Source organism: Pseudomonas sp. P179, assembly GCF_000478485.2.
Classification (GTDB): domain Bacteria; phylum Pseudomonadota; class Gammaproteobacteria; order Pseudomonadales; family Pseudomonadaceae; genus Pseudomonas; species Pseudomonas aeruginosa.
Window position 1 is genome coordinate 5,074,710 of record NZ_KI517354.1, and the last position, 55,052, is coordinate 5,129,761.

Genomic DNA, 55,052 nt, shown 5'->3' on the forward strand with positions numbered 1-55,052 from the left:
TTGTTGTAGCGTTCGCCCTTGCCGTAGACGATCCAGTAGTCGCCGGTGCTTTCGGCGACCGCAGTCGTTGCCGTGCAGATGAAGGTGAGCGGCAGCAGCCAGCGCCGAGCGTGAAGGAATGGTTTGCCCATGAGTTCGTCCTTGAGTGTCTTGTTCCCGACCGCGGAGGGTCATCCAAGGGACGAATCATAGGTGCAGCCCAAGGTGAGGGTCGACTAGCACGGATGAGCTATGGACGAAGCGGGGGAACTCGCTCGGAGTTCGCTCTATCGGCACGTTCGGGATGGTCGATGGCTGGCGCCTCGGGTGCGCTCCGCCACGCATTCGAACGAGAACGACGGGCCGGCTTTACTGCTCGGAAGGCACGCTGCGCCGCTGTTGGCGGCATCAAGCTGCCGGCGATGGGGGAGGGCGGCAGGCGCTCGTCGACTGGCCGGTCGATTTGCCGGGTACGCCTGCTGGACGTCGTTAGGGTCAGGCCGTCTGCCGCGCGATGACTCCATGAGGTCGGGGGGCTAGTCGAAAAGCGCCTCTGGCGTTTCCGCGTGGATTCGCTGCCATAACGTCTGGATCTGCGAGGCCAGTACCCGGTGCTCGGAAAGCGGCGGCAAGGCGTCCACCGTGAAGTACTCGGCCGCCGACGTTTCGTCCGTTTGTTGCTGAAGACTGCCACCGGTGACGTGGCAGAAGAAGAAGGCTTTCAACGCATGCGGCAGTTGGGGAGGGTGGGGATGCTTGTGCTTGTCCAGCAATGCCAACAGGCGTATCGCTCGAACTTCCAGTCCGCTTTCTTCCTGGGTTTCGCGAACTACCGCATCTGCCGGCGACTCGTTTACGTCGCACCAGCCGCCTGGTAGGGTCCAGCGACTATCCGAGGCCTCCCGAACCAGCAGAACCCGCTGTTGCGAGTCGAGGATCAACGCACGGACGTCCAGTTTCGGGGTCGGGTAGTGGCTGTCCAGAGCGATCCAGTTCTCGACCCGTTCGTACGCTACCCCCTGGTCGCTGGCGATGAATTCGGCGACGGCATGCTGGAGCGCGCGAAAGCGTCCGATGTCGAAGCGGTCCTTGGAGAAGGCGAGACCGGCCTGGGCGGTGGACAGTATCAATTCCAGAAGACGGGCAAGCGCCCTGGGATCGCTGACCGATGGCATCCTTCCTTCCGTTTTTTCGGCCTTCGCGTGGTCCGCGTCGTGCAAGCCGTCCAATGGATTTGCCATAGATAGAACCCTCGGCGCTCGATGATCTGTAGAGCTGGTTTTCAACCAGGTGTTCCCTGCGTCTTCCTCGTATGCCTGTGTGCGCCAATAGTGGCTTATGCCGCTGTTTCATCGCGACCTGCGCGTAACCCAGACTCGCCTGTCGCAGCGATGGCTCCTCCGCCAGGTTCGCTTCGAACCGTCAGGCGGTCGCAACCGATGACGCCTCTTCGCACAGACTTACCGTAGGAGTTTCCCTCCCCGAAACGAGCGGTCGGGCCGGCTGCGGTCGGCTGGCAAAGGTAGACTCCGTGCCGGCCATGAGCGTTTCCAGGGCCGTTTGGGTCCGTTCGAGGAGACGCAACAAGCGATGCTCCCCTGTTTGGACGGCAGAGGCGGAGGCAATTCCCTTATGCTGCTTGCGGATAACTGGCCCGGACGGCATGTACGGCCTTGTCGTTCTACGGATGCCTGGAGTCCCGCAGGCGGGACAGCGCAACGCGCAGTGACCTTCCTTTAAGCATATCGATGGAGTCTGTATGAAAGAGCTTGGTTCGGAATCGCCGATGGAAAGTCTTTTCGACATTCGTTCGCTGGAGGCCATTACCGGCGGCGAGCCGGCTGCATTGCAGCGGTTGCTGGAAACTTTATTGGCCAGCAGTCGGGATGATCGTACTCGGTTGGCGGAATTGCTTGAACTCGCAGACCTGCAAGGAGTGGCCGAACTTGCGCACAGGATAAAAGGGGCTGCGAGGGTGGTGGGCAGCAGCCTATTGGTCGAGTCTTGTTCCTGCCTTGAAAAGGCTTGCCAGAACCCATCGGAGTCTTCCGAGCGGATAGCCAATCTGGCCTCTTCATTGGAAGGCAAACTAAGTGCGTTCGAAATCAGTATCTCAACCGAATTGGCAAAGCTCTAGAGATCGGACCAGATAGAGGTTTCAGAAGTTGTTCAGGTTTCTCCTTAACCTGAATCGCATCTATTCTCCAGCATGGATTTCCCGTTCCCGTAAGCTCCGCGCCTGCTGCTGGGGTAATGGGATAATTGGGAGCCTGCTGGGTTTGCTTTGGTTTGTCTTGGTTTTTCATTTTTCTATATAAGAGGCGTTATCGAAGCTGATGCGCTTCTTTCGGATCGTTCATTTTGTTTGGCTATTAGTGGTAGCGGGCTTATGGTGTCGGAGGGTTTTTAACTACGAGGTTTTTTCCGCTTGTAGGAAACTTCATACAAGCACTGGGGAGATTTCACACGATTGCCTGGGAAGTGCTTCGTTGTCGTTCTATTCGGCTTTTCGGAGAATGTTGCTGGCTCTTATAGAGTTCAAAAATCGCAACACTTTCACTGTCAAAAGGAAGCTCAATCGTGTCCATTTCCATGAAAAGCATTCTGGCTGCCGCAGTAGCCAGCCTGGTCGTCGGCAATGCCATGGCGGCAGACGGCACCATCAATTTCAAAGGTGAAATCACCGCGGCCGCTTGCAGCATCACTGGTGGTGCCGGCACCACCGTTGGCGGTGCTGCGGGCAACCAGACCATCGACGTAAACCTTGGCAAGATCAGCATCGACTCGCTGGGCGGCACCGCGGGCGGCAGCATCGCCGGTGGTACCAGCCTGAACCTGAACCTGGACTGTGGCAAGACCGGTACCGGCCTGACCACCGTCAAGCTGAAGTTCAACCCGATGTCTGGGAGCACTATTGACCCGAACAATGAGAGCCTGCTGAAAACCGTCGGCACCGCCACCGGTGTCGGCATCGGTATCTATGGATCCGATGGCAAGCTGCTGAACCTGTCGGCGAACGAGACCATCGATGCGCCCCTGGATTCCAAGGTACAAAAAGATGGCGAAGGCAATGACATCACTGTCTACAGTGCCAAGCTGAATCTGCGTGCCGCTTATGTCAAATCCGGCTCCGTAGCTCCTACGGCTGGTAGTGCCGACGGCTCCCTGCCGTTCACCCTGGAATACAACTAAGTTCTGCTACGTGGGCGGGGTATGTATATACCCCGTTCCATGAGGTGCGAGTTCATCATGAAATATCCATTTTCTTCCAGAGTTATCTGGGGTGGCATCCTTTTGCTTTTTTCCACCCTGGCCAATGCGGGAATCACACTGGGAGGAACCCGGGTCGTTCTGCAGGCGCCTGCCAAGGAGGCTGCGATCCTGGTCAGGAACCAGGCTTCCAAGGACGTGATGATTCAATCCTGGGTAGAGGCTGATAATGGGGCAGATAAACGTGAGGTTCCGTTTGTCATCACGCCTGCCCTCAGTCGTTTGGGAGGCAACAAGCAGCAAACCCTGCGTATCCTGTTTCAAGGGGAGGGCTTGCCGAGCGACAGGGAATCCGTATTCCGCCTGAACGTCCAGGAAATTCCGCAAAAATCTGCCTCGGCTAATACGTTGCAGATAGCTTTGCGCCAGCGTATCAAGGTCTTCTACCGCCCCGATAACTTGTCGGGAACTTCCGCCGAAGCGCCTGGAAAGTTGAGCTGGCGTCTTGTCCGTCAAGGTGGAAAGTCGGTTGTCGAAGTTTCCAACGATACTGCGTTTCATGTCTCTTTAGCCAGCGTGAAATTAAAAGCTGGCAATGCCTACTATGTTGTTGATGCCGACATGGTCGCGCCGAAGTCGAGTCGCCGATTCGAAATCAAGGGAACTCCATCCGGCGTTTCTGGAAATGTCGAGTTCCAGAGCGTAAATGACTATGGCGGACTCGATAAACATTCCAGCTCCTTATCCGACTGAAGCTCAGAAGAGCAGAGTAGAAGAGCAGAAGAACTGCTCTTAACTTCCCCTATGGATGGGTGTTTCCGTTTTGTCGGAAATTAGTCCAAGGAATATTCGCGTGGCCATATTTAGGAAAAAGTTCGACTTCGAGTTGTCCGTCTATTCCAGGTCTTCCTGTCTCATGGCCTTGGGATTGGCTTTGCCTGCCGTAACTTTCGCGGTGGAATTCAACGCCGAGTTCCTGAACAACGAGGGCGGGGCGCCCGTTGAACTGAAGTATTTCGAGAACGGCAACTCGGTGTCGCCCGGCACTTACAGCGTCGACATTCATTTGAACCAGATCATGATCCGGCGCGAAGATGTCGTGTTCAGTGCCGATCCCGAAACCGGAAGCGTTCGTCCGGTCGTCCGGGTAGGGCTGCTCAAGGAGATCGGGGTCGATATCGCCCGGCTGACGCGAGACAAACTCATTCCGGATAATCTGGAAAACAATACGCCCCTGAATGTCGCCGAACTCATCCCCGGTGCATCCATCGAGTTCGACGTCAACAGCCTTTCCCTGCTGGTCAGCATTCCACAGCTGTATGTACAGCGGCACTCGCGTGGCTATGTGGATCCCTCTCTTTGGGATGACGGTGTCACCGCGTTGTTTTCCAACTACCAGGCCAACTTCACGCGCAACACCAACTTTGGCCAGAACAGCGATTATCGCTACCTGGGCCTGCGCAACGGCTTCAACCTGTTTGGCTGGCGTCTGCGCAACGACTCCTCCCTGAGCGGAGGTACCGGCATGCGCAACAAGTTCAGTAGCAACCGTACCTATGTGGAACGTGACATTCGTGCCCTGAAGGGGACCTTGTCCCTCGGCGAGTTGTATACCTCCGCTCAGGGGGATGCTTTCGAGAGCGTGCGTATGCGCGGCGTGCAACTGCAATCCGATATCGGCATGCTGCCCGACAACGAGATCAGCTATACCCCGGTGGTGCGCGGTATCGCTGAAACCAATGCGACGGTCGAGGTGAGCCAGAATGGCTTCGTGATCTATTCCACCAACGTACCGCCCGGTGCGTTCGAGATCACCGACATCTATCCCAGCGGCTCCAATGGCGACCTGGAGGTCAAGATCATCGAGGCGGACGGACGCCAGCGGTCCTTCAAGCAGTCCTATTCCTACCTGCCGGTCATGACCCGCAAGGGGAACCTGCGCTATGGCCTGGCCGCCGGTGAGTACCATAATGATGGCCAGCCGTCGGTCAACCTGCTCCAGGGGTCGGCTGTGTATGGCTTGTCCGACAGGGTTACCGGCTTTGGCGGCCTGCTCGCTGCGGAGAAGTACAATGCCACCAACCTGGGCCTCGGCTTCAACACGCCCCTGGGCGGTTTTTCTGCGGACGTGACCCATAGCCAGTCCCGCACGCGGCGGGGTGGGCGCAACCAGGGACAGAGTCTGCGGCTTCTCTATTCCAAGACCATCAACGCCACCGAAACCAGCTTTACCGTGGTGGGCTATCGCTATTCCACGGAAGGCTACCGTACTCTCAGCCAGCATATCGACGACATGTCCGAAGAGAGCTACCTCTATGGCTCAAGTTCCAGTCGGCAGAAGAGCCGCATAGACCTGACGGTGAACCAGACGCTGTTCCGACGCAGTTCGCTCTATCTCACGGCGGGCGAAACCACATATTGGAATCGCCCCGGCAGCAGCCGTCGCGTGCAGTTCGGCTTCAGCAGCGGCATCAAGCGCGCGAGCTATAGCCTGGCGGTTTCCCGTACCCAGGAGACGGGTTCGTTCGGGCGCTCCGATACCCAGTTCACGGCCTCCGTCAGCATCCCCTTGGGCGGTAGCGCACGCTCCAGTCAGGTATATGCCAATGCCGTGAGTTCACAGCATGGTGATTCGAGTCTGAACACCGGTATCTCCGGATACCTGGATGAAGCCAATGCGTTCAACTACAGCGCACAGGCCAACTACAGCAAGGACGGCGGCAACTCCGGCAGCGTCGGCCTGGGTTGGGACACGTCCAAGGCCAAGTTGTCCGCCAATTACAGCCAGGGGCGCGACAACAAGCAGATCAACCTGGGAGCAAGCGGTTCGGTAGTGGTGCATTCGGGGGGAGTGACCTTCGGCCAGCCGGTGGGGGAAACGTTTGGCCTGGTGGAGGTTCCGGAGGTCGGCGGCGTCGGCCTCGACGGCTACTCTTCGGTTCGCACCGACGGCCGTGGCTATGCCGTGCTCCCCTACATGCAACCCTATCGTTACAACTGGGTGAACCTGGATACCAATACCCTTGGAAGCGATACCGAGATCAGCGACAGCACGCAAATGGCCGTGCCGACCCGGGGCGCCGTGATCGCCAAGCGTTTCTCCGCGGAGTCCGGTCGGCGGGTGCAGTTCGACCTGAGCATGGACTCTGGAGGAAAGATTCCCTTCGGTGCACAGGCATACGACAAGGAAGAGCGGGTCGTGGGAATGGTCGACAACCTGTCCCGTTTGCTGGTGTTCGGTATCGAGGACCAGGGGCGCCTGTCCATTCGCTGGAGCGATGGCTCCTGTTCCGTCGACTATCAGTTGCCGCCCAGGAACAAGGACCTGACTTACGAACGAGTTGCGCTCAGTTGCCGTCGGTCCTCGATCTGAAATGTCACCGCTGTAGTCGGGTCAAGTCAAAAGGCGAGGATTTTTCCGGTGAACACCGGGCGCGAGGGCAAGCGGCAGCTCACTCGTCCTCGATCATGCTCAACAGGTCTGGTGTCCTGCCTCGGGTTTCCAAACGCAGCAACCACTGCTTGGCGGCCAACCCACCGGCGAAACCGGTGAGGCCGCCAGAGGCTCCGATCACCCTATGGCAAGGTGCAACAATGGACAGTGGGTTCCGTCCGTTGGCGGCTCCAACCGCCCGTACTGCGTTGGGGCTGCCGATCTGCACGGCTATTTCCGTATAGCTGCGGGTCTCGCCGAATGGAATGGTGAGCAGGGCGGACCAGACCTTTTTCTGAAATTCGGTACCTTGGAAGTCGAGCGGGAGTTCGAACCGGGAACGTTTGCCGGAAAAATATTCCCGCAACTGGCGTTCGGTTTCCGCCAGGAGGGAGCTGTCCTCGGAGAGCCGCATCTCGTCCAGCGGTACTCGGTTGGGACGCTCATGCTGCCAAAGAATCGCGACCAGAAAGGCATCGTCCCTGGCTACCAGGGTCAGTGTCCCGACCGGCGATTCCATTTTCCTGTAGCTATGGGGCATGTAGGTGTCCTCTTCGGCAGGCTCGCCCAGTGTACTACGCAATGGGATTTCAACAGGGAAGCCTGCAAATGGCAGGCGAGGCGGGGCGGAGCGCTATCGGCCCGATGGATGGCCGCCTGCTTCCAGGCATGCCGTCGCCCCTTGGAGCCCAGGTCGAGCGCCTCGAACTGTGAGATCTGGGAGGCGATTTGCCGAGCAAAGTGGGTTGTCATTGGTTTGCCATCTCATGGGTTCGGACGAGGCCTCGAGCAAGGGTTGTAACGGTTTTTGTCTGGCCAATGGGCTCTTGCGTAAAAAGGCTGCCGCCCTTCTTGCTTGGTTGCCGTTCTCGGATCCCGCGCAGCCCGGTGGGTGTGCCAAATTTCTCGCGGTTTGGTTCGCGCCGATTGCCGCGGCCTACGAAGCCCGTGGTTCTTCTCCCCGAAACTTTTTCGTTCGGACTCCGAATATCGCGCTTCGCCCAGCGCCGCTAGTTTCCCGTTCCTGACAAAGCAAGCGCTCTGGCTCAGGTATCTCCTGATCCGGATGCATATCGCTGAAGAGGGAACGTTCTGTCATGTCCACATTGGCCAACCTGACCGAGGTTCTGTTCCGCCTCGATTTCGATCCCGATACCGCCGTTTATCACTATCGGGGCCAGACTCTCAGCCGGCTGCAATGCCGGACCTACATTCTCTCCCAGGCCAGCCAACTGGCCCGCCTGCTCAAGCCCGGCGATCGCGTGGTGCTGGCGTTGAACGACTCGCCTTCGCTGGCCTGCCTGTTCCTGGCCTGCATCGCGGTCGGCGCCATTCCCGCCGTGATCAATCCCAAGTCCCGCGAGCAGGCCCTGGCCGATATCGCTGCCGACTGCCAGGCCAGCCTGGTGGTGCGTGAAGCCGATGCACCGTCGCTGAGCGGTCCTTTGGCGCCGTTGACCCTGCGTGCGGCCGCCGGACGCCCTTTGCTCGACGATTTCTCGCTGGACGCGCTGGTCGGTCCTGCGGACCTCGATTGGAGTGCCTTCCATCGCCAGGACCCGGCGGCAGCCTGTTTCCTGCAATACACCTCGGGTTCCACCGGGGCGCCCAAGGGGGTGATGCACAGCCTGCGCAACACGCTCGGTTTCTGCCGGGCGTTCGCTACGGAGTTGCTGGCATTGCAGGCGGGAGACCGGCTGTATTCGATTCCCAAGATGTTCTTCGGCTATGGCATGGGCAACAGCCTGTTCTTTCCCTGGTTCAGCGGAGCCTCGGCGCTGCTCGACGATACCTGGCCGAGCCCGGAGCGGGTTCTGGAGAACCTGGTCGCCTTCCGCCCCCGGGTCCTGTTTGGGGTGCCGGCCATCTATGCCTCGCTGCGTCCGCAGGCCAGGGAGCTGTTGAGCAGCGTGCGCCTGGCGTTTTCCGCCGGCTCGCCGCTGCCGCGCGGCGAGTTCGAATTCTGGGCCGCGCACGGGCTGGAGATCTGCGACGGCATCGGGGCTACCGAGGTCGGCCATGTGTTCCTCGCCAACCGCCCGGGCCAGGCGCGTGCCGACAGCACCGGGCTGCCGTTGCCTGGCTATGAGTGCCGGCTGGTGGACCGCGAAGGACACACTATCGAGGAAGCGGGCCGGCAAGGCGTGCTGTTGGTGCGTGGCCCTGGGCTGAGTCCGGGTTACTGGCGGGCCAGCGAAGAGCAGCAGGCGCGCTTCGCAGGTGGCTGGTACCGCACCGGCGACCTGTTCGAGCGCGACGAGTCGGGTGCCTACCGTCACTGTGGGCGGGAAGACGATCTGTTCAAGGTGAATGGCCGCTGGGTGGTGCCGACCCAGGTCGAGCAGGCGATCTGCCGTCATCTGCCGGAAGTGAGCGAGGCGGTTCTGGTTCCTACCTGCCGGCTGCACGACGGCTTGCGTCCGACCCTGTTCGTCACCCTGGCCACTCCGCTGGACGACAACCAGATCCTGCTGGCGCAGCGCATCGACCAGCATCTCGCCGAACAGATTCCCTCGCACATGCTGCCCAGCCAATTGCATGTGCTGCCGGCCTTGCCGCGCAACGACAACGGCAAGTTGGCGCGCGCCGAGCTGCGCCACCTGGCCGACACCCTTTATCACGACAACCTTCCGGAGGAACGGGCATGTTGATTCAGGCTGTGGGGGTGAACCTGCCCCCATCCTATGTGTGTCTGGAGGGGCCGCTGGGAGGCGAACGCCCTCGCGCCCAGGGCGACGAGATGCTGATGCAGCGCTTGCTGCCGGCGGTTCGCGAAGCCCTGGACGAGGCGGCGGTCAAGCCCGAGGAGATCGACCTGATCGTCGGCCTCGCCCTGTCTCCCGACCATCTGATCGAGAACCGCGACATCATGGCGCCGAAGATTGGCCATCCGTTGCAGAAGGTCCTCGGCGCGAATCGCGCGCATGTCTTCGACCTCACCGACTCGAGCCTGGCCCGCGCCCTCTACGTGGTCGATACCCTCGCCAGCGACCAGGGCTATCGCAACGTCCTGGTCGTGCGCGGCGAATCCAGCCAGGGATTGGAAGTGGACAGCGAGTCCGGCTTCGCCCTTGCCGACGGCGCCCTGGCGCTGCTCTGCCGGCCGACCGGCAAGGCCGCGTTCCGTCGCGGTGCGCTGGGCGGTGATCCGGCGCAGGAATGGCTGCCGCTGAGCATTCCGCTGAATACCGATATTCGCCAGGTAGGCGACGTCAAGGGACACCTCAACCTGCCGGCCCAACCTGGATTGCCCGAAGCGGTACGCGCCGGATTCACCCGTCTGGCCGGGGACTTCCCGCAACTGAACTGGGTGCGCGAGGAATGGTTCGGCCAGGGACGGCCCGATGGTCGTTGCCTGGGGCCGTTCGAACTGGCGTCGCAACTGCGCGCGGCACAGCGCGACCGTCTGGATGAACTGCTGCTGATCAGCTTCGATCCGTTCGGCATGGTGGTGGAGGGCGTGACCCTGGAACTGGCGGGAGAAGCTCATGCATAAGGTCAAACTGGCAGCGATCACCTGTGAACTTCCGGCTCGCAGCTACGAAAACGACGATCCGGTGTTCGCTGCGGTACCGGACCTCAGCGAGTCCTGGTGGCAATTCTGGGGCGTCAATCGGCGGGGCTATTTCGACCCGCGGAACGGCGAGAACGAGTTCAGCCTGGTGGTCCGGGCCGCCGAGCGCCTGCTGCGCAGCAGCGATACCGCGCCGGATAGCGTGGACATGCTGATCTGTTCGGCTTCCTCGCCGATCATGACCGACGCCGGCGATGTCCTGCCGGACCTGCGCGGACGTCTCTACCCGCGCATGGCCAACGTGCTGTCCAAGCAGCTCGGCCTGAGTCGGGCGCTGCCATTGGATTCGCAGATGGAGTGCGCCAGCTTCCTGCTCAACCTGCGCCTGGCAGCGAGCATGATCCGCCAGGGTAAGGCCGAGAAAGTGCTGGTGGTGTGCAGCGAGTACATCTCCAACCTGCTCGACTTCACCTCGCGTACCTCGACCCTGTTCGCCGATGGCTGCGCGGTGGCCCTGCTGACCCGCGGCGACGATGACAGCTGCGACCTGCTGGCTTCGGCCGAACACAGCGACGCTACGTTCTATGAAGTGGCCACCGGTCGCTGGCGCCTGCCGGAAAACCCGACCGGCGAGGCTAAGCCGCGGCTGTATTTCTCGTTGTTCAGCGACGGCCAGAACAAGATGGCCAGCTTCGTCCCGACCAACGTGCCGATCGCGATGCGCCGGGCGTTGGAAAAGGCCAGCCTGGGCAGCGATGACATCGATTATTTCGTCTTCCACCAGCCAGCGCCGTTCCTGGTCAAGGCCTGGGCCGAGGGCATCGGTGCCCGTCCTGAGCAGTACCAACTGACGATGGGCGATACCGGCGTGATGATCTCCGTTTCCATCCCGTACACCCTGATGACCGGCCTGCGCGAGGGCAAGATCCGCCCCGGCGATCGTATCGTCATGGCCGGCGCAGCCACTGGCTGGGGGTTCGCCGCCCAGGTCTGGCAATTGGGCGAGGTGCTGGTGTGCTGAGGCATCGCCATGTTGAACCACGGTGTCCGAGGAGGGCTGCACATGGGTAATCCGATCCTGGCCGGGCTGGGTTTCAGCCTGCCGAAACGCCAGGTCAGCAATCATGACCTGGTAGGGCGCATCAATACGTCGGACGAGTTCATCGTCGAACGTACCGGCGTGCGCACCCGCTATCACGTCGAGCCGGAACAGGCGGTCAGCGCGCTGATGGTGCCGGCGGCGCGCCAGGCCATCGAGGCTGCCGGGCTGCTGCCGGAGGACATCGACCTGTTGCTGGTGAACACCCTGTCGCCGGACCACCACGACCCGTCCCAGGCCTGCCTGATCCAGCCGCTGCTGGGCCTGCGGCACATCCCGGTACTGGATATCCGGGCACAGTGCAGCGGGTTGCTGTACGGCTTGCAGATGGCTCGCGGGCAGATCCTCGCCGGGCTGGCACGGCATGTCCTGGTGGTCTGCGGCGAGGTGCTGTCCAAGCGCATGGACTGTTCGGACCGCGGCCGCAACCTGTCGATCCTGCTCGGCGACGGTGCCGGCGCAGTGGTGGTGAGCGCCGGCGAGAGCCTCGACGACGGCCTGCTGGACCTGCGCCTGGGCGCCGACGGCAACTACTTCGACCTGCTGATGACTGCGGCGCCGGGCAGTGCCTCGCCGACCTTCCTCGACGAGAATGTCCTGCGCGAGGGCGGGGGCGAGTTCCTCATGCGCGGCCGGCCGATGTTCGAGCATGCCAGCCAGACCCTGGTACGGATCGCCGGCGAAATGCTCGCGGCCCATGAGCTGACCCTGGACGACATCGACCATGTGATCTGCCATCAACCGAACCTGCGCATCCTCGATGCGGTGCAGGAGCAACTGGGCATTCCCCAGCACAAGTTCGCGGTGACCGTGGATCGTCTGGGCAACATGGCTTCGGCCTCGACCCCGGTCACGCTGGCGATGTTCTGGCCGGACATCCAGCCGGGACAGCGGGTGCTGGTCCTGACCTACGGCTCCGGCGCGACCTGGGGCGCGGCGCTGTACCGCAAACCTGAGGAGGTGAACCGGCCATGTTGAGGCTTTCGGCTCCCGGTCAACTGGATGATGACCTGTGCCTGTTGGGGGACGTCCAGGTGCCGGTGTTCCTGCTGCGTCTCGGTGAGGCGAGCTGGGCGCTGGTTGAAGGAGGGATCAGCCGGGATGCCGAATTGGTTTGGGCGGACCTGTGCCGCTGGGTCGCCGACCCGTCCCAGGTGCACTACTGGCTGATCACCCACAAGCACTACGACCACTGCGGCCTGCTGCCCTACCTGTGTCCGCGGCTGCCGAACGTACAGGTCCTGGCGTCCGAGCGGACCTGCCAGGCCTGGAAGTCGGAAAGCGCGGTGCGGGTGGTCGAGCGCTTGAACCGGCAACTGTTGCGTGCGGAGCAGCGGTTGCCCGAGGCCTGTGCCTGGGACGCTCTGCCGGTTCGCGCGGTGGCCGACGGCGAGTGGCTGGAGCTGGGACCGCGGCATCGCCTGCAGGTCATAGAGGCCCACGGCCACAGCGACGATCACGTGGTTTTCTACGACGTGCGACGCCGCCGCCTGTTCTGCGGCGATGCCCTGGGCGAGTTCGACGAGGCAGAGGGGGTGTGGCGGCCGCTGGTGTTCGACGACATGGAGGCTTACCTGGAGTCCCTGGAACGTCTGCAGCGTCTGCCGACCCTGCTGCAACTGATCCCGGGACACGGCGGCCTGCTGCGGGGGCGGCTGGCCGCGGATGGGGCCGAGTCGGCCTATACCGAGTGTCTGCGCCTGTGCCGGCGGTTGCTCTGGCGCCAGTCCATGGGCGAATCCCTCGACGAACTGAGCGAGGAGCTGCACCGCGCCTGGGGTGGGCAGAGCGTCGACTTCCTGCCCGGCGAACTGCACCTGGGGAGCATGCGCCGGATGCTGGAGATTCTCTCCCGCCAGGCGCTGCCTCTGGACTGAGACGGGACATCCATTGCGGCGATCGCCGCCGACGGCAGCGGTCGCAATTGGGGGAAAAGGGGGGTTATCGATGATGAACATGCCGTTGCACGCTAGCGTCGCGCAGGCCAGTCGCCCATGGGCGCGAGGAGGTGGCTCGTGAGCGGGGTTGGCTATCGACTGGAAGAAAGTCTGGAGTACCGCACGCTGGTGCCGGAGGCGCTGTCGATCTGGCGCATGGCCGGCGCCAACCGGATGCTGTTCGACTGCTTCGACGTGGACAGCAAGGCTGCGCGGCGTAGCGTGGCGATCCTTTCCAGCTGCCTGCGCATCGAGTGCTGGGGGCGCGATGTGGTGCTGCGGGCGTTGAACTCCAACGGACGCGCCTTGCTGGCGCCGTTGAGCGAGGCCTGTCCGGCCCAGGTCACCTGCTTGCGTGACGGCGACACCCTGCACTGGCGCTTCCCCCAGGAAGAGTCGCATGCGGACGAGTGGCGACGCCTGCATGGCCTGTCCAGCCTGGAGGCGCTGCGCCGCGTGCTCGGAACGCTGGGCGACGCGGAGGGGCCCGCGCTGCTGGGCGGCCTGTTCAGCTTCGACCTGGCCGAGCAGTTCGAACCCTTGCCGGCGCCGGCCGAACCTGCGCGGCATTGCCCGGACTACCTGTTCCTGGTGCCGGAGTTGCTGCTGGACATCGATCACCTGGCGCGCCGGACTTCACTGCAGGCGTTCGTCCACGATCCGGCCGGGCACGACCGGTTGGCCGCCAGCCTGCGCCAGTGTGCCGACGAATTCCATGGCGCCGTGGAGGAGGCTTCCGAGTCGCCGGTGGCAGGCGTACGGGCCGGCAACTACCAGGTCGACCTGGACGATGCGAGCTTTGCCCGCCAGGTAGAGCGCCTGCAGGCCCACGTGAGGGCCGGCGACGTGTTCCAGATCGTACCGTCGCGCAGCTTCAGCATGCCGTGTGCGGACCCCTGGCGGGCCTATCGCCAGTTGTGCCTGCGCAACCCCAGCCCGTACCGCTTCTTCCTCGATGCGGGGGACTTCTGCCTGTTCGGCGCTTCGCCGGAGTCGGCATTGAAGTACGACGCGGAGAGTCGCGAGGTGGAACTCTATCCCATCGCCGGCACCCGCCCGCGCGGACGCGATGCCCGGGGCGCCATCGATGCGGAACTGGACAATCGCCTGGAAGCGGAGTTGCGCCTGGACGCCAAGGAGATCGCCGAGCACATGATGCTGGTCGACCTGGCGCGCAACGATCTGGCGCGGGTCTGCCGCAGCGGTACGCGGCAGGTGCGCGACATGCTCAAGGTCGATCGCTACAGCCACGTGATGCACCTGGTCTCGCGCGTGGCTGGCGAACTGCATGGCGAACTGGATGCGCTGCATGCCTACCGTGCCTGCCTGAACATGGGCACCCTGGTCGGTGCGCCGAAGGTCCGTGCCATGCAGTTGCTGCGGCAGTACGAGGATGGCTATCGCGGCAGCTACGGTGGCGCGATCGGCATTCTCGACAGCGCCGGCAACCTCGATACCAGCATCGTCATCCGCTCCGCCGAGGTCCGCGAAGGTATCGCCCGGGTCCGGGCAGGCGCCGGCGTGGTGCTGGATTCGGATCCACGGCTGGAGGCCGAGGAAACCCGCAACAAGGCGCTGGCGGTGCTGACCGCCGTGGCCGCTGCCGAACGCGAAAGGGGAGAGCGCGATGCGCATCACGCTGTTGGATAACTTCGATTCCTTCACCTACAACCTGGTCGAGCAGTTCTGCCTGCTCGGCGCGGAGGTCCGGGTGATGCGCAACGATACGCCGTTGCCGACGATCCAGGCGGCATTGCTGGCCGAGGGTTGCGAACTGCTGGTGCTGTCGCCGGGGCCCGGTCGGCCGGAAGACGCCGGCTGCATGCTGGAATTGCTCGCCTGGGCCCGCGGGCGCTTGCCGGTGCTCGGCGTCTGCCTCGGCCACCAGGCGCTGGCGCTGGCCGCCGGTGGCGCGGTGGGCGAGGCGAGGAAGCCGCTGCACGGCAAGAGCACGTCCCTGCGTTTCGATCAGCGTCACCCGCTGTTCGACGGCATCGCTGACCTGCGCGTCGCGCGCTACCACTCGCTGGTGGTCAGTCGCCTGCCGGAAGGTTTCGACTGCCTGGCCGATGCCGATGGCGAGATCATGGCGATGGCCGATCCGCGCAATCGACAGCTGGGCTTGCAGTTCCATCCCGAGTCGATTCTCACCACCCACGGCCAGCGTCTGCTGGAGAACGCTCTACTCTGGTGCGGCGCGCTGGCGGTACGCGAGCGCCTTCGGGCCTGAGCGGCGCTGCGCCGTTTCGACGATGCTCGGTTGCCAGGCCGGCGCATCGTCGAAACGCTGGCGGCCGAGTTCGCGCAGGCGCTGGCGGGCGCTTTCGAGAAAGCGCAGGAAGCTGCGCTCGGATTCCAGCGCGGTGTTGTAGTAGCAATACACCTTGGTGTCGATGCCGCCCGGTTCGTAGAGTTCGCTGAGGACTGCCAGGGTACCGTTGCGCAGGCGTTCCTCGACGAAATAATGCGGCGCGATGCCCCATCCGACGCCGGCTTCCACCAGACGCAGCATGTCGTCGAAATTTTCCACGAAGAGCACCTTGTCGCTGACCGGCCGCAGCAGGTTCGAATGCTGCCCGGAGCGGCTGCCGAGGCTGATCTGCCGGTAATTGGCCAGGCTCGCGATGCTGTGCAGGGAGGCATTGCACAACGGGTGCTGCGGATGGGCGACGACGAACGCCTTGGTGTAGCCGAGCACGCACTGGTTGAAGCGGGAGATCTTCAGTTCCTCGTCGATGGTGATGGCGATATCGATTTCCGCGTTGTCCTGCTTGATCGTCGCCAGGCTATCGGCGGGCGAGGTGCGTATCAGGCTGACCATGTTGAAATCGTCGAGCAGTACGCTGCTCACCGTATCGCAGAACGACGGCGGGATGGCGGTGTCCAGCAACACCCGGAGATTGCGCGGACCCTTGTTGAGATTGAAGGCGATGTCGCCGATCAGCTGCTGGTAGTTCAGCAGGCTGCGCATGTAAGGGATCAGGCGAAGCGCCTGCTCGGTGGGTTCGACCTTGTAGCCGTCCCGACGGACCAGCTCCACGCACAGGTCGATTTCCAGGTTGCTGACCGCCGAGCTGACCGCGGTGTGCGACTTGCGCAGGATCCGCGCAGCGGAGGAAATCGAACCGGAGGCGATGACCTGGAGGAACATGTTCACGTGATTCAGGTTATGAATAGGCATCCCTTATTCCTTTTATTGGGTGGCGCGTGCCGCTTCCCTTGATCGGGTCAGGTTGCCGCTACTGTGGAAGAAGCGTCGAGGACTCGATAGATAGCGCCCGAGTGTTTCAACTTGTCTTCTGGATGACGTTTTCATCGGGGAAACCTCCCGTCGGTCAGTGAAGCGCAAGGGCTGGCGTGCGAGGGTGGAATCGGCCGCCGGCTCGCTTTCTGCGCGGCGGGCGCACGGCACGGGGAGTCGTCGTTTTGGAGGTGAGGGATGACGGCTCTGTTTCAGGATATTTTTATAATTATGTGAAAGAAGAGCTTATTTCAACGAAATATGTTTCATATTGCTCGTAAATTCGACGAAAAGAAAATCCGGATATTTACCGGTTATTTAACGTTAATACCAAGGGCATAATACCAAAGTATTAACGCTGGCATGCCGGCATGTCGTGTTCGGTCGTGGAGCGAGCCGAGTCAGGGACGGTTCTAAGAAACGAAAAAATTATGTCGCGTAGGTCTAACGACCGAAACCTATGTCTTTTGTTAGCGGAGCCACCGGCCAGGCCGGTACGGATGCCGGGATGGCCCTGGCGCGACCTATGCGGTTAGAATCCGCGGCCTTGCAGGCGGATCCCCGGGGTTTGCTCAAGGGGGACACGGGTGCCGTGCCCGAAACCTGCAATCGTCAGTTCCCTGCGGTCCAGCCTGCCGCCGGGTATAAAATCGAGAGACGCGCTGTTGCGCCTTCAGGTGTAGCGACTATGACGCACATTTCCGAACGACTCCTGGTACAGGCCCACCTGGCCGCCAAGCAACCCCGTGTGTTGAGCGAGCAGGAGAGCGCCGAGCATCGCGCGGCGATCGCGGCCGAACTGAAGGCGCAAAATGCTGTACTGGTGGCGCATTACTACTGCGACCCGGTGATCCAGGCGTTGGCCGAGGAGACCGGCGGTTGCGTATCCGATTCGCTGGAGATGGCCCGTTTCGGCAACCAGCATCCGGCGCAGACGGTGGTCGTGGCCGGGGTGCGCTTCATGGGCGAGACGGCGAAGATCCTCAACCCTGAGAAGCGTGTGCTGATGCCGACCCTCGAAGCGACCTGCTCGCTCGACCTGGGCTGCCCGGTGGATGAATTCTCGGCATTCTGCGACCAGCACCCGGAACGGACCGTGGTGGTCTATGCGAACACCTCCGCGGCGGTGAAGGCACGCGCCGACTGGGTCGTGACCTCCAGTTGCGCGGTGGAGATCGTCGAACACCTGATGGACAACGGCGAGCCCATCCTCTGGGCGCCGGACCAGCACCTGGGACGCTACATCCAGCGCGAGACGGGGGCCGACATGCTGCTCTGGGATGGCGCCTGCATCGTCCACGAGGAGTTCAAGGCCAAGCAGTTGGAAGACATGAAGGCGCTCTACCCGGACGCCGCCATCCTGGTCCACCCCGAATCGCCGGAAAGCGTGGTCGCGCTGGCCGATGCCGTGGGCTCGACCAGCCAGTTGATCAAGGCCGCGCAGACCCTGCCGAACAAGACCTTCATCGTCGCCACCGATCGCGGCATCTTCTACAAGATGCAGCAGTTGTGCCCGGACAAGGATTTCATCGAGGCCCCCACCGCCGGCAACGGCGCCGCCTGCCGCAGCTGCGCGCACTGCCCGTGGATGGCGATGAACACGCTCGAGCGGACCCTGGCCTGCCTGCGCGAGGGCAGCGGGGAAATCTTCGTCGACCCGGCGTTGATCCCGAGGGCGGTCCGTCCGCTCAAGCGCATGCTCGACTTCACCCAGGCCGCGCGCCTGCGCCAGGCCGGGAACGCCTGATCCTGGCGAGGGCGTCCCGCTGCGTAGGGCGAGTAAGCGCGGTGCGGTTGTTCGCCCAACCCCCTGTTTCGATGAGCTTCGCCGGGTGTTTTTCCTCGGATATGCCGCTCAGCGGAACATTTCCTTGACCATCTTTTCCTGTTGGCGAATTTCCTGCTGGCGAGCGTCGAGTCGCGCAGCCAGTTGGAAGTTGCCGCCAGCGCGGCGCTTGGCGAAATCGAGCTGCTCGATGGCGGCCTGGTAGTCGCCGGTCAGAGACAGGTACTCGGCACGGGCCTGGTGCACGCCGATGGCGTTGTTGGTCAGGCTGCGCACCTCGGCCAGGCGGTTCCAGACATCCGGGTCCAGCGGCCGCGCCTTGCTCAGGTCGTCGAGGATCTTCTCCGATTCCTGCGGCTTGCCCATCTTCAGCATCAGGTCGGCGCGCACCTGTTTCAGCGGGTAGCTGCTGGGGAACTGGGCGAGCATCTTCTTCAACCGCTGATCGGCATCCGGAAGGCGGTTGGCGGTGATGTCCAGCTCGACCTGGGCCAGGTTGTAGGCCACGTCGTTGGGTGCCTTCGCCAGCAATTGCCTGAGGTTGTCACGGGCATCGTTGAGCTGGCCGATGCGCGTCTGCGAGATGGCCAGTCCGTAGCGCGCGGCATCCAGCTTGGGATTGTCGTTGAGCATGGCGCGGAAGCGCTTGCCGGCCATCCCCGGGGTTTCCTCGAAGAGCAACTGGGTGCGCGCGCGCATCTGCTGGTAGCGCAAGCTGTCTTCCTTGCCGCCCTGGGGATACTGTTCGGCGCGGTTACGGGTGTCGGCGATACGCGATTCGGTGACCGGGTGGGTGAGGAGGAACTCCGGCGGCTTGCCGTCGTAGCGGTACTGCCGCGCCAGGCGCTCGAACATGTTCGGCATCGAGCGCGGATCGTAACCGGCGCGAACCATGTTGGTGACGCCGACGCGGTCGGCTTCCTGCTCGTTCTGCCGGGAAAAGCGCAACTGGTTCTGGATCGCCGCCGCCTGGGTCCCGGCGATCGCCGCGATACCCGCATCCCCTGCGCCGGCGGCCGCGGCGACGATGCCGGCGAGCATCGCTGCCATCACCGGCAGTTGCATGCGCTGCTGTGCCTCGATGCCGCGGGCGAAGTGGCGCTGGATCAGGTGGCCGAGTTCGTGGGCCAGCACCGCGGCATACTCGCCTTCGGTCTGGGCGTTGAGCAGTAGCCCGCCGTTGACCCCGATCACGCCGCCGGGCGCGGCGAAGGCGTTGATCTGTGCGTCGCGGATGAGGATGAAGGCCAGCCGGTGGTCCTGCAGGTCGCTGGTTTCGGCCAGCCGGTAGACGCTGCTTTCGACGAAGTCCTTGAGCTGCGGGTCGGAGATCGCATCGACCTGGTTGCGCAGCATGCTCAGCCAGGCGCGGCCCAGCTGGAACTCCTGCTCCGGCGAAACGATCGAGGAAGATGCGTCGCCCAGGGAGGGCAGATCGTCCGACATGACCGGCGAAGCGAGCATGCAGGCGAGCGTCAACAGGGCAGGGCGCAGTACATTCATGCAGGAGGCTCAGGTTGGCAAAGGCCTTACTTTAGCCGTTGGTTATCGGCACTGCCTAGGTATCTGCCCGAGACCCCGAAGCTGTTGGACTTCGAGCGCCGTTTCAACTGGCCAGCGGCGGATAGGCTTGGGTATGCTTGTCGGCCCTTCGGGAGAGGCTGTCATGACGGATAACGATTCATCCCCCCTGGTATGTGACGCGGAGCTGGATGCCAGTGGTCTCAATTGTCCGCTGCCCCTGCTAAAGGCCAAGCTGGAGCTGAACCGCCTGCCCAGCGGCGGGGTGCTCAAGGTGATCGCCACCGATGCCGGGTCGCAGCGAGACTTCCGGGCCTTCGCCCAGCTCGCCGGCCATGAACTGCTGCGCGAAGAGGCCGCCGAAGGCGTCTATCGATACTGGCTGCGCAAGCGTTAGCGGAGCCTTCGCCGTTCCGATTCAGGATTTCCGATGATCAAGGTGTTACGCGACTGGATGCAGCGCTACTTCTCCGACGAGGAGGCAGTGGTGCTGGCGATCATGCTGGTGCTCGGCTTCAGCGTCATCCTCGCCTTCGGCGGGATGCTCGCGCCGGTACTGGCGGCGATGGTGATCGCCTTCCTGATCCAGGGCGTGGTCGGCATGCTGGAACGCTTCCGGGTGCCGCACCTGTTCGCCGTGTGGCTGGTCTACAGCCTGTTCCTCGGCTTGCTGGCGCTGTTCCTGGTGGTCCTGCTGCCGCTGCTCTGGCAGCAATTGTTCACCCTGTTCAACGAACTGCCGCGGATGCTCGGCGAATGGCAGAGCGTGCTGCTGATGCTGCCCGAGCGCTATCCCAGCCTGATCAGCGAGGAGCAGGTGCTCAAGGCCATCGAGACCGCGCGCGGCGAATTCGGCCAGATCGGCCAGTGGGCGCTGACCTCGTCGCTGGCCAGCCTGCCGGTGGTGGTGAACGTCATGATCTACCTGGTGCTGGTGCCGATCCTGGTGTTCTTCTTCCTCAAGGACAAGAAGCGCTTCCATACCTGGTTCCACCGCTACCTGCCGCGCGAGCGTGGGCTGATGAAACAGGTCTGGGCCGAGATGAACCAGCAGATCGCCAATTACATTCGCGGCAAGGTCATCGAGATCGTCATTACCGGCGCGGTGACCTACATCGCCTTCGCCTACCTGGGGCTCAACTACGCAGCGCTGCTGGCCCTGCTGGTCGGCCTGTCGGTGGTGGTGCCGTACATCGGCGCGGTGGTGGTGAGCGTACCGGTGGCGATGATCGCCTTCTTCCAGTGGGGCTGGAGCGACCAGTTCATCTACCTGATGGTGGCCCACGCGATCATCCAGGCGCTGGATGGCAACGTGCTGGTGCCGCTGCTGTTCTCCGAGGCGGTGAACCTGCACCCGGTGGCGATCATCTGCGCGGTGTTGCTGTTCGGCGGGCTCTGGGGCTTCTGGGGCGTGTTCTTCGCGATCCCCCTGGCGACCCTGGTGAAAGCGGTGCTGGATGCCTGGCCCAAGGACCTTCCCGAGACTCCGGCAGCCACGCGATAGCATCGGCCGCATGAAAAATGAAAAAGGCCGCGGATGCGGCCTTTTTTTCGGGGCGGGGCTCAGGCGCCGTTGAGCGCCTGGGCGGCGGCGAGAACCGCGTCGACATGCCCGGGCACCTTCACGCCGCGCCACTCCTGGCGCAGTACGCCGTCCCTGTCGATCAGGAAGGTGCTGCGGTCGACGCCCATGTATTCCTTGCCGTAGAGCTTCTTCAGCTTGATCACGTCGAACAGCTGGCAGACCGCTTCATCCTTGTCGCTGATCAGCTCGAAGGGGAATTCCTGTTTGCACTTGAAGTTCTCGTGGGACTTCAGGCCGTCGCGGGAGATGCCGAAGACCTCGGTATTGGCCTTCTGGAACGCCGCGTACTGGTCGCGGAAGCCCTGGCCCTCGGTGGTGCAACCGGGGGTGCTGTCCTTCGGGTAGAAGTACAGGACGACCTGCTTGCCCTTCAGCGCGGACAGGGTCACCTCCTTGCCGCTGGTTGCGGGGGCGGTGAAGTCGGGTACGGGTTTGTCGATTGCGACCGGCATGGCTCGGCTCCTCAGGGGTGTTGGGGGCGCCAGGGTTCGATCAGGGCATCCAGGTTCAGGGCGTCGGCGAAGTCCAGGAACTGGTCGCGCAGCCAACTGATCTGGGTGCCGGCGGGCAGCGTCACGGTAATCGTGGCGTTGAGCATGGTGGTGTTGGTGTGCGGCGCCTGGTAGGTGTCGCAGGTCAGGTTCTCCAGCTCGATGTTGTGGTCGATGAAGAACTGGCAGAGTTCGTTGAGGATGTCCGGGCGATACACCGCGCTGACATAGGCCACGTAAGGCAACGCCTGGGCGCGGGTCACGTGGGCGTTGCTGCGGGTCATGCTGAGGGTGATGTCGCCGCGCTTGGTGAGGGCCGGCAGGCTGCCCTCGAGGCGGGCGAGGGCATCCCAGCTTCCGGAGATCTGCAGCACCAGGGCGCTGAACTCTCCGTGGCGGGTCAGGCGGCTGCTGACCACGGCGCAGCGGCTCTCGACGCAGGCGCGGCAGAGCAGGGTGGTCAGCTCCATCGGATTGGGGCCGAGGGCGCTGATCAGAAGGAATTGTTCGCGGGGTTGGCTGGTGGACATTCAACTTTCCTGGAATACGCTGGCGGCACGGGCCGTACCTAAAGCGGGAAGGGTAGCGAAAAGCGCCGCCGAGGGAAACGTCTGCCGCCTGTCAGCGGCTTCCGACGAGGTGGCGCTCGTCTTGTGCAAGGCCTGCCGCCGACAGTACCATTACCGCTTTAATTTCGCGGCAGGAGCGGTTGCATGATTGCGGGCAGTATGGTGGCACTGGTCACCCCCTTCGATGCTCAGGGTCGACTGGACTGGGACAGCCTCGCCAAGCTGGTGGACTTCCACTTGCAGGAAGGCACCAACGCCATCGTCGCCGTCGGCACCACCGGTGAATCGGCCACGCTGGACGTGGAAGAGCACATCCAGGTGATCCGTCGCGTGGTCGACCAGGTCAAGGGCCGCATCCCGGTGATCGCCGGCACCGGCGCCAACTCCACCCGCGAGGCGGTGGCGCTGACCGAGGCCGCGAAAAGCGGCGGCGCCGACGCCTGCCTGCTGGTGACGCCGTACTACAACAAGCCGACCCAGGAAGGCATGTACCAGCACTTCCGCCATATCGCCGAAGCCGTTGCGATCCCGCAGATCCTCTACAACGTACCGGGCCGCACCTCCTGCGACATGCTTCCGGAGACCGTCGAGCGCCTGTCCAAGGTGCCGAACATCATCGGCATCAAGGAGGCCACCGGCGACCTGCAACGCGCCAAGGAAGTCATCGAGCGCGTCGGCAAGGACTTCCTCGTCTATTCCGGCGACGACGCCACGGCCGTCGAGCTGATGCTGCTGGGTGGCAAGGGCAACATCTCCGTGACCGCCAACGTCGCGCCGCGCGCCATGAGCGACCTGTGCGCCGCCGCCATGCGCGGCGACGCCGCAGCCGCGCGCGCCATCAACGATCGCCTGATGCCGCTGCACAAGGCGCTGTTCATCGAATCCAACCCCATTCCGGTGAAGTGGGCCCTGCATGAGATGGGTCTGATCCCCGAGGGCATCCGCCTGCCCCTGACCTGGCTCAGCCCGCGTTGCCACGAGCCGCTGCGTCAGGCCATGCGCCAGACCGGCGTATTGGCTTGATCAAGGAGCTCCACGCAATGAAGCGACTGGCTGGACTGACCGCCCTCGCCCTGGTTATCGGCAACACTTCCGGCTGCGGCTGGCTGTGGGGGCCGGAGGGCTATTTCCGCGACCGCGGTGACGACTACCTCGGCGCCCGCGAAACGCCTCCCATGCAATTGCCCGAAGGGGTGCACAGCAAGCCGCTCGATCCGCTGCTGCCGATTCCGCTGAACGTCGCCACCACCCACGAAAAAGAGGGTGAGTACGAGGTTCCGCGTCCGCAGCCGCTGGCCAACGCCGGCGACATCAGCGACTACAGCCTGCAGCGCAGCGGTGATAGCCGCTGGGTCGTGGCCCAGCGTCCGCCGGCGGAAGTCTGGCCGGTGGCCCGGCAGTTCTTCGAGGAGAACGGTTTCCGCATCGCCGACGAGCGCCCGCAGACCGGCGAGTTCAGTTCCGACTGGCAATCGCTGTCGCAGCTTTCCGCGCCGCTGGCACGCCGCCTTAGCAGCCGCGTGAGCGGTGTCGAGCCGGACGGCCAGGCACGGGTTCGGGTGCGTATCGAGCCCGGCGTGCAAAGCAATACCAGCGAGGTCTACGTGCTCAGCCAGACCCGCGCCGCCGGTGACACCAGCAGCCCGAGCTGGCCGAGCAAGTCGGTGGCGCCGAGCCTCGACGCGGCGCTGCTCGACGAGATGGTCGCGAGCATGGCGCGCAGCGCCGAGCAGGGCGGCTCGGTCTCCCTGCTGGCAGCCAACTCGATCTACGACACGCCCGGCACCTTCGAGTTGAGCAAGGACGGCAGCGGCAACCCGGTGCTGACCTTGCAGTCCGACTTCGACCGCTCCTGGGTCAGCGTCGGGCGTGCCCTGGATAACGCCGATATCCGCGTCGACGACCTCAACCGCAGCCTTGGCGTGTACTACGTGAACATCGCCGAAGGGGCGAAGAAGCCCGACGAAGACAAGCCCGGGTTCTTCAGTCGCCTGTTCGGCGGCGGCGAGAAGACCAAGGAAGAGGAAGACGCCAAGGCGCAGCGCTACCAGGTCCGCCTGACCACCGTCAGCGACGCCGTGCAGGTCACCGTCGACAAGGACATCAACACCTCTGCGCCGGCCGATGTCGCGCAAAACGTACTGGAAAAACTCCAGGAGAGCATGCGCAATGCGGTTCGCGGTTCTGGGCAGCGGAAGCCGGGGCAATTCGGCCTTGGTGAGCAGTTCTGACACCCGGATACTGATCGATTGCGGCTTCCCGCTGCGTGAAATCATCAAGCGTCTGGCGCGCCTGGGGCTGAGCCCCGTGCAGCTGGACGCGATCCTGGTCACGCACGAACACGCCGATCACATCCATGGCGTCGAACTGCTGGCGCGGCATTACCAAATCCCGGTCTATCTCAGTGCGGGTACCCTGAGCGGCATGCGCCGCCCGGTGCACCCCGCCGAGCTGTTGAGGGCCGGCCAGCGCCTGGCGATCCGCGGGCTGGAAGTGCAGGTGGTTGGCGTCTCGCACGACGCCCGCGAGCCTACCCAGTTCGTGCTGTCCGATGGGCAGCGGCGCTTCGGCATGCTCACCGATCTGGGAATGGCCACGGCCGAGGTGCTGGAGTGCTATCGTGCGGTGGATGCTCTGGTGGTCGAGGCCAACCACGACAGCACGATGCTTGCCGGTGGCCCGTATCCCTATTTTCTCAAGGCCCGCGTAGGCGGTTCGCGAGGGCACTTGAACAACCATCAGTCCGCAGAACTGGTGAAGCAGCTGGATTGGGGCCGCATGCAGCACCTGGTGCTGGCCCATCTCAGCGAAAAGAACAACTCGCCGCAGCTGGCCCGGCAAACCTTCGTCGACACTCTCGGGTGCGATCCGGACTGGCTGCAGGTGGCCGATCAGCATTCAGGCCTGGATTGGCGCGAGATCGCCTAGGCCCTATTACCCGTAAGCGGAGCCCATCATGGAAAAACGCGAAGAACTCTACCGCGGCAAAGCCAAGTCGGTTTACCAGACCGACGATGCCGATCGTCTCATCCTGCTGTTCCGCAACGACACCTCCGCCTTCGACGGCAAGCGCATCGAACAGCTCGATCGCAAGGGCGCGGTGAACAACAAGTTCAACGCCTTCATCATGCAGAAGCTGGAAGCTGCCGGCATTCCGACCCAGTTCGACAAGCTGCTGTCGGATACCGAGTGCCTGGTGAAGAAGCTCGACATGATCCCGGTCGAGTGCGTGGTGCGCAATTTCGCCGCCGGCAGCCTGGTGCGTCGCCTCGGCGTGGAAGAGGGCATCGCCCTGACTCCTCCCACCTTCGAGTTGTTCCTGAAGAACGACGCCCTGGGCGATCCGTTCATCAACGAATCCCACGTCCAGGCCTTCGGCTGGGCCACTCCCGAGCAGCTGGCGCAGATGAAGACCTATTCCTTCAAGGTCAATGAAGTGCTGAACAAGCTGTTCGACGACGCCGGTCTGCTGCTGGTGGACTTCAAGCTGGAGTTCGGCCTGTTCCATGGCCAGATCGTCCTCGGCGATGAGTTTAGCCCGGACGGCTGCCGTCTGTGGGACAAGGAAACCCGCAAGAAGATGGACAAGGACCGCTTCCGCCAGGGCCTCGGCGATGTGATCGAAGCCTACGAAGAGGTAGCCAAGCGCCTGGGCGTGCCGCTTTAACCTCCTAACGCGCGCAACCATCTGAAAGAACGCGAAAAAATCTTCAAGAAAGCTTCGCGTTCTTCGTACAAGCTGGTATCATGCGCGCCGCACGGAGAGATGCCGGAGTGGTCGAACGGGACGGATTCGAAATCCGTTGAGTCAGCAATGGCTCCTAGGGTTCAAATCCCTATCTCTCCGCCATTACATATGAGCAAAGCCCCTGGAATGCCTGGCGTTCCGGGGGCTTTGTCTTTTCTGGCGAGCGTTCGGGCATCCCCTCTGCCGGGCGGGCGAAAAAGCCGTGCCATGGTTTTCGGGTGCCGGCCAGGTCGTGCAGCTTTCCTAGGAATGCTGCGGGCCCTTCCTTCTTCTCTGGGTGGTCGTCCCGCTCTGCCTGGGTTTCGTGGGTGCGCTGAGCGCGCATTTCTCCACCGCTTCCGATTTTCTGTCCTTCGAGCGCCGGGTCGGGCGACCTGCCGGTTTCGATGGTCGGTGCGGTTCTTCTTAGTATAGTATCCCGGCGCTTGAAGGCGCCGCGGATGTGTGGCCGAGCTGCATGGCACGGTTTCCTTCCGACGGGCAGCCAGGTTATCGGTTTGTGCCGAGTCCCGGATCCGGGGCTGGGGAGGAAGAAATGCGTCCGCTCGTTTCCGTCGTTTGCGCCTGTTTCAATATCTCGAAGTATCTGGACGAGGCGATCGCCAGCATCTACGCGCAGGGTTATCCCAATCTCGAGTTGATCGTGGTGGATGACGGATCCACGGACGACACCTATGAGCGTCTCGCCATGCTCCGCGAGCTTCACGGTTTCCAGCTCTACCGCCAGGCTAACCGAGGGGTGAGCGATGCGCTCAATCACGGTTTGCGTCATGCGCGGGGGGAGTTCGTGATGACTCCCGACCTCGACGACATTGTCCTGCCTGGAGCGCTCGACACGCGCGTCGACTACTTGCTTGCGCACCCCGAGGTCGGGTGCGTGGGCGGTTTCAATATCTGTATCGACAGTGCCGGTAACGAAGTGGCGCGAGACGGTTTCAGCGAGGGTTGTGTGGAGCGTTGGGGGTTCGATGCAGCATTGGCCGAGACCCTGGTGGTCATGCCGCTGACGGCGCTCTACCGCATGGACGCGATGAAGCGGGCGGATTTCTTCGACCCGTCGATTCGCGTGCAGGATTTCCAGATCACCCTCAGGATCGCGGCGCAGGGCTATGAAATTCATCGACTACCGGCCTACATGGGGCGTTATCGCCGGCATGGAAGCGGTCTGTCCGGCAGGTACAAGCTCAATTACGAGGCGGATATGCAAGCCATCGAGCCTTATCGGGCTCACCCGAATTATCGCCGGGCCCGGCAACTGATCCTGAACAAGGCGCTGAAGAAGGCTGTTGTCCAGGATGGGCGATATGCCTGGCAGCTGTTCCGCTCGGTGCCGCTGCGGGCGTGGGACCGGGTGACGCTGAAGCGATTCTGGCGCTTCCTCCGTTATCTGCCGGTCCTCGGGTTGAAAGGTGGTACCGACGTCGCGGGTCGATAACGGCGGGCCGGCTAATCTTTCAGTGGGTTGAATGTCATTTCAGGATTTCCCCTTCAGTGCCTCGCCCTGGGGAAATAGCGCGCGGCTCACGAAGCGCGCGGTATCCCGCAGGCTGGTGCCGATCCGTTCCAGGTCGTCGGGCTGGTGCTGGGCGCTGATGCCGATCGCGGAGATGGCGAAGCGCGGTTGTCCGTCGCGGTCGGTGATGGCGCTGGCGACCATGCTCACGCCGCGGTAAAGGTGTTCCTGGTCGATAGCCCAGCCGCGCTCGACGGCCTCGGTCGCTTCGGCCTGGTAGCGCTCGAAGCTCGGCGGATTTTCCCAGCGCACGCGGGTCAGTCGGCGGCGCAGTTCGTCCTCCGGCAGTTCGCGCAGGCCGGCAATGCAACGCCCGGCGGCGCCGACCAGTTCCGGCAGGCGCGTGCCGACGGCGACGTTGACGTGGGCGACGGGCGGCGCGGCAAGGGCGATGACGCGGATGTGCGCATCGTCGGTGACTTGCCACAGGGCGATGAGGATGTGGTGGGCAAGGCTTAGTCGCTCCAGCTCTGGCTGGATCAGGTCGGCATAGCTGCGTCCGACGAATCCTACGGCCAGTTCCGACAGGCCAAGGCCCAGTTGGTAGGTCTTGCCCGCATCGTCGAAGGATGTCAGTCGTTCGTTGCTCAGGGTGCGCAGGATATTGAAGGCGCTGCTCGGGCTGATACCGGTGGCGCGAGCGATGGCGGCCACGCCTTGCGGTCCGTCGGCGTGGGCCAGGTGGCGAAGTATCTGAATGGCGTTCACTACCGCGCCGACATCTTTGCTGCTGGTGCCTTTGGTTGTGGCGTCCTTGGTCATTTTTCCTCTTTTCATTCAGTATTGTGATTGACATTCACGATGGTGAATATATTCTGGCCTTCCGGAACGTACAACCGGGGGCGGAAGCAGTATCCGGTTCGGCGTCCAGCGCGATGCACTTTGCAGCAAAGGTCGACAAGAACAAAGGAGAAACCTCGTGGCAGATCTTCCCGATGGCAGTACTCCGGGACCTGAGGCGCAGTACCTAGCGTTTCTCGCCCAGGGCCGTTTCATGTTGCAGCGCAGCCGTTCCAGCGGTCGCCATGTGTTCTACCCGCGCCAGTTGGTGCCGGGTAGCGGCGAGACTGATCTCGAGTGGGTTCCCGCCAGCGGCCTGGGTACGCTCTACGCGATCACTGTCAATCGCTCCCGCGGCGGCAATCACAATGTCGCGCTGGTCGACCTGGACGAGGGCGTGCGCATGATGTCGCGGATCGACGGGCACCAGAGCCTGCCGATCGGCACCCGTGTGCAGGCGCGCATCGTCGAGCAGGATGGTGCCAATGTCGTGGTGTTCGTTCCCCACCAGGAGGGACGACCATGAGCGCAGCCATCCGTGGCAAGACCGCCATCGTCGGCATCGGTAGCGCCGGCGTCGGCGAGGCGCCGGGCTACAGCGCCATCGAACTGCTCGGCCAGGCGTCGCTCAAGGCCATTGCCGATGCCGGCCTGAAGCTTTCCGACATCGACGCGATCTTCGCCGCCACCAGCTCCCATGCCTTTCCCACCTTGTCGGTCGCCGAATACCTCGGCATCCGCCCGAAATTCGTGGATGGCACCAATATTGGCGGCTCCAGTTTCGAGCTGCACCTGCTGCAGGCCACTTTGGCACTGGAGGCCGGTCTCTGCGACGCTGCGCTGATCTGCTACGGCTCCAACCAGCGAACCGCCGGCGGCCGCCTGGTATCGATGAGCGAGCCACAATGGCACGAGACGCCCTACAAGCCGCGCCACCCGATCACCGCCTATGCCCTGGCGGCCAGCCGGCACATGCACCAGTACGGCACCACACGCGAGCAGCTCGCCGAGGTGGCGGTCTCTGCCCGGCAATGGGCCAACCTGAATCCCGAGGCGTTCGCCCGCGGACCGTTGAGCGTCGATGACGTCCTTGCCGCGCGGATGGTCAGCGACCCGCTGAGCGCCGCCGACTGCTGCCTGGTCACCGACGGCGGCGGCGCCTGCGTGGTAGTGCGCGCCGAGCGCGCCCGCGACTTGCCCAATGCGCCGGTGTACTTCCTTGGCGCGGCCGGAGCGCAGTGGCATCGCTCGATCGTGTCGATGCCCGACCTCACCGTGACGGCGGCCTCGGAAAGCGCTCCGCGAGCCATGCAGATGGCCGGTGTGCGGCACGCCGACATCGACCTGGTGATGCTCTACGACGCCTTTACCATCAACACCCTGCTGTTCCTCGAGGACCTGGGATTCTGCGCCAAGGGCGAGGGCGGCCCATTCGTCCAGGGCGGACGCATCGCGCCCGGCGGCGAGTTGGCGGTGAACACCAACGGTGGCGGGCTGTCCTGCGTGCATCCGGGGATGTACGGGATGTTCCTGATCATCGAGGCGGTGACCCAGCTCCGCCGCCAGGGCGGCGAGCGGCAGTTGGCCAAGGCCGACGTGGCGTTGCTGCACGGCAACGGCGGCACGCTGTCCAGCCAGGTAACCGCGTTGCTCGGTACCGGCGACACGCTCTAGCCCCCTGGCCGACAGGCCTTCCGGGCGCTGCCGTGGCGGCGTCCCGCGGGCGCGCTCACCCGCGAGAAGGTTGTCGTGCCGGCCACAGACAAACGGATCAGGTGAACCCATGTCAGCGAACCACTCGCAACAGCTCATCGACGCTCCCCGTTTCGCCAGTCTTACTCCATTGATCGAACCACGCTCGGTCGCGGTGATCGGCGCTTCCAGCGACCCGACCCGCATCGGTGGCCGACCCATCGCCTACATGCTGCGCCATGGCTATGCCGGGCAAATCCTCCCGGTCAATCCGAACCGTGCTGAAATCCAGGGGCTACCGGCCTTCGCCAGCGTCGCGGAGCTGCCGCAGGCACCGGACGCGGCCATTGTCGCGGTGCCTGCGCCTCAGGTGCTGGAGACCGTCCGGGCACTGGGCCGCCAGGGGGCGCGCAGTGCCATCGTGTTCTCTTCCGGATTCAGCGAGGTCGGCGAGGCCGGCGCGGCGATGCAGGATGCGGTGGTAGCCGCTGCCCGCGAGTACGGTATGCGTCTGCTCGGTCCGAATGCGCTGGGCGCGTTCAACAGTAACCTCGGTTACTACGCGTTCTTCTCCACCAGCCTGGAACGTGGCGTACCGCTGCCCGGCCGGGTAGGCATCGCCACCCAGTCCGGCGCCTACGGCGCGCACCTGCTCGGCATGGCGCGCCAGCGCCGCCTGGGAACCCCTATCTGCGTGGCCACCGGTAACGAGGCCGACGTCACCCTGGGCGACAGCATCGGCTGGCTGGTGGAGTCGCCGGAGATCGACGTGGTGATGGCCTACGCCGAATCCATCCGCAACGTCGACAGCTTCCTCGCCGCCCTGGAGGCCGCGCATCGCGCCGGCAAGCCGGTGATCCTGCACAAGGTCGGGCGCAGCGCCCTGGGTAGCCGCGCGGCGCTGTCCCACACTGCTTCGCTGGCCGGCGACGACAAGGTGCTGAACGCCGTGCTGGGCGACTATGCGGTGATCCGCGCCAGGACCACCGAGGAACTGATGGACATCGCCTACCTCGCCACCCGGCGTATCTATCCGGTGGGCAACAGCCTCGGCATGATCACCGTCAGCGGCGGCGCCGGGATCATCGTCAGCGATGTCGCCGAGGAAGTCGGCCTGCCGATGCCGCCGATGCCGGACATGGCCCAGGAGCGGCTGAAGGCACGGCTGTCCTTCGCTTCGCCGATCAACCCGGTGGACTGCACCGCGCAGGCCCTGAACGACCTGACGCTGGTGCGCGACTTTACCGAGTCGATGGTGGTCGACGGTGGCTACCGTTCGCTGCTCGCCTTCTTCACCCAGGCCGGCACCGCCGCCTCCATCGGCGCGCGTCTGGCCGAGCAGTTCCGGCGGATCAAGGAGGCTTATCCCGAGCGTCTGTTCGTGGTCTCGGTGATGGGTGAGGGGGAGGAGCTGGCACCCTACGAGGAGGCCGGCTTCGCACTGTTCGAAGACCCCACCCGGGCGGTAGTGGCGATCCAGGCCATGGGGCGGCTCGGCGAAGCCTTCGCCCGGCCGTTGCGCCTGCGCCGGCCTGCCGGCGGGCTACAGTTGCCCGCCTCCACGCCCGGCGAAGCCGAGGCCAAGCGCCTGCTGGCGCGCGCCGGTATCGAGTCCGCCGCCGAGGCGGTGCTGGGCAGTGCCGAAGAGGCGGTTGCCTTCGCCGAGGGCATCGGATACCCGGTGGTGCTGAAGCTCGCCTCGGCGGACATCCAGCACAAGTCGGAAATCGGCGGCGTGCTGCTTGGCGTAAGCGATGCGGACGCGGTACGCGCCGGTTTCCAACTGCTCCTGCGCCGGGCCGCCGAGAAGGCGCCGCAGGCGCGTCTCGATGGCGTCCTGGTGGCGCGTCAGCTGCAGGGTGGGGTGGAGTGCTTCATGGGGATCCAGCGCGATCCGCTGTTCGGCCCGGTGGCGCTGTTCGGCCTGGGCGGGATCTTCGTCGAGGTGCTGCAGGACGTGGTGTTCCGCCGCTGCCCGTTCGAGGTCGACGAAGCCGAGGCGATGATCCGTAGCATCAGAGGCGCGCCGCTCCTGCTCGGCGCGCGTGGCCGGCCGCGGGCCGACGTCGCGGCGCTGGCACGGCTGCTGTCGAATCTCTCGCGGTTCGCCTGGGAGGCGGGAGAGCGCTTGCGCTCGGTGGACCTCAACCCGGTCATCGCCTTGCCGGAGGGCCAGGGCGCCTGGGCGGTGGATGCGGTGCTGGAAGTCGAGGAGGTGGCCGATGGCGCTCGATCCTGAGGTGCTCCTGAACTACCCGATCCCCGAAGTACGCCAGCGCTACAGCCGGCGCGACAGCGCCTTCTATGCATTGACCCTCGGTCTGGGCGGCGACCCGCTGGACGAGCGCCAACTGGTCTACGTCGATCCGTGCCGCGATCTCCAGGCATTGCCGTGCATGGCCCTGGTGCTCGGTCATCCGGGCTTCTGGCTGGGCAATCCGGCGACTGGCGTGGACGCGCTGCGCCTGGTTCACGGCGAGCAGCGCCTGGAGTGGCGGCGGCCGTTGCCGGCGGAAGGCGAGGTGATCGGTCGGACCCGGGTCACCGGTCTGGTAGACAAGGGCGCCGACAAGGGCGCGCTGCTCTACAGCGAGAAGGTGCTCAGCGACGCGCTCAGCGGCGAGGTGCTGGCTGTCGCCCGCAGCACCACCTTCCTTCGCGGCGACGGCGGCTTCGGTGGTTCCCGGCAGGTGCCGGAAACGCCGCATCGCTTGCCTGAACGGACACCCGACCTGCGACTCGACCTGCCGACCCGTCCGGAGCAGGCCCTGTACTACCGCCTCAACGGCGACGACAACCCGCTCCACGCGGAGCCCGCGGCAGCGCTGCGGGCCGGCTTCCCGCGGCCGATCCTGCATGGCCTGTGCACCCTCGGCGTGGCATTCCACGCGGTGTTGCGCGGGCTCGCCGACTACCGCGCGGGGCAACTGGGACATCTGCAGGTGCGTTTCTCGGCTCCGGTGTTTCCCGGCGAGACCTTGCGTACCGAGATGTGGAGCGACGGCTCGTTCCGCACTCGCGTCGTCGAGCGCGATGTGGTGGTGCTGGACAACGGCCGGGTAGGTCCGCCGCCAGAGCGGCCGGACTGAAGCGAAGGGCGGCGGCGCGAGGGAACGACCGTCGGGCTGCCGTGAAGATCAACCGAAATCCTGCTTGCGAGAACAAGAATAATGAATGCAACCGCGCTTTCCCCGAACCCGGCGCCGGCCATTTCCCGGCGCACCATGCTGATCGCCTTCGTCTTCTGCTTCCTCGGCCTGCTCGCCGACGGCGTCGACCTGATGTTCCTGGCCTACAGCCTCAACAGCCTGAAGGCCGAATTCGGCCTGAGCAACTTCGAAGCCGGCTCCCTCGGCAGCCTGACTCTCGCCGGCATGGCCGTCGGCGGCATCTATGGCGGCTGGTGCTGCGACCGCTTCGGCCGGGTGCGGGTGGTGACCTGGACCATCGTGCTGTTCTCCATCGGTACCGCGTTGCTGGGGCTGACCCAGAACTACTGGCAGTTCGCGCTGATCCGCTTCGTCGCCTCGCTCGGCCTCGGCTCGCTGTTCGTCGCCTGCAACATCCTGATGTCCGAGTGCGTCGGAACCAGGTACCGCACCACCATCCTCGCCGCCATGCAGGCCGGCTGGACCGTGGGCTACCTGGTGGCGACCCTGCTGGCGGGGCAGATCATCCCCGAGTTCGGCTGGCGCACCTTGTTCTTCACCGCCGTGGCGCCGGCGCTGGTCTGCCTGGCCCTGCGGCCCTGGGTGCCGGAGTCGCCGTCCTGGCTCGCGGCCCAGGCCGGGCGCCAGCGTCCCGGCGCGGCTCCGCAGAGCCACGCCGAGGCTGGCGGTGCCGGCCCGCTGGGACGGATGTTGGGCGATCCGGAAACGCGCGGCATGTTCCTGCTCTGGAGCCTCACCTCCTGCTTCCTGCTGTTCGGCTACTACGGCACCAACAACTGGATGCCGTCCTACCTGGAGAGCGAGTTGGGGATGAACTTCAAGTCGATGACCGGCTACATGGTCGGCACCTACAGTGCGATGATCCTCGGCAAGGTCGCCGCCGGTGTCTGCGCCGATCTCTTCGGTCGGCGCCTGACCTTCGCCGCCGGGGCCATCGGCAGCGCCGCCTTCATGCCGTTGATCGTGTTCTACCACTCGCCCTCCAACATCCTCTGGATCCTCATCACCTTCGGCTTCATCTACGGCGTTCCGGTCGGGGTGCTGGCCACCTACATGACCGAGAGCTTCTCCACCCGCGTCCGCGGCTCGGCGGTGGGCACCGCCTACAACCTGGGGCGTATCGGCGCGGCGGTGGCGCCCGCCGGCATCGGCCTGCTGGCCACCCACGTGTCGATCGGCGCGGGTTTCCTGGTGATGGGCATCACCTACGTGCTCACCGGGCTGATCCCGGCGCTGTTCATTGCGGACCGGCTCTACGACCCGAACCGCGAGTCCCGCGATGCCGAGAGCGCTTCCCGACGGCAAGCGCCGGGCAGTGCCGTGGATACCGCCGAGCGGCGCGCGGCCAAGGCCTGATCCTGCGGAAGGAGTGCACATCCATGAGTTCTTTTCCACGACAGCCAGCGGCGGAGCAGCGGCCCGCCAGCTTCCAGGAGTTCATCGGCCTCGAGCGCTGGACCGATGCCGACGGGGTGGCGCGGGTGCGCCTGGGGCATCGCCCGGAACTGATGAACTACCTGCAACAGTTCCACGGCGGGGTGTTGATGTCGGTACTGGACGCCGCCATGGCCCAGGCGATCCGTGCCTGCCTGCCGGACTGCTCGATGGTGACCATCGACATGGCTACCCACTTCATGGGGAGCGCCCGCGGCGAGCTTCGTGCGGTTGACAGGGTGGTGCGGCGGACCCGCACGATCTGCTTCTGCACGGCGGAAATCTGCAACGAGAACGGCGAGGTCATCGCCATGGCCTCGGGCAGCTTCAGGTACCGCGCGGCTAAGCCGTAGCGGAGTTCCGGCGGCGCGGCAGCGGAGCCATCCGTCGCGCGTCCGGACCACGGCCTGCGCGGTCGCTCCGCGCGGACAAGCCGGCGCCGCCCGTGCAGATGACGGACGGGCGGTCGGCGTATCGACAGGAGGGCGAACAGATGAGTGAGCAAGACGAGTGGGCCGGCGAGCGCGAGCAGCGTCTGCGGATGATCCGCGACAGCGCGGCTTCGCTGGTGCCGCGCGACGGCGACCTGAGCCGCGTGCGCCGCGGTCGTTTCACCGGTAGCGGAGTGGACCGCCAGGCCTGGCGCGAGGTCTGCGCCATGGGCTGGCCGGCGCTGCGCCTGGATGAAGCGTTGGGCGGCAGCGGCCTGGGCATGAGCGAATACGCGGCGTTGCTGGAGGCGCTGGGGCGCGGCCTGCTGCCCGAGCCGCTGATCGAGGCCGGGCTGGTGGCGCCGCTGCTGCCGGAAGACGAGCGCGTTGCGTTGCTGGCCGCCGAGCGGCTGGTCCTGCCGGTGGGCATCGCCTACCGCGATGGGCGGCGACGCCCTCGTATGCAGGAAGGGCGGTTGCACGGCGAAGTCGCTCACGTACATCTGGCTGGTGCCGCCGATGCCTGGCTGGTGGCCTGCGAGCAGGGCCTGGCGCTGGTCGAGCGCGATGCCGATGGCGTGGAACTGCTCTGCGAGGCGACCCAGGATGGCGCTCACCTGGCGCGCCTGCGTTTCCGCGATGCGCCGGCACGGTGGTTGTCCGGCGAGGTAACGGAACAGGTTCTGGACGAGGCAGGGCTGGCCTGCGCGGCCTATCTGGTCGGACTGATGGATGGCGCCTTCGAGCGAACCCTGGAGTACCTCAAGGTACGTCGCCAGTTCGGCCGCGAGATCGGCAGTTTCCAGGCGCTGCAGCACCGCATGGTCGACCTGAGGATCCAGATCGAACTGTCGCGCGCCATGGTCGAGCAGGCCGCCGCCGCGATCGATGCCGGGGCGTCGGAAAGCGAGCGCCAGCGGCAGGTCTCCAGCGCACGGGTACGGGCCTCGGAAGCGGCTCTGCTGGTGACCCGTCAGGCCATCCAGTTGCACGGCGGCATCGGCTACACCGACGAGGCGGACATCGGCCTGTTCCTGCGCCGCGCCATGGTACTGCTCAATGCCCACGGCTCGCTGGCGTTCCACAAGGCGCGCTACGCCGCGCTGCTACAGCGGGAGGTGGCCTGATGAGCGGTTTGTTGCAGGAAACGCGCGGCACGGTGCGCCTGCTGCGCTTCGACAACCCGGCCCGGCGCAACGCACTGTCGCCGGCGCTGCGCATGGAATTGCTGCGGGCCCTGGAGGCGGCCGAATGCGACCCATCGATTCGCAGCGTGCTGCTGACCGGTGGCGAAGAGGTGTTCTGCGCCGGCGGCGACCTGGGCGACATGCGGGTGACCGAGTTGGCCGCCGGCAGGGCGCGAATGCAGGACAACGCGCGGCTGGTGCGGCAGATGGTGCGCATGGGCAAGCCGCTGATCGCCGCGGTCGAGGGCTGGGCGGTGGGGGCCGGGCTGTCCGTGGCGCTGGCCTGCGACAGCATCGTTTGCGGCGCCGGCGCCCGCTTCGCCGCCGGCTTCGGCAAGGTCGGGCTGCTCGCCGACCTTGGCCAGTTGCATACCTTGCCGGCGCGCATCGGTTGGGGGCGGGCACGGCAGATCCTGATGTTCGGCCAGGTGGTAGAGGCCGAGGAGGCACTGCGCATCGGCCTGGCCGACCGCCTCTGCGCCGCTGGCGGCGCCTTGGCGATGGCGCTGGAACTGGCCGGGCGGGTGGAGCAGCAGGCGCCGTTGCCCCTGGCGATGACCAAGGCGTTGCTCGCCGAGGGCCTTGACCTATTGCTGGAGCGGGAGGGCGAGTTGCAGAGCCAGTTGTTTCTCAGCGCCGACCACGCCGAGGGCAAGGCGGCCTTTCTCGCCAAGCGTCCCCCCGTATTCAGAGGAAACTGAGATGACCGACTACGACAGTCTCGACGACAACGCCTTTCGCCTGATGGTCCGTGAGTGGATCGCCGCCAACTATCCGCAGCGCATCCGCAATCCGCCCCGTCGCCTGGGGCGCGAGGAAACCCGCGAGTGGTACCTGCTGTTGTCGCGCCAGGGCTGGCTGTGTCCCGGCTGGCCCAGGGAGTACGGCGGCATGGGGCTGAGCGCCGGCAAGCAACTGATCATGATGGAGGAAATGGAGGAGTACGGCTGCGCGCGCCTGCCCGACAGCGGCGTGACCATGCTCGGCCCATTGTTGATCCGCTATGGCGACGAGGCGCAACGGGCGCGCTTCCTGCCGCGCATTCTCAGCGGCGAAGACATCTGGTGCCAGGGCTACAGCGAGCCCAACGCCGGCTCCGACCTGGCCAGCCTGCGCACCGAGGCGCGCCTGGAAAACGGCGAGTGGGTGATCAACGGACAGAAGACCTGGACCACCATGGGCTCGGAGGCCAACTGGATCTTCCTGCTGGTCCGCACCGAGCGCAGCGCCAAGGCGCAGCACGGCATCAGCTTCCTGCTGGTGCCGATGGACAGCCCGGGCATCGAGGTGCGGCCGATCCTCAACCTGGAGCTGCACGGCGAGTTCTGCGAAGTGTTTTTCAACGACGTGCGGGTGCCCTACGACAGCCTGGTCGGCGAAATCAACCAGGGCTGGAGCATGGCCAAGGCGCTGCTCGGTTTCGAGCGGATCTTCCTCGGTTCGCCCAAGCAGTCCACCTTCGCCCTCCAGCGCCTGGAGCGCCTGGCCCGGCACCTGGGACTGTGGCACGACCCTCTGTTCGCGCGCCGCTTCGCCGCGTTGAGCATGGACCTGGACAGCCACAAGGCGCTCTACGAGCGTTTCGCCGAACGCCTGCGGCGTGGGGAGAGCCTCGGCCCGGAGGTATCCATGCTGAAGATATTCCAGTCCGAACTGTTCCAGCGCATCAGCGAGCTGGGCCTGGAGATCGCCGGGGAGGACTCGGCCCTGCTACAGCCCTTCGCCGAAGACCCCGAGCTGCATCCGGCGGGGATCTTCATCCAGTCGCGGCCGACCACCATCTACGGCGGCAGCAACGAAATCCAGCGCAACATCCTGGCCAAGAGCGTCCTCGGCCTGCCGGGCTGAGCGCAACCGAACGACATCCACGGGACGAAGAGGATTACCCATGAGCAGCAGACTCAATGAAGGCAAGGTCGCGATCGTTACCGGCGCGGGCGGCGGCATCGGCCGCGAGATCGCCCTGGCCCTGGCCGATTCCGGGGCACGGGTGGTGATCAACGATATCGGCGTATCGCTACAGGGCGAGGGCGGGTCGGCCTCGCCGGCCGAAGAGACCCTTGGCCTGATCCGCCAGCGAGGCGGCGAAGGTCTGATCAACACCGACAGCGTCGCCGACTGGGACAGCGCGCGGCGTATCGTCGAATGCGCCATGGACGGTTTCGGGCGTCTGGATATCGTGGTGAACAACGCTGGCATCCTGCGCGATGCGATCTTCCACAAGATGAGCGCCGACGACTGGCTGTCGGTGATCAATGTCCATCTCAACGGCAGCTTCTTCGTCAGCCGGGCCGCCGCCGAACGCTTCCGTACCCAGCAGGCCGGCGCCTTCGTACACATGACCAGCACTTCCGGGCTGATCGGCAACTTCGGCCAGGCCAATTATTCCGCGGCCAAGCTGGGCATCGTCGCCTTGAGCAAATCCATCGCCCTCGACATGCAGCGCTACAACGTGCGTTCGAATTGCATCGCGCCGTTCGCCTGGAGCCGGATGACCGACTCGATTCCGGCCGAAACCCCGGAGCAGAAGGCCCGCGTCGACAAGCTGCAGCGCATGACCCCCGAGAAGAACGCGCCGCTGGCCGTCTACCTGGCGTCCGACGCCGCCCGCGAGGTCACCGGCCAGGTGTTCGCCGCGCGTCACCACGAACTCTTCCTGATGAGCCAGAGCCGGCCGCTGCGCAGTGTGCATAGCGAGCACGGCTGGACCCCGGAGAGCATCGCCGAGCACGGCATGCCGGCGTTGCGCGGCAGCTTCATGGACCTGGCGCGCAGCCCGGACGTGTTCTCCTGGGACCCGATCTGACCGAGGAGGCAATCCATGGGCGTGTTCAGGACCCGTTTCACCGAGACCTTCGGCGTCGAACACCCGATCATGCAGGGCGGCATGCAGTGGGTCGGCCGTGCCGAGATGGCTGCGGCGGTGGCCAACGCCGGTGGCCTGGCGACGCTGTCGGCGTTGACCCAGCCGAGCCCGGAGGCACTGGCTGCGGAGATTGCCCGCTGCCGCGAGCTGACCGATCGGCCGTTCGGGGTCAACCTGACCTTGCTGCCGACGCAGAAGCCGGTGCCCTATGCCGAATATCGCGCAGCCATCATCGAGGCGGGAATCCGCGTCGTCGAAACCGCCGGCAACGACCCCGGCGAGCACATCGCCGAATTCCGTCGACACGGCGTCAAGGTGATCCACAAGTGCACCGCCGTGCGCCATGCGCTCAAGGCCGAGCGACTGGGCGTGGACGCCGTCTCCATCGACGGCTTCGAGTGTGCCGGCCACCCGGGCGAGGACGACATCCCCGGCCTGGTGTTGCTGCCGGCCGCGGCCAACCGGCTACGCGTGCCGATCATCGCCTCCGGCGGTTTCGCCGATGGACGTGGCCTGGTCGCGGCGCTGGCGCTGGGTGCCGACGCGATCAACATGGGCACGCGCTTCCTGGCCACTCGCGAATGTCCGATACACCCTGCGGTGAAGGCGGCGATCCGTGCGGCCGACGAGCGTTCCACCGACCTGATCATGCGTTCCCTGCGCAATACCGCGCGGGTGGCGCGCAACGCGATCAGCCAGGAAGTACTGGCGATCGAGGCACGCGGCGGCGCCGGCTACGCCGATATCGCCGCGCTGGTCAGCGGCCAGCGCGGTCGCCAGGTGTACCAGCAGGGCGATACCGACCTGGGGATCTGGTCGGCCGGCATGGTCCAGGGCCTGATCGACGACGAACCGGCCTGCGCCGAGTTGCTCAGGGACATCGTCGAGCAGGCGCGCCAACTGGTGCGTCAACGCCTGGAGGGCATGCTCGCCGGGGTCTGATCCGCTCCGCCACGGCGGTCGCGGCAGGGAGTGGCCGCGGCGCCGTGTTTATCCACTGACGACGAAGAGACAACAACAATGAAAATTCTTCCCGTTCCGATGCTGGCCGCGGGGCTGGCGTTGCTGCCGTCGTTCGCCCAGGCGGAGTTTTTTGCCGACGGCAAGGCCGGCCTCGAACTGCGCAATTTCTATTTCAATCGCGACTATCGCCAGCCCGGCGCCAGCCAGTCCTATTCGGAGGAGTGGGCGCAGGGTTTCCTGTTGCGCTACGAGTCCGGCTACACCGAGGGGCTCTTCGGCCTGGGTGTCGATGCGCTGGGCCTGCTGGGTGTCAGGCTGGACTCCTCGCCAGAGCGATCCGGTAGCGGTCTGTTGCCGTATTCGACGAGCGACCGGCGCGCCGCCCACGACTATTCCAGCCTGGGCCTGACCGCCAAGCTACGGGTCTCGCACAGTACGCTGAAGATCGGCACCCTGATGCCCAGGCTGCCGGTGGTGCAGTTCAACGACACGCGCCTGCACCCGCAAACCTTCCAGGGCGGACTGCTGGAAGTGAACGAGATCGACGGGCTGGCGCTGCAGTTCGGCCAGCTGCGCCAGGTCAAGCAGCGCGACTCGACCAACGCCGAAGACCTCGGCATCACCCGCGGCAACAAGCGCAACGTACTGGCGGGCCGGCACCCCGGCAGCGACCGCTTCGACTTCGCCGGCGGTACCTACCGCTGGAGCGAGCGCCTGAGCAGCAGCTACCACTACGCCAACCTGGAGGATTTCTACCGTCAGCATCATCTCGGCGTGCAGCACCTCTTGCCGCTCGCCGATGACCAGTCGCTGAAGTCCGACATCCGCTGGGCGCGTTCCACCGACGAGGGCGGCAGCCGCGTCAACAATCGCGCGCTGAATGCGCTGTTCACCTATCGCCTGGGCGGCCACGCCTTCGGCCTCGGCTACCAGCGCATGTCCGGCGACAGCGGCTTCGCCTACCTGGCCGGGACCGATCCGTATCTGGTCAACTTCGTGCAGATCGGCGATTTCGCCAACAAGGACGAGCGCTCCTGGCAGTTGCGCTACGACTACGACTTCGCCGCCATCGGCCTGCCCGGCCTGACATTCATGAGCCGCTACCTGCGTGGCGAACACATCGACCTTCTGGACGGCGGTGGGCGCGGCAAGGAATGGGAGCGGGACACCGATATCGCCTACCTGGTGCAATCGGGGCCGTTGAAGAACCTGGGGATCAAGTTGCGCAACGGCACCTTCCGCAGTGATTTCGGCAACGACATCGACGAGACCCGGCTGATCGTCAGCTACGCGTTGCCGCTGTGGTGAAGCGGACTTGAGTTTCCCGATGTTTCCGCGCCATTGACCCTGTAGTGGCTACAGCCTTTTCACTGGAAGCCGTCAGATCCAGACGAGAGGGTTGTGCCATGGGGTTCTTCGAACGGTTGTTGATGGGTGGGCGTCATCATGGACAGGGCGGTGGTCATCACGGCGGCGGTCATCACCGCGGTCAGGGCGGCTATCCGCCGGCGCCAGTCGCGGTGGGAATGGCCTGTCGCGCCTGCCGCACCGCGAATGCGGCGACGGCACGATTCTGCCAGGGCTGCGGCGGCGCCCTGGCGCCGCTGCGCTGTATCGCCTGCAGCGCCGATCTCGCGGCGGGCGCGAAGTTCTGCGGCGCCTGCGGTGCGCCGCAGCAGTAGCCTCAGTCGACGGCGAGGATTTCCACCGCAAGGGGGGAGTCCTTCGCCCCGGTCTCGTCGCCCGGGTGCCTGCCGATCAGGCTCTGGCCCAGTGGCGAGCGAGGCGTGATGACCAACACCTCGCGACCTTCGCAATCGATCTTCAGCCCGGCCGCCTCGGGGCCGAGGAACACTGTTCGCCGGCTGCCGTCGGCGTTCAGCAGGGTGACCAGCGCGGTGAGCTGGATGCCCTGTTCCTCGTCGAAATCGCGCAGCACCAGGTTGCGGTACAGGCCCAGCGCCTGGCGGATCTCCTCGACCCGGCGCGACTGCCCGGCGGCCAGGTAGGCCGCTTCCAGGCCGAGGGTGTCGTACTTGTTCTCGGCGACGTTCTCTTCGTGGGTTGCCGTCTCATGGGCGGTCTGCGCGGCGCGGACGGCGACTTCCAGGTCCGCGGCGAGCTTTTCCGTGATCAGGCGCAACAGCTTTTTCTTGTCCATGTCGGGTAGGCGGGGGCTGGCCGGCGAAGGCGTGCATGGTACGGGAAAGACGGCGGATCGCGACAGCTCGGAGCCAGTATGAAAACTCGGAATGACGTGGCGAATAAAGGTCGTTTGTCGCTACCGGGCAAACCGACTAAAACGAGCGGAAACGAACAGCCAGGAGAACCTCACATGATCGACGGATTGCTGCGCAGTCTCGGCCTCGACCCCAATGCCTTTCGCGATGGCGAGCTTGCCGTGCATACCCCCATCGACGGCAGTCGCCTGGCTGCGGTGCGACTGGAGGGGCGCGCCGCCGTTGCCGCCAAGGTCGAGCGCGCCGAACAGGCGTTCCGCGCCTGGCGCCAGGTGCCGGCGCCGCGCCGTGGTGAACTGGTGCGGCTGTTCGGCGAGGAATTGCGTCGGCACAAGGCCGAACTCGGCGAACTGGTGTCCTGGGAGGCGGGCAAGATCACCCAGGAAGGCCTCGGCGAAGTCCAGGAAATGATCGATATCTGCGACTTCGCGGTGGGCCTCTCGCGCCAGTTGTACGGTCTTACCATCGCATCCGAGCGTCCCGGCCACCACATGCGCGAGACCTGGCACCCGCTGGGCGTGGTAGGCGTGATCAGCGCGTTCAACTTCCCAGTCGCGGTGTGGTCGTGGAATACCGCGCTGGCGCTGGTCTGCGGTAATTCCGTGGTCTGGAAGCCTTCGGAGAAGACCCCCCTCACCGCACTGGCCTGCCAGGCACTGTTCGAGCGTGCCGCGCGGGCCTTCGGCGGCGATGCGCCGGCGCACCTGAGCCAATTGCTGATCGGCGACCGCGAGGCCGGCGAAGCGCTGGTGGACGACCGTCGCGTCGCCCTGGTCAGCGCCACCGGCAGCACTCGCATGGGGCGCGAAGTGGCGCCGCGGGTGGCGGCGCGTTTCGCTCGCTGCATCCTCGAACTGGGCGGCAACAACGCGATGATCCTGGCGCCAAGCGCCGACCTCGACCTGGCGGTGCGCGGCATCCTGTTCGGCGCGGTGGGCACCGCCGGGCAGCGCTGCACCACCTTGCGCCGGTTGATTGCCCATGAGTCGGTGAAGGACGAGATAGTCGAGCGCCTCAAGGCAGCCTATTCCAGGGTCCGTATCGGTCATCCGCTGGAGGGCAACCTGGTCGGGCCGCTGATCGACGAACGCAGCTACCTGGCCATGCAGGACGCCCTGGCGCGAGCCCGCGAGCAGGGGGGGCGGGTGTTCGGCGGCGAGCGGCAATTGCAGGAGCGCTATCCGGATGCCTACTACGTGTCGCCGGCCATCGTCGAGATGCCGGGACAGACCGAAGTGGTGCGCACGGAGACCTTCGCACCGATCCTGTACGTGGTCGGCTACCGCGATTTCGACGAGGCCCTGCGCCTGAACAACGAGGTTCCCCAGGGACTGTCGTCGTGCATCTTCACCACCGACCTGCGCGAGGCGGAACTGTTCCAGGGCGCGGCGGGCAGTGACTGCGGGATCGCCAACGTCAACATCGGCACCAGCGGGGCGGAAATCGGCGGGGCGTTCGGCGGCGAGAAAGAGACCGGCGGCGGTCGCGAGTCCGGCTCGGACGCCTGGAAGGCCTACATGCGACGGCAGACCAACACCGTCAACTATTCCCGCGAGCTGCCGCTGGCACAGGGCATCACCTTCGATTGAACGGGGCGCGGCGGGCTCCCGCCGCATGGCAATTAGGCTGGCAGCGGAGTCGCGCATGGGCGGTTTGCAGCAACGGTGTCTGTGGGAAGTGGTTACGCCTCGCCTGTCCGGAGCGGCGAGCCTGAACGGCGAGCAGCGCGCCGACGTATGTGTGATCGGCGCCGGTTTCACCGGGCTTTCGGCGGCGCTCCACCTGCTGGAGGCCGGCCGTTCGGTGTGCGTGCTGGAAGCGTACGAGGTCGGCCACGGCGGGTCGGGACGTAATGTCGGATTGATCAACGCCGGCACCTGGATTCCCCCGGACGAGGTGGTCGCCACCCTCGGCGCCGAGCAGGGAGAAAAGCTCAACGCCGTGCTGGGGCGGGCGCCGGCGCTGGTGATGGAGACCATCGAACGCCTCGGCATCGATTGCCAGTTGCGCCGCGAGGGTACCCTGCACATGTCGCACAACGCCAGCGGCGTGGCCGATCTGCAACGCCGTCACGCGCAGTGGACGCGCCGCGGCGCTCCGCTGGAGTTGCTGACCGGCGCGGCTTGCCACGAGGCCTGCGGCACCCGGCGAATCAGCGCGGCGTTGCTCGACCGACGCGCCGGCACTCTCAATCCCATGGCCTATTCGCGCGGACTGGCCACCGCCGTCGTACAGCGGGGCGGCCAACTGTACCAGCGCTCGCCGGTGCTCGCCCTGGAGCGGCAGGGCGCGCTGTGGGCGGTGCGCAGTAGCGCGGGGGCGGTACTGGCGGAACAGGTGGTGATCGCCTCCAACGCCTATACCGAGGGCGAGTGGACCAACCTGAGGCGGCACTTCTTTCCCGGCTACTACTACCAGGTGGCTTCGGCGCCGCTGCACGGCGCCGCGGCCGAGCGCATCCTGCCTCACGGCCAGGGTTCCTGGGATACCAGGACGGTGCTCAGCAGCATTCGTCGCGATGCCCAGGGTCGCCTGTTGCTGGGAAGCCTCGGCAATGGCGCGAACAAGCCCGCCTGGTTCCTGCGGCAATGGGCCGATCGAATCCAGAGCCATTACTTTCCCGACCTGGGCCAGGTCAACTGGGAGTACAGCTGGACGGGTTGCATCGCCTTCACCCCCGATCATCTGATGCGCCTGTTCGAGCCTGCGGAAGGCTTGCTGGCGGTGACCGGCTACAACGGACGCGGCGTGACCACCGGTACGGTAGTGGGCAAGGCGTTCGCCGACTACTTGCTGAGCGGCGAGCGAGCGACATTGCCGTTGCCGTTCAGTGACATGAAGCCCGTCCCCGCGGCCAGGCTGCGCAGTTGCGCCTACGAGATGGGTTTTTCTCTCTATCACGCCGGTCAATGCTTGCGCGTGGTTCTCTAGGCTCGACCGAATCAAGGTGTGTTTTCAGCAAAATAATGATAGTTTGTTGTAAACACACATGAGGAGGTCGTCATGAGCGCTCTCATCAAGGAACGTCCCAGCGCCGATGCCGTCCTGGCCAAGGCCGTCCTGGCCGCGCGCGAGCAATTGGGGCTGACGCAGCTCGAACTGGCCGGCATCGTCGGCGTCGATCGCAGCGCCATCAGCCGCTGGAAGACCCAGGGCTTGCGGGTGGACAGCAAGACCGGCGAGCTGGCTCTGCTGCTGGTGCGAGTCTATCGCGCACTGTATGCCCTGTTCGGCGGGCAGCAGGAGGACATGCGCCACTTCCTGCGCACTCCCAACCATCACCTGGCGGGCGAGCCGCTGGCACTGATGGGACAGGTGCAGGGCCTGGTTCATGTGCTGGAATACCTCGATGCGATCCGCGGCAAGGTCTGATACCCGGCGCGCCTGTACGGGGGCCTACGCCTGTCACGGAAAAGGCTGGCAGCCAGAGGCGACAAGCCTGGCTGAATGGAGACTGCGGTGCCGCTACGCTGGCATCCGACACCACAGGAAGCGAGGGGCGGAAGGTGAGCGAGATCTGGCGACAGTGCAAGGGTGAGCGGCATATCCGACCGCTCCAGGGGCGCCTGGTGCGGTTGGTGGAGAGCCAGGAGCAGGTGGCGACCCTGCAATTGGTCGACACCCTGGAAGAACAGGCGTTGCTCGAGGAACTGCTCGAGTCGAGCAAGCCGCCGGTGCCGGCGGATGCCGAGCCATTGCATTACCTGTTGAAGACCCCGTTCCGTTATCCGCCCTTGCGCTGGGGGTCGCGGTTTGGCCGTCGCCACGAGCCAAGCCTGTTCTACGCCGCGCTGAAGCTGGAAACGGCCATGGCCGAAAGCGCGTATTACCGTTGCGTCCTGTGGAGTGGCATGGTGGTGCCGCCACCGAGCGGGAGGATTCTGTCCGAGCACGCTTCGTTCGAGGCGGGCTGGAAGGTGGAGCGGGGAATCCGTCTGCAGGCGCCGCCTTTCTCCGATCACGAGGCTGCGCTGACCGACATCGCCGACTACCGCGCTCCCCAGGAACTGGGAAGTGCCATGCGCAGCGCCGGGGTGCAGGCATTCGAATACCGTTCGGCGCGTTGCCCGGAGCGCGGCTGCAATGTCGCCCTGTTCACGCCCGCGGCCTTCACCGAAAAGCGTCCTCGCAACCTGACGCCCTGGCTGTGCGAAACCACGGCCGGTTACGTGGCCTTCAAGCCGGCGCATGTGCCGGGGTCGCCGAAAATCTTCTCCTGGGAGCTGTTCCTGGTGGACGGAAAGTTGCCGCATCCGGCGTGAGTGGAGGGGGCTCGGTTGCCAGCGATCCGGGGGCACCGTCTGAAGGCCGCCACCTGCCTGTTGGGCAGGGCTGGCCTGCATGCCCCGAGGGAAAGAGCGGCTGAGGATTTCGAACGGCATTGCCCTGCAATGGGGCGGCAAGAGGCTTCGGCGAAAATTTGTGCACAAATGGAAAGCAGCTTGTCAAGGGTTGAGAGCGTTAGGCTCTAAACGCTTGATTTTTCATGTTTGAAACGTAACTTATTGAAAAATAACGATAAAAATAGTTGGTGAAAAAATCGTCAATCTGTCCCATAGCCCCACTCCATCGGGGGTTCGGCAGTTTTTTAGGGGCTTTTCCACTGGGTTATCCACAGGATCTGTGGATTTCCCAAGCGCTTGCTCGACAGCACATCGCACGCTCCAAGGCAAGCCCTGTAGCCGCGACAAAAATGCCGTGGAAGCAGAAATGTCCTGGCGGCGAAGGGCGCAGGGCGATGGCTTCCGTTACGGAAGTATCTGAGATGTCCTGCGCATGGGGTACGCACAGCTCGGAAGCGGAGTGCTCGTTCGGCGCGGCGCTATTCGCTCGACGGTCTTTTCCCAAGAACCTAGAATCCGCTGCACGCGCGCCTGCCAGGCGGGTGTTGCGTCGTTTTCCGCTGGAGTGCCCCATGCCCGTCGATCTACCGAACCTGTTGCTTGGCCTGCTGGCTGCCGCGATTCCCCTGGCCGGCCTGGCATGGCAGCTACAGAGAAGGGCCAGCCTGGCGGAGCGCGAGATAGCCTTGCTCGGCGAGCGACTGGCGACCGCGCAACTGGCCCAGGACGGGCTGAATGCGCAGTTGGAGACCAGCAGGGAGGCTTACCAGCAACTCGGCGAGCGCCATGCCAGGTTCGCCGGTGAGGTCGCCGCGCTGCGTCGGGAAGCCGAGTTGATGGGGGAGGAGCGGCAACGGGCGTCCCAGGCGGAGGCACGTTGGGCCAGCGAGCGCCAGGGCCGGGAAGAGGAATTGCGTCGCCTGGCTTCCGAACGGGCTGCGCTGGCTGCGGAACTGCGCGAGCAGCAGGAAAGCCACCAGCAGCGCCTGACCGACCTGCAGTCGGCCCGCGACGAGTTGCGGGCACAGTTCGCCGAACTGGCGGGAAAGATCTTCGACGAACGCGAACAGCGTTTCGCCGAAACCAGTCAGCAGCGCCTGGGGCAGATGCTCGATCCGCTCAAGGAGCGCATCCAGGCGTTCGAGAAGCGGGTGGAGGAAAGCTACCAGCAGGAAGCGCGCGAGCGTTTCTCCCTGAGCAAGGAACTGGAGCGTCTGCAGCAGCTCAACCTGCGCCTGGGCGAGGAAGCGACCAACCTGACCCGCGCGCTCAAGGGCCAGAAGACCCAGGGCAACTGGGGCGAACTGGTGCTGGAGCGGGTGCTCGAGCATGCGGGCCTGGAAAAAGGCCGGGAATACGAGACCCAGGTCAGCCTGAAGGGCGCCGAGGGCGAACGCTTCCAGCCGGACGTGCTGATCCGCCTGCCCGGCGACAAGCAGGTGGTGGTGGATGCCAAGGTCAGTCTCACGGCCTACCAGCAGTACATCGCCGCTGACGACGATCTGCTGCGCCAGCAGGCGCTGAAGCAGCACGTAACGTCGTTGCGCAACCATGTGAAAGGCCTCTCCGGCAAGGACTATCGACGCCTGGAAGGGTTGCACAGCCTCGACTTCGTCCTGCTGTTCATGCCGATCGAGGCGGCTTTTTCGACGGCCCTGCAGGCCGAGCCGAACCTGTTCCAGGACGCCTTCGCGCAGAATATCGTGATCGTCAGCCCGACCACCCTGCTGGCCACCCTGCGGGTAATCGACAGCCTCTGGCGCCAGGAGCGGCAGAACCAGAATGCGCGGGAAATCGCCGAACGTGCCGGTTCGCTGTATGACAAGTTCGTGCTCTTCGTCCAGGACCTCGATGAGGTCGGTTCGCGCCTGCAGCAACTGGACAAGGCCTATGCCGCGGCGCGCAACAAGCTCACCGAGGGACGTGGCAACCTGATCAGTCGCAGCGAGCAACTCAAGCTGCTCGGTGCCCGCGCCAGCAAGAGCCTGCCGACGGACTGGCTGGACCGGGCGCTGGTGGCGCCCGTGGAAGAGGCCGGAGAGGAGTGAGATCAGTTCGATCCCGTGCCCGGGCTTTCGAGAAAACGGAGGCTTTCCGGGAGGGGGATAAAAGAAGGGCGTCCGGAAGGACGCCCTGAAGATGATCATGGAGTAAGTCGGCTGTTCAGAGCCACGGCGCGGAGGAAAGTTCCGCGCCGTCCGTTCAGCGAGCGGGAGTGAGCGTCAGCCGCTTGTTGCCGTAAACGCGATCGAGGTTCTGTGGCTGGAACGGGAAGCTAACGTAGCGCCCCTTGAGCCAGGCGTCGATACCGTCGGCGTAGTGCGGGCTGGCCGGATTGCCGGATTGGCCGCTGCTGTTCACGCCGATCATCGGTTCGCTCTGGCCGAAGTCGACGATCAGCCGCATCGCCGGGATCAGCCAAGTGTCGAAGTCCTGGCCCCAGCCGTAGGCCGATACGTCCAGCGTGGTGTGGTCGCCGCCGGCCGGATAGGGTCCGCGATCGAGATAGCCCTTGATCGCGCCGAGTCCGGCGCGCTCGCCGGCGCCCAGGTAGGGGGCCATTTTCGAGCTGTCGCTCTGCCATTCGTAGGTGTGCAGCTTGCCCCATTGCCAGGCCTTGCGCTCGCTCCCCAGTCGCTGTTCGCAGAACTCCACGGCGGCGGCGAGGCTGCGCGCGAGGATTGCCGGCTTGTCCTCCTTCTGCGGAGTGCGGGTATCGTCCCAGAACGGACTGTCGTCGCGCCCGAGCAGGTGGTCGGCTTGCGCCGAGTAGGAGAGGTTGGCGGTCTCGACGAAGGCTTTCCAGGCAGGGCCGTCCTCCGGTCCTAGCTCGTCGAGGAATATCTGCCTGGCGCTCTCGTGGAGGAAGGCGCCGTACAGCGCGGCGTCGCTGGAGCTGGCTGTCAGCTTGCCGTCGAACGCCATCAGCCGGTCGTAGGCCTCCCGCGCCCGGCTGCGTTGCGCCTCCGGCAAGGCGTCGATGGCCTGGCGCAGCGGCAGCGCCATGCCGGGATTGTCGAACATGGCTTGCAGCTTGGCGACGAACAGCGAGGTCTGGTCGTACTGCATGCGGATCATGCTCTGGGTGTCGTGGCTCTTGCTGGCACCGGCGAGCTGGGCGATGCGCTCGGCGCGCTCCGGGTAGTACCAGGAATTGGACAACTGGGCGCCGTAGCCGGGCTGCACGGTGCGGTGGTTGGCGGTACCCAGCCAGCCCTGCTGCGGGTCCTGGTCGGACGGGTGGAGGATCGGGTCGGCATAGCCATCCCAGTCGTAGCGGCCGTCCCAGCCAGGGGAGGGCAGCAGGCCACGACCTTCCTTGCGGTTCGGATAGCGTCCGGTGACCTGCCAGCCGATGTGCTTTTCGTCGGCGAACACGATGTTCAGCGGCATCGCGCGAATCTCGCGGGTGGCGTCGAAGGCCTGCTCGATGGTCTTGGCCCGCGACAGGTCGAAGAAGCCGTCCAGGGTCTTGTCGGCTTCCTGCTGGATGCTCCGGTAGGCCAGTCCGTAGCCGCTCTTCAGCGGCAGCGGCTGGAGGATGTTCTTGCGCTCGCCCAGGGCGCTGTTGAGCAGCGGGCCATGGCGGGTTTCGTGGATGACCTCGCGGATCGGCCGCTGGCCCTTGATGAAGAAGGTTTCCTGGCGTTCGCGGGTTGGCTGCCACTTGCCGTCGGCCAGGTAATAGAGCCGGTTGCCCTGGCGTCGCAGCTGTTCCAGGTAGAGATCCTGGTTGTCGCCCAGGACCATGGTCATGCCCCAGGCCAGCTTGCCGTTGAAGCCCGCCACCACGCCCGGCAGACCGGCGATGGAAACGCCCGCGGCCTGGTACTTGGGCGAGCGGATCTGCACGTAGTTCCACACCGACGGCATGCTCAGCGGCAGGTGGGTGTCGTTGGCCATCAGGCTCTTGCCGCTGCGGCTGCGTTGCGGCGCGATAGCCCAGTTGTTCGAGGCGGCGACCCCGAGCATGCTCAGCGCTGCGACCTGCCGCGCCGCGCCCTCGACGCCCGCGAGGCCGGGAACCTGCCCGTCCAGGCGCAGGCCCTTGAGCTTTTCCGCCTCGTCGAACGGCAGGTTTTCGTCGGGATAGGTCGGCGTCAGCCAGGCCAGCTTGTCGCTGCCGACCTTCTGCGCGAGCGTCAGCGAGGCGATTTCTTCCTGCAGGTTCACCGCCAGGCCGAAGTTGAGCAGGGCGAAGACCAGCGCCGAGTCCTCGGGCTTCCAGTATTCCGGACGGTAGCCGGACTGGGCCAGGTCCATCGGCAGCTTGTCGCGATAGCGATACAGGTAGGCGTTGACCCCGCGCGCGTAGACCTCGAAGAAGCGTTGCAGGCGCGGCGAGGCGTTCCTGTACTGGATCTCCGCAGCCTGGCGCAGGTTCACGGTACGCATGAAACGGTCGATCTCCAGCGCGCCGGGGCCGACCATCTCGGCCAGCCGTCCCTGGGCCAGCAGGCGCAGGCTGACCATCTGGCTCAGGCGGTCGGAGGCGTGTACGTAGCCCAGGGCGAACAGCGCGTCATGGAAGGTGCCGGTTTCGATCAGTGGCATGCCCAGCGCGTTGCGCCGGATCGATACGTTTTGCGCCAGGCCCTTGATCGGTTGTACGCCGGAGGTCGGCGGCAGGCTGTCGGCGTAGCGATCGTCGAGCCAGGACTGGCAACCGGCCAGGCCCAGGAGGGTGCCGAAGGCCGCGGCGGCGCCGCAACGGGGAAGAAAACGCATGAAGGCTGGCGAGGCCATGGGGTGGGGGCTCCTGCGGGAGTGGTCGCGTCGAGAGGCGCTACGTTAGTGAGGAGCGCAGGGCTGCGCAAGCTCCGCCTGCGGTCGTCCGCGAGGACGTCCGCAGGCCGGCTCGGGACTCGCTACTTCGGCGGATTGATGCGCTCCACCAAAGCATAGGCGCGTTGCGTCGCCGGACGCTGGCGAATGCTCTCGAACCAGCGCTGCAGGTGCGGGAAGTCGGCGAGATCCTGCTCCTGCCACTGGTGCGGGACGATCCACGGATAGATGGCCATGTCGGCGATGCTGTAGTCGTCGCCGGCGACGAAGGCGCGGTCCGCCAGGCGCTGGTCGAGAACGCCGTACAGGCGCGCGGTTTCCTTGACGTACCGGTCGATGGCGTAGGGAATCTTCTCCGGGGCGAAGCGGTTGAAATGGTGGTTCTGCCCGGCCATCGGCCCCAGCCCGCCCATCTGCCAGAACAGCCACTGCAGGGTTTCCTGGCGCGCGCGCAGGTCCTTGGCGAGGAAGCGTCCAGTCTTTTCCGCGAGATAGAGCAGGATGGCGCCGGACTCGAACAGCGACAGGGGAGCGCCGCCGTCGGCCGGTTGGCGATCGACGATGGCGGGAATCTTGTTGTTCGGCGACACCTTCAGGAAATCCGCCTGGAACTGGTCGCCCTGGCTGATGTTGATCGGATGGATGGCGTAGGGCAGGCCGGTTTCTTCCAGGAAAAGAGTAATCTTGTGGCCGTTCGGGGTGGTCCAGTAGTACAGGTCGATCATCGGTGCGTCTCCGGCTCGTCGATGGGCTACGAACGGAAGACTCTACGCCAGGAACGTAGGTTCGATGCAAACCGCTGTCGCGCATGACGCCCCGGCGGGGCTGGTGGCGCGCCAACGAAAAGGCCCGCTGCTCAGCGGGCCTTCGGATGCCGGCGCGTGCGAAGGGTCAGGCGCCGTGGCACTTCTTGAATTTCTTCTCGCTGCCGCAGGGGCAGGGATCGTTGCGGCCTACGGCCTTGAGCGGATTGCGCACCGGCTCGTGGCTGTGGTTGCAGTGCGGACCATGGACATGACCATGGCCATGATCGTGATGATGATCGTGGTCGTGGTTGCAGTTCGGGCCGTGTACGTGGGGTTCCTGACTCATGGTGGACCTATTCTGGGATGAAATCGCCGGGAATTATCTCGCCATTTCGTCTCAGGTGCACGCTGCGGCCGAACATCAGTCCGGTCTTCACTTCGCCTTGCAGGCGGTAGCGGATCGGCTCCTCGGGACGCTCGAGGAGCTTGACGATGTATTTCATGTGGCGCCAGAGATTGGTTCGCACCGGCACGTCGAATACCTCGTGGCCGTGGGCGGGAACCGTGAACCACTGGCCGGACTCGCCTTCTGCGAGCTGGATGTCGTTCAGTTGCACGGCGTACTGCAGGCCGCGTACCGGCAGGCTGAAATCGTTGGGGTTGTCGATGCGGAAGCGCATCACGAACTCCTGTTCCAGCAAGCGTGCCTTGACCACTTCCACCTTCAGCAGCTTGACGTCGGGGTCTTCGAAGCTGCCGGTCATCCAGCTGCAGCCCGAGAGATGGGAGAGAACTCCCCACGCCATTATTAGGCTGATAATTCTTATCATTTGCGCCTGGTAATTCATGCTATTCCCCCCGAGACGCCCCAGTTTAACAAGCAGTGATTGTGCTGCAACTTATTGTTGTATAGAGGAAAGATGTTTCAGGTACAGGCCTGTGTCCATATGTTTCCCATAGCGCAGTCGGGGGAGCATGGAGAAGCGCGTACGCCCGTGCAAGTCTTCCCGTCGGCTGGCGTGACCGGCTCGGCTAACCTGAACGGACCCGCCGGCCGATTTGCCGGACCCAGTCACTCCACGCGTGGCTGTCGATGGGTACAATCGCTCGACGAAACGCCAGGGCCGCCATGCCGAGCGGCCCTTCACTCGGAGAGATGCCAATGAGCCGCTTTGAAATCGCCTTTTCCGGCCAGTTGGTCGCCGGCGCCCGTCCCGAGGTGGTCAAGGCCAACCTGGCCAAGCTGTTCCAGGCCGACGCGCAGCGTATCGAACTGCTGTTCTCCGGCCGCCGGGTGGTGATCAAGAACAACCTCGATGCCGCCTCCGCGGAAAAATACCGCAGCGTGCTGGAGCGAGCGGGAGCGATCGCCGTGGTCGCCGAGATGGAGGTCGAGGAGGTGGTCATGGCGCCGCCGCCTGCGCAGACGACTCCCGTGGAGGCCCCGCAGACCCGCGCCGCTACTGGTACCAGCGCGCCCGCCGGACGCTTGCAGGTAGCGCCGCGGGACGGCTACATGGCGGCGTTCGCCGAGGTCGATGCGCCGGATTTCGGCCTGGCTCCGGTAGGCGCCGACCTACAGGACGCCAAGGCCGAAGCCGAGGCGCCGAAACTCGACCTGAGCCGCTTCAGCGTCGCCCCGGTCGGTAGCGACATGGGCCAGGCACGCTCCGAGCCAGCGGCTCCGGCTCCGGACACCAGCCACCTGCGCCTGCAGGACTGAGGCGGGCAGCGGCCTGCGACAAGCCAGGGCGTGGGGCGGATAACCGCGTCGCGAGGCCGTGGCATCGGGGACAGGCGAGGGGTTGGAGGAACGCGTCGGCCAGGGGGCAGGCGCTTGCTTCAGTGGTCGAAATCGTCCTGGTAGACGAACTTGGGCATTTCCCAGTGGAAGCGGATGGCCAGCAGGCGGAACAGGAAGCCGCTGAACAGGGTGATCAGCATCGCCTGCTCGGAAGGCAGTTCCAGCTCCACGCAGATCAGGTAGCACCAGGCGCTGGCGAAGGACACGCTGGCATAGAGTTCGCGGCGGAATATCAAGGGTACGTCGTTGCACAGGATGTCGCGGAGAATGCCGCCGAACACCCCGGTGATCACCCCGCTGATCGCCGCGATCAGCAGGCTGTGGCCCATTTCCAGGCTGACCTGGCAGCCGATCAGGGTGAAGGCCACCAGGCCAACCGCGTCGAGTACCAGGAACAGCGAGCGCAGGTGGCGCATCAGCGGCGCGATGAACACTGTCACCAGCGCGGCGACTGCGGTCAGCGCCAGGTATTCCGGGTGACGGACCCAGGTCAGCGGGTAATGGCCCAGCAGCATGTCGCGTACCGAGCCGCCGCCCAGGGCGGTGACGCAGGCGATCAGCACCACGCCGAACAGGTCCATGCTGCGCCGGCCGGCCGACAGCGCACCGGTCATGGCTTCGGCGGTGATGGCGATGATGTAGAGCACGGTCAGCAGCATGGGGATGGAGCCCGGATGAAAAGGCTGCGCATTCTACCCGAGCGCTCGTCAACGCCCAAACCGCGCAGCCTGGCGCAGCATCTCAGGCGTGCATGCGCAACCAGAAGCGTTCCTGGCAGGCGTTGACGAAGTGCTTGTAGCGTGGGCTGATTTCCTGCCCGGCGGAATCCAGCACTTCGTAGCCGATCCAGCATTCCTCGCAGGCCCCGCTGCTCGGCAGGAGGTCGCGCTCGCAGTGCTGGCGCAGGCGCACGCCGTTGTCGAAACGGTAGAGCGCTTCGCAGCTGTGGATCTCGACGCCGTCCTCGCAGCGCTGTTGCTCTTCG

At 64.8% G+C, this 55,052-nt stretch carries 53 protein-coding genes and 1 tRNA gene (2 of these 54 cut by a window edge); 39 read left to right on the plus strand and 15 right to left on the minus strand.

From position 1 onward, the window contains the following. Together HMPREF1224_RS35675 and HMPREF1224_RS35680 are read right to left on the minus strand one after the other, a co-directional pair. On the minus strand, positions 1 to 131 hold the start of the coding sequence (locus tag HMPREF1224_RS35675; protein WP_003112558.1) for a hypothetical protein. The gene continues 430 nt to the left of window position 1, outside the view; the window shows 131 of its 561 coding nt (coding positions 1–131); the start codon lies at positions 129 to 131; its stop codon lies beyond the left edge, outside the window. A gap of 384 nt (positions 132 to 515) precedes the next feature. Further along, positions 516 to 1,154 carry an NUDIX hydrolase gene (locus HMPREF1224_RS35680; RefSeq protein WP_003145564.1) on the minus strand — a complete coding sequence of 213 codons (639 nt, stop codon included), beginning with the start codon at positions 1,152 to 1,154 and terminating at the stop codon, positions 516 to 518. A 584-nt stretch (positions 1,155 to 1,738) separates the two neighbouring features. On the opposite strand from HMPREF1224_RS35680, the gene HMPREF1224_RS0112395 reads away from it, so the two are divergent. From HMPREF1224_RS0112395 to HMPREF1224_RS35695, 4 genes are all read left to right on the plus strand, one after another. Beyond that, a complete protein-coding gene (locus HMPREF1224_RS0112395; RefSeq protein ID WP_003117019.1) occupies positions 1,739 to 2,116 on the plus strand; it encodes an Hpt domain-containing protein in 378 nt (125 codons plus the stop codon). A 443-nt stretch (positions 2,117 to 2,559) separates the two neighbouring features. Beyond that, positions 2,560 to 3,171: a fimbrial protein gene (locus tag HMPREF1224_RS35685; protein ID WP_004348355.1), complete on the plus strand. Its 612-nt coding sequence runs from the start codon at positions 2,560 to 2,562 to the stop codon at positions 3,169 to 3,171. A 57-nt stretch (positions 3,172 to 3,228) separates the two neighbouring features. Continuing rightward, a complete protein-coding gene (locus HMPREF1224_RS35690) occupies positions 3,229 to 3,942 on the plus strand; it encodes a fimbrial biogenesis chaperone (protein WP_003123215.1) in 714 nt (237 codons plus the stop codon). A gap of 100 nt (positions 3,943 to 4,042) precedes the next feature. Beyond that, positions 4,043 to 6,562, plus strand: a complete 2,520-nt coding sequence (locus HMPREF1224_RS35695; protein ID WP_003123214.1) for a fimbria/pilus outer membrane usher protein — start codon at positions 4,043 to 4,045, stop codon at positions 6,560 to 6,562. A gap of 79 nt (positions 6,563 to 6,641) precedes the next feature. Here HMPREF1224_RS35695 and HMPREF1224_RS35700 read toward each other — a convergent pair whose 3' ends face one another. Then, entirely contained in the window at positions 6,642 to 7,163 is a 522-nt protein-coding gene (locus HMPREF1224_RS35700; RefSeq protein ID WP_003086236.1) for a methylated-DNA--[protein]-cysteine S-methyltransferase, read from the minus strand. 556 nt (positions 7,164 to 7,719) lie between these two features. Between HMPREF1224_RS35700 and pqsA the strand changes: the two genes are divergently transcribed. From pqsA to phnB, 7 genes are all read left to right on the plus strand, one after another. Beyond that, positions 7,720 to 9,273 carry an anthranilate--CoA ligase gene (gene pqsA / locus HMPREF1224_RS35705; RefSeq protein WP_003112552.1) on the plus strand — a complete coding sequence of 518 codons (1,554 nt, stop codon included), beginning with the start codon at positions 7,720 to 7,722 and terminating at the stop codon, positions 9,271 to 9,273. Beyond that, complete coding sequence (pqsB, locus tag HMPREF1224_RS35710) at positions 9,267 to 10,118, plus strand: 2-heptyl-4(1H)-quinolone synthase subunit PqsB (RefSeq protein WP_003108611.1); 852 nt, start codon at positions 9,267 to 9,269, stop codon at positions 10,116 to 10,118. Before pqsA ends, pqsB begins: the two co-directional genes overlap by 7 nt. Beyond that, positions 10,111 to 11,157, plus strand: a complete 1,047-nt coding sequence (pqsC, locus tag HMPREF1224_RS35715) for a 2-heptyl-4(1H)-quinolone synthase subunit PqsC (RefSeq protein WP_010793897.1) — start codon at positions 10,111 to 10,113, stop codon at positions 11,155 to 11,157. The genes pqsB and pqsC overlap by 8 nt, the downstream gene beginning before the upstream one ends. Positions 11,158 to 11,199: 42 nt before the next feature. Beyond that, on the plus strand, positions 11,200 to 12,213 hold the full coding sequence (gene pqsD, locus HMPREF1224_RS35720) for an anthraniloyl-CoA anthraniloyltransferase (RefSeq protein WP_003117014.1): 1,014 nt from the start codon (positions 11,200 to 11,202) through the stop codon (positions 12,211 to 12,213). Beyond that, entirely contained in the window at positions 12,207 to 13,112 is a 906-nt protein-coding gene (gene pqsE / locus HMPREF1224_RS35725) for a 2-aminobenzoylacetyl-CoA thioesterase PqsE (RefSeq protein WP_003086247.1), read from the plus strand. Before pqsD ends, pqsE begins: the two co-directional genes overlap by 7 nt. A gap of 117 nt (positions 13,113 to 13,229) precedes the next feature. After that, positions 13,230 to 14,822: an anthranilate synthase component 1 gene (locus HMPREF1224_RS35730; protein WP_003123211.1), complete on the plus strand. Its 1,593-nt coding sequence runs from the start codon at positions 13,230 to 13,232 to the stop codon at positions 14,820 to 14,822. Continuing rightward, a complete protein-coding gene (gene phnB, locus HMPREF1224_RS35735; RefSeq protein ID WP_003117012.1) occupies positions 14,800 to 15,402 on the plus strand; it encodes an anthranilate synthase component II in 603 nt (200 codons plus the stop codon). Before HMPREF1224_RS35730 ends, phnB begins: the two co-directional genes overlap by 23 nt. On the opposite strand, the gene mvfR is transcribed toward phnB, so the two are convergent. Continuing rightward, positions 15,355 to 16,353: a multiple virulence factor transcriptional regulator MvfR gene (gene mvfR, locus HMPREF1224_RS35740; RefSeq protein WP_003108614.1), complete on the minus strand. Its 999-nt coding sequence runs from the start codon at positions 16,351 to 16,353 to the stop codon at positions 15,355 to 15,357. The genes phnB and mvfR overlap by 48 nt on opposite strands. Before the next feature lie 748 nt (positions 16,354 to 17,101). Here mvfR and nadA point away from each other — a divergent pair. After that, positions 17,102 to 18,160, plus strand: a complete 1,059-nt coding sequence (nadA, locus tag HMPREF1224_RS35745; protein WP_003112547.1) for a quinolinate synthase NadA — start codon at positions 17,102 to 17,104, stop codon at positions 18,158 to 18,160. Between the two features lie 108 nt (positions 18,161 to 18,268). Here the strand turns inward: nadA and HMPREF1224_RS35750 are convergent, their stop codons facing one another. Next, positions 18,269 to 19,702, minus strand: a complete 1,434-nt coding sequence (locus HMPREF1224_RS35750) for a tetratricopeptide repeat protein (protein WP_003112546.1) — start codon at positions 19,700 to 19,702, stop codon at positions 18,269 to 18,271. Positions 19,703 to 19,865: 163 nt separating this feature from the next. Between HMPREF1224_RS35750 and HMPREF1224_RS35755 the strand changes: the two genes are divergently transcribed. Further along, positions 19,866 to 20,117 carry a sulfurtransferase TusA family protein gene (locus tag HMPREF1224_RS35755; protein WP_003086258.1) on the plus strand — a complete coding sequence of 84 codons (252 nt, stop codon included), beginning with the start codon at positions 19,866 to 19,868 and terminating at the stop codon, positions 20,115 to 20,117. A gap of 33 nt (positions 20,118 to 20,150) precedes the next feature. Beyond that, positions 20,151 to 21,224: an AI-2E family transporter gene (locus tag HMPREF1224_RS35760; protein ID WP_003108615.1), complete on the plus strand. Its 1,074-nt coding sequence runs from the start codon at positions 20,151 to 20,153 to the stop codon at positions 21,222 to 21,224. Between the two features lie 59 nt (positions 21,225 to 21,283). On the opposite strand, the gene HMPREF1224_RS35765 is transcribed toward HMPREF1224_RS35760, so the two are convergent. After that, complete coding sequence (locus HMPREF1224_RS35765) at positions 21,284 to 21,757, minus strand: peroxiredoxin (protein WP_003086262.1); 474 nt, start codon at positions 21,755 to 21,757, stop codon at positions 21,284 to 21,286. Positions 21,758 to 21,768: 11 nt separating this feature from the next. After that, a complete protein-coding gene (locus HMPREF1224_RS35770) occupies positions 21,769 to 22,326 on the minus strand; it encodes a glycine cleavage system transcriptional repressor (protein ID WP_003086267.1) in 558 nt (185 codons plus the stop codon). A 183-nt stretch (positions 22,327 to 22,509) separates the two neighbouring features. On the opposite strand from HMPREF1224_RS35770, the gene dapA reads away from it, so the two are divergent. The 6 genes from dapA to wapB all read left to right on the plus strand — a co-directional run bounded on the left by dapA (position 22,510) and on the right by wapB (position 27,548). Beyond that, a complete protein-coding gene (dapA, locus tag HMPREF1224_RS35775; protein WP_003086270.1) occupies positions 22,510 to 23,388 on the plus strand; it encodes a 4-hydroxy-tetrahydrodipicolinate synthase in 879 nt (292 codons plus the stop codon). 17 nt (positions 23,389 to 23,405) lie between these two features. Then, positions 23,406 to 24,596 carry an outer membrane protein assembly factor BamC gene (bamC, locus tag HMPREF1224_RS35780; RefSeq protein WP_003086271.1) on the plus strand — a complete coding sequence of 397 codons (1,191 nt, stop codon included), beginning with the start codon at positions 23,406 to 23,408 and terminating at the stop codon, positions 24,594 to 24,596. Then, positions 24,535 to 25,293, plus strand: coding sequence for an MBL fold metallo-hydrolase (locus HMPREF1224_RS35785; protein ID WP_010793898.1), 759 nt, complete (start codon positions 24,535 to 24,537; stop codon positions 25,291 to 25,293). The genes bamC and HMPREF1224_RS35785 overlap by 62 nt, the downstream gene beginning before the upstream one ends. 28 nt (positions 25,294 to 25,321) lie before the next feature. Further along, positions 25,322 to 26,032: a phosphoribosylaminoimidazolesuccinocarboxamide synthase gene (gene purC, locus HMPREF1224_RS35790; protein WP_003108622.1), complete on the plus strand. Its 711-nt coding sequence runs from the start codon at positions 25,322 to 25,324 to the stop codon at positions 26,030 to 26,032. Between the two features lie 93 nt (positions 26,033 to 26,125). After that, a tRNA-Ser gene (locus HMPREF1224_RS35795) sits at positions 26,126 to 26,215 on the plus strand. A gap of 340 nt (positions 26,216 to 26,555) precedes the next feature. Continuing rightward, positions 26,556 to 27,548 (plus strand): 1,2-glucosyltransferase WapB, encoded by a 993-nt coding sequence (gene wapB / locus HMPREF1224_RS35800; protein ID WP_003120644.1) that lies wholly within the window; start codon positions 26,556 to 26,558, stop codon positions 27,546 to 27,548. A gap of 39 nt (positions 27,549 to 27,587) precedes the next feature. Here wapB and HMPREF1224_RS35805 read toward each other — a convergent pair whose 3' ends face one another. Further along, positions 27,588 to 28,388 (minus strand): IclR family transcriptional regulator, encoded by an 801-nt coding sequence (locus tag HMPREF1224_RS35805; protein WP_003120643.1) that lies wholly within the window; start codon positions 28,386 to 28,388, stop codon positions 27,588 to 27,590. A gap of 157 nt (positions 28,389 to 28,545) precedes the next feature. Here HMPREF1224_RS35805 and HMPREF1224_RS35810 point away from each other — a divergent pair, with 157 nt between their 5' ends. The 13 genes from HMPREF1224_RS35810 to HMPREF1224_RS45685 all read left to right on the plus strand — a co-directional run bounded on the left by HMPREF1224_RS35810 (position 28,546) and on the right by HMPREF1224_RS45685 (position 41,831). Further along, a complete protein-coding gene (locus HMPREF1224_RS35810) occupies positions 28,546 to 28,932 on the plus strand; it encodes a Zn-ribbon domain-containing OB-fold protein (RefSeq protein ID WP_003086280.1) in 387 nt (128 codons plus the stop codon). Beyond that, entirely contained in the window at positions 28,929 to 30,080 is a 1,152-nt protein-coding gene (locus tag HMPREF1224_RS35815) for a thiolase (RefSeq protein ID WP_009876040.1), read from the plus strand. The genes HMPREF1224_RS35810 and HMPREF1224_RS35815 overlap by 4 nt, the downstream gene beginning before the upstream one ends. 109 nt (positions 30,081 to 30,189) lie before the next feature. Next, positions 30,190 to 32,337 carry an acetate--CoA ligase family protein gene (locus tag HMPREF1224_RS35820; protein ID WP_010793899.1) on the plus strand — a complete coding sequence of 716 codons (2,148 nt, stop codon included), beginning with the start codon at positions 30,190 to 30,192 and terminating at the stop codon, positions 32,335 to 32,337. After that, on the plus strand, positions 32,321 to 33,187 hold the full coding sequence (locus HMPREF1224_RS35825) for a MaoC/PaaZ C-terminal domain-containing protein (protein ID WP_003123198.1): 867 nt from the start codon (positions 32,321 to 32,323) through the stop codon (positions 33,185 to 33,187). The genes HMPREF1224_RS35820 and HMPREF1224_RS35825 overlap by 17 nt, the downstream gene beginning before the upstream one ends. 81 nt (positions 33,188 to 33,268) lie before the next feature. Further along, on the plus strand, positions 33,269 to 34,624 hold the full coding sequence (locus HMPREF1224_RS35830) for an MFS transporter (RefSeq protein WP_003112539.1): 1,356 nt from the start codon (positions 33,269 to 33,271) through the stop codon (positions 34,622 to 34,624). Positions 34,625 to 34,647: 23 nt separating this feature from the next. Further along, positions 34,648 to 35,055 (plus strand): PaaI family thioesterase, encoded by a 408-nt coding sequence (locus HMPREF1224_RS35835; RefSeq protein WP_003112538.1) that lies wholly within the window; start codon positions 34,648 to 34,650, stop codon positions 35,053 to 35,055. 140 nt (positions 35,056 to 35,195) lie between these two features. Beyond that, positions 35,196 to 36,260, plus strand: a complete 1,065-nt coding sequence (locus HMPREF1224_RS35840; protein ID WP_010793900.1) for an acyl-CoA dehydrogenase family protein — start codon at positions 35,196 to 35,198, stop codon at positions 36,258 to 36,260. Next, a complete protein-coding gene (locus tag HMPREF1224_RS35845; RefSeq protein WP_003086299.1) occupies positions 36,260 to 37,021 on the plus strand; it encodes an enoyl-CoA hydratase/isomerase family protein in 762 nt (253 codons plus the stop codon). The genes HMPREF1224_RS35840 and HMPREF1224_RS35845 overlap by 1 nt, the downstream gene beginning before the upstream one ends. A 1-nt stretch (position 37,022) precedes the next feature. Continuing rightward, on the plus strand, positions 37,023 to 38,168 hold the full coding sequence (locus tag HMPREF1224_RS35850) for an acyl-CoA dehydrogenase family protein (RefSeq protein WP_010793901.1): 1,146 nt from the start codon (positions 37,023 to 37,025) through the stop codon (positions 38,166 to 38,168). A gap of 40 nt (positions 38,169 to 38,208) precedes the next feature. Next, positions 38,209 to 39,126 carry an SDR family NAD(P)-dependent oxidoreductase gene (locus HMPREF1224_RS35855; RefSeq protein WP_003086302.1) on the plus strand — a complete coding sequence of 306 codons (918 nt, stop codon included), beginning with the start codon at positions 38,209 to 38,211 and terminating at the stop codon, positions 39,124 to 39,126. A 15-nt stretch (positions 39,127 to 39,141) separates the two neighbouring features. Then, positions 39,142 to 40,128, plus strand: a complete 987-nt coding sequence (locus HMPREF1224_RS35860) for an NADH:ubiquinone reductase (protein WP_003086306.1) — start codon at positions 39,142 to 39,144, stop codon at positions 40,126 to 40,128. A gap of 78 nt (positions 40,129 to 40,206) precedes the next feature. Next, positions 40,207 to 41,457 carry an OprD family porin gene (locus tag HMPREF1224_RS35865; protein WP_003112533.1) on the plus strand — a complete coding sequence of 417 codons (1,251 nt, stop codon included), beginning with the start codon at positions 40,207 to 40,209 and terminating at the stop codon, positions 41,455 to 41,457. Positions 41,458 to 41,555: 98 nt separating this feature from the next. Beyond that, positions 41,556 to 41,831 (plus strand): zinc ribbon domain-containing protein, encoded by a 276-nt coding sequence (locus tag HMPREF1224_RS45685; protein ID WP_010793902.1) that lies wholly within the window; start codon positions 41,556 to 41,558, stop codon positions 41,829 to 41,831. 2 nt (positions 41,832 to 41,833) lie between these two features. Here the strand turns inward: HMPREF1224_RS45685 and HMPREF1224_RS35870 are convergent, their stop codons facing one another. After that, a complete protein-coding gene (locus HMPREF1224_RS35870; protein WP_003112531.1) occupies positions 41,834 to 42,310 on the minus strand; it encodes a GreA/GreB family elongation factor in 477 nt (158 codons plus the stop codon). A 174-nt stretch (positions 42,311 to 42,484) separates the two neighbouring features. On the opposite strand from HMPREF1224_RS35870, the gene HMPREF1224_RS35875 reads away from it, so the two are divergent. From HMPREF1224_RS35875 to rmuC, 5 genes are all read left to right on the plus strand, one after another. Then, on the plus strand, positions 42,485 to 43,978 hold the full coding sequence (locus HMPREF1224_RS35875) for an L-piperidine-6-carboxylate dehydrogenase (RefSeq protein WP_003086325.1): 1,494 nt from the start codon (positions 42,485 to 42,487) through the stop codon (positions 43,976 to 43,978). Positions 43,979 to 44,033: 55 nt separating this feature from the next. Then, the gene (locus HMPREF1224_RS35880; RefSeq protein ID WP_003112529.1) at positions 44,034 to 45,320 is read left to right on the plus strand and encodes an L-pipecolate oxidase; all 1,287 of its coding nucleotides are present in this window, start codon (positions 44,034 to 44,036) and stop codon (positions 45,318 to 45,320) included. 72 nt (positions 45,321 to 45,392) lie between these two features. Next, positions 45,393 to 45,761 (plus strand): antitoxin Xre/MbcA/ParS toxin-binding domain-containing protein, encoded by a 369-nt coding sequence (locus HMPREF1224_RS35885; RefSeq protein WP_003086329.1) that lies wholly within the window; start codon positions 45,393 to 45,395, stop codon positions 45,759 to 45,761. A 134-nt stretch (positions 45,762 to 45,895) separates the two neighbouring features. Further along, positions 45,896 to 46,651: an RES family NAD+ phosphorylase gene (locus tag HMPREF1224_RS35890; protein ID WP_003112528.1), complete on the plus strand. Its 756-nt coding sequence runs from the start codon at positions 45,896 to 45,898 to the stop codon at positions 46,649 to 46,651. Positions 46,652 to 47,418: 767 nt separating this feature from the next. Next, positions 47,419 to 48,780, plus strand: coding sequence for a DNA recombination protein RmuC (gene rmuC / locus HMPREF1224_RS35895; protein ID WP_010895536.1), 1,362 nt, complete (start codon positions 47,419 to 47,421; stop codon positions 48,778 to 48,780). Between the two features lie 154 nt (positions 48,781 to 48,934). On the opposite strand, the gene quiP is transcribed toward rmuC, so the two are convergent. The 4 genes from quiP to HMPREF1224_RS35915 all read right to left on the minus strand — a co-directional run bounded on the left by quiP (position 48,935) and on the right by HMPREF1224_RS35915 (position 53,111). Continuing rightward, positions 48,935 to 51,478 (minus strand): acyl-homoserine-lactone acylase QuiP, encoded by a 2,544-nt coding sequence (gene quiP, locus HMPREF1224_RS35900; RefSeq protein ID WP_003112526.1) that lies wholly within the window; start codon positions 51,476 to 51,478, stop codon positions 48,935 to 48,937. A gap of 122 nt (positions 51,479 to 51,600) precedes the next feature. Continuing rightward, positions 51,601 to 52,242 (minus strand): glutathione binding-like protein, encoded by a 642-nt coding sequence (locus HMPREF1224_RS35905; protein WP_003112525.1) that lies wholly within the window; start codon positions 52,240 to 52,242, stop codon positions 51,601 to 51,603. A gap of 166 nt (positions 52,243 to 52,408) precedes the next feature. Continuing rightward, the gene (locus HMPREF1224_RS35910) at positions 52,409 to 52,609 is read right to left on the minus strand and encodes an SEC-C metal-binding domain-containing protein (RefSeq protein ID WP_003081984.1); all 201 of its coding nucleotides are present in this window, start codon (positions 52,607 to 52,609) and stop codon (positions 52,409 to 52,411) included. Between the two features lie 7 nt (positions 52,610 to 52,616). Continuing rightward, positions 52,617 to 53,111, minus strand: coding sequence for an LEA/WHy family protein (locus HMPREF1224_RS35915; RefSeq protein ID WP_003081986.1), 495 nt, complete (start codon positions 53,109 to 53,111; stop codon positions 52,617 to 52,619). Positions 53,112 to 53,425: 314 nt separating this feature from the next. Here HMPREF1224_RS35915 and HMPREF1224_RS35920 point away from each other — a divergent pair, with 314 nt between their 5' ends. Then, positions 53,426 to 53,986, plus strand: a complete 561-nt coding sequence (locus HMPREF1224_RS35920; RefSeq protein ID WP_003081987.1) for a hypothetical protein — start codon at positions 53,426 to 53,428, stop codon at positions 53,984 to 53,986. Between the two features lie 119 nt (positions 53,987 to 54,105). Here the strand turns inward: HMPREF1224_RS35920 and HMPREF1224_RS35925 are convergent, their stop codons facing one another. Both HMPREF1224_RS35925 and HMPREF1224_RS35930 read right to left on the minus strand, forming a co-directional pair. Next, positions 54,106 to 54,726 carry a trimeric intracellular cation channel family protein gene (locus HMPREF1224_RS35925; RefSeq protein WP_003081997.1) on the minus strand — a complete coding sequence of 207 codons (621 nt, stop codon included), beginning with the start codon at positions 54,724 to 54,726 and terminating at the stop codon, positions 54,106 to 54,108. 82 nt (positions 54,727 to 54,808) lie between these two features. Continuing rightward, positions 54,809 to 55,052, minus strand: partial view of a hypothetical protein gene (locus HMPREF1224_RS35930; RefSeq protein WP_003082000.1) — the 3' portion only. Its footprint extends 74 nt past the window's final position; 244 of the gene's 318 nt are visible here — the last part of the coding sequence; the start codon falls outside the window, past its right edge — the gene reads right to left on this strand; it ends in the stop codon at positions 54,809 to 54,811.

Coding starts and splice junctions, on each gene's coding strand:
- pqsC (WP_010793897.1), top strand. CDS start 10,111: ATGCATAAGGTCAAACTGGCAGCGATCACCTGTGAACTTCCGGCTCGC.
- HMPREF1224_RS35815 (WP_009876040.1), top strand. CDS start 28,929: ATGAGCGCAGCCATCCGTGGCAAGACCGCCATCGTCGGCATCGGTAGC.
- HMPREF1224_RS35830 (WP_003112539.1), top strand. CDS start 33,269: ATGAATGCAACCGCGCTTTCCCCGAACCCGGCGCCGGCCATTTCCCGG.
- HMPREF1224_RS35805 (WP_003120643.1), bottom strand. CDS start 28,388: ATGACCAAGGACGCCACAACCAAAGGCACCAGCAGCAAAGATGTCGGC.
- HMPREF1224_RS35925 (WP_003081997.1), bottom strand. CDS start 54,726: ATGCTGCTGACCGTGCTCTACATCATCGCCATCACCGCCGAAGCCATG.
- HMPREF1224_RS35910 (WP_003081984.1), bottom strand. CDS start 52,609: ATGAGTCAGGAACCCCACGTACACGGCCCGAACTGCAACCACGACCAC.
- mvfR (WP_003108614.1), bottom strand. CDS start 16,353: ATGCCTATTCATAACCTGAATCACGTGAACATGTTCCTCCAGGTCATC.
- HMPREF1224_RS35760 (WP_003108615.1), top strand. CDS start 20,151: ATGATCAAGGTGTTACGCGACTGGATGCAGCGCTACTTCTCCGACGAG.
- HMPREF1224_RS35690 (WP_003123215.1), top strand. CDS start 3,229: ATGAAATATCCATTTTCTTCCAGAGTTATCTGGGGTGGCATCCTTTTG.
- HMPREF1224_RS45685 (WP_010793902.1), top strand. CDS start 41,556: ATGGGGTTCTTCGAACGGTTGTTGATGGGTGGGCGTCATCATGGACAG.
- dapA (WP_003086270.1), top strand. CDS start 22,510: ATGATTGCGGGCAGTATGGTGGCACTGGTCACCCCCTTCGATGCTCAG.
- HMPREF1224_RS35840 (WP_010793900.1), top strand. CDS start 35,196: ATGAGTGAGCAAGACGAGTGGGCCGGCGAGCGCGAGCAGCGTCTGCGG.
- HMPREF1224_RS35820 (WP_010793899.1), top strand. CDS start 30,190: ATGTCAGCGAACCACTCGCAACAGCTCATCGACGCTCCCCGTTTCGCC.
- HMPREF1224_RS35920 (WP_003081987.1), top strand. CDS start 53,426: ATGAGCCGCTTTGAAATCGCCTTTTCCGGCCAGTTGGTCGCCGGCGCC.
- phnB (WP_003117012.1), top strand. CDS start 14,800: ATGCGCATCACGCTGTTGGATAACTTCGATTCCTTCACCTACAACCTG.
- HMPREF1224_RS35850 (WP_010793901.1), top strand. CDS start 37,023: ATGACCGACTACGACAGTCTCGACGACAACGCCTTTCGCCTGATGGTC.
- HMPREF1224_RS35750 (WP_003112546.1), bottom strand. CDS start 19,702: ATGAATGTACTGCGCCCTGCCCTGTTGACGCTCGCCTGCATGCTCGCT.
- HMPREF1224_RS35905 (WP_003112525.1), bottom strand. CDS start 52,242: ATGATCGACCTGTACTACTGGACCACCCCGAACGGCCACAAGATTACT.
- HMPREF1224_RS35825 (WP_003123198.1), top strand. CDS start 32,321: ATGGCGCTCGATCCTGAGGTGCTCCTGAACTACCCGATCCCCGAAGTA.
- HMPREF1224_RS35700 (WP_003086236.1), bottom strand. CDS start 7,163: ATGCCCCATAGCTACAGGAAAATGGAATCGCCGGTCGGGACACTGACC.
- HMPREF1224_RS35865 (WP_003112533.1), top strand. CDS start 40,207: ATGAAAATTCTTCCCGTTCCGATGCTGGCCGCGGGGCTGGCGTTGCTG.
- HMPREF1224_RS35880 (WP_003112529.1), top strand. CDS start 44,034: ATGGGCGGTTTGCAGCAACGGTGTCTGTGGGAAGTGGTTACGCCTCGC.
- HMPREF1224_RS0112395 (WP_003117019.1), top strand. CDS start 1,739: ATGAAAGAGCTTGGTTCGGAATCGCCGATGGAAAGTCTTTTCGACATT.
- pqsD (WP_003117014.1), top strand. CDS start 11,200: ATGGGTAATCCGATCCTGGCCGGGCTGGGTTTCAGCCTGCCGAAACGC.
- HMPREF1224_RS35785 (WP_010793898.1), top strand. CDS start 24,535: ATGCGGTTCGCGGTTCTGGGCAGCGGAAGCCGGGGCAATTCGGCCTTG.
- bamC (WP_003086271.1), top strand. CDS start 23,406: ATGAAGCGACTGGCTGGACTGACCGCCCTCGCCCTGGTTATCGGCAAC.
- purC (WP_003108622.1), top strand. CDS start 25,322: ATGGAAAAACGCGAAGAACTCTACCGCGGCAAAGCCAAGTCGGTTTAC.
- HMPREF1224_RS35730 (WP_003123211.1), top strand. CDS start 13,230: ATGGGCGCGAGGAGGTGGCTCGTGAGCGGGGTTGGCTATCGACTGGAA.
- pqsB (WP_003108611.1), top strand. CDS start 9,267: ATGTTGATTCAGGCTGTGGGGGTGAACCTGCCCCCATCCTATGTGTGT.
- HMPREF1224_RS35680 (WP_003145564.1), bottom strand. CDS start 1,154: ATGCCATCGGTCAGCGATCCCAGGGCGCTTGCCCGTCTTCTGGAATTG.
- HMPREF1224_RS35835 (WP_003112538.1), top strand. CDS start 34,648: ATGAGTTCTTTTCCACGACAGCCAGCGGCGGAGCAGCGGCCCGCCAGC.
- nadA (WP_003112547.1), top strand. CDS start 17,102: ATGACGCACATTTCCGAACGACTCCTGGTACAGGCCCACCTGGCCGCC.
- HMPREF1224_RS35855 (WP_003086302.1), top strand. CDS start 38,209: ATGAGCAGCAGACTCAATGAAGGCAAGGTCGCGATCGTTACCGGCGCG.
- quiP (WP_003112526.1), bottom strand. CDS start 51,478: ATGGCCTCGCCAGCCTTCATGCGTTTTCTTCCCCGTTGCGGCGCCGCC.
- HMPREF1224_RS35755 (WP_003086258.1), top strand. CDS start 19,866: ATGACGGATAACGATTCATCCCCCCTGGTATGTGACGCGGAGCTGGAT.
- pqsA (WP_003112552.1), top strand. CDS start 7,720: ATGTCCACATTGGCCAACCTGACCGAGGTTCTGTTCCGCCTCGATTTC.
- HMPREF1224_RS35875 (WP_003086325.1), top strand. CDS start 42,485: ATGATCGACGGATTGCTGCGCAGTCTCGGCCTCGACCCCAATGCCTTT.
- HMPREF1224_RS35860 (WP_003086306.1), top strand. CDS start 39,142: ATGGGCGTGTTCAGGACCCGTTTCACCGAGACCTTCGGCGTCGAACAC.
- HMPREF1224_RS35765 (WP_003086262.1), bottom strand. CDS start 21,757: ATGCCGGTCGCAATCGACAAACCCGTACCCGACTTCACCGCCCCCGCA.
- HMPREF1224_RS35915 (WP_003081986.1), bottom strand. CDS start 53,111: ATGAATTACCAGGCGCAAATGATAAGAATTATCAGCCTAATAATGGCG.
- pqsE (WP_003086247.1), top strand. CDS start 12,207: ATGTTGAGGCTTTCGGCTCCCGGTCAACTGGATGATGACCTGTGCCTG.
- HMPREF1224_RS35845 (WP_003086299.1), top strand. CDS start 36,260: ATGAGCGGTTTGTTGCAGGAAACGCGCGGCACGGTGCGCCTGCTGCGC.
- HMPREF1224_RS35870 (WP_003112531.1), bottom strand. CDS start 42,310: ATGGACAAGAAAAAGCTGTTGCGCCTGATCACGGAAAAGCTCGCCGCG.
- HMPREF1224_RS35885 (WP_003086329.1), top strand. CDS start 45,393: ATGAGCGCTCTCATCAAGGAACGTCCCAGCGCCGATGCCGTCCTGGCC.
- HMPREF1224_RS35770 (WP_003086267.1), bottom strand. CDS start 22,326: ATGTCCACCAGCCAACCCCGCGAACAATTCCTTCTGATCAGCGCCCTC.